This window comes from Microbacterium sp. 22296 (assembly GCF_052045385.1).
GTDB lineage: Bacteria > Actinomycetota > Actinomycetes > Actinomycetales > Microbacteriaceae > Microbacterium.
The window spans coordinates 1-52,592 of the sequence record NZ_JBQEOS010000014.1 but is presented as its reverse complement, the minus strand read 5'-3'; the positions used below and the strand labels follow the sequence as shown (position 1 = coordinate 52,592).

Below are 52,592 nucleotides of genomic sequence, written 5' to 3'. Positions count from 1 at the left end.
ATCCGCGGGGTGAAACAACGTGTCGAGGCGTTTCTGCCCGCGGATCGCGTTTCTCGGCACGCCCACCCCGCCTCGCCGCCACCTCGCCCACGCGGCCTCGCCGCCGCCGGCACGCCCACGCCGCCACGCCGCCGCCACGCCGCCGCCGCGCCGCCGCCGCGCCGCCGCCGTCACGCCCACGCTGCCACGCCGCCGCCGCGCCGCCGCCGCCGCGCCCGCGCCGCGCCCGCGCCGCCGCCGCCGCCGCGCCGCGCTGTGGCATCCGCACCGCCGTCGCCGCAGCCGCGAGAAACGGCATCCGCGGGGTGAAACAACGTGTCGAGGCGTTTCTGCCCGCGGATCGCGTTTCTCGGCACGCCCACCCCGCCTCGCCGCCGCCGCCACGCCGACGCAGCCTCGCCGCCGCCACGCCCACCCAGCCTCGCCGCCACCTCGCCCACGCGGCCTCCCCACCACCACCGCGCTCCGACGCCCCCGCCCGCGCGCCCCTCAGTCCAGCAGATGCCGCAGATACCGCCCCGGCGCCTCCAGGAACCCGCGCTGCAGCCGCACCACCTCGAGGTCTTCCCACGCGCTCTCGCGGATGCCCCACTCGCCGAGCTCGAGGATCGTCGCCCCGGGGAGCGCCGCCAGCACGGGGGAGTGGGTGGCGCAGATCACCTGCGTGCCGCGCGAGCGCATGCGGTCGAGGGATGCCAACCAGCGCAGGGTCGACGAGAACGACAGCGCCGCCTCGGGCTCGTCGAGGCACGCGAGCCCCGCGACGTAGTGCGGGTGGTCGAGCGCTTCGTCGAGCAGGGCGTTGAACGACTCGCCGTGGCTCATCGGGTGCAGGCTCGGCGGGGCGTCGGGCAGATCGTCGCGCCAGGAGTAGTAGCCGTGCATCGTCTCAGCCCGCAAGAAGAAGCCGAACCGCGGGACCCGCGGACTCCGCTCGATGCGCAGCCACTCGCCGAGCGGGCTCTCGGTGCGACGCGTCTCGCCCCCGCCGTTGGTCGAGCCGCCCTCGGCGGGCAGGCCGTAGGCCTCGGCGATGCCCTCGATGAGCGTGGACTTGCCCGAGCCGTTCTCGCCGACGAGGAAGGTCACGCCCGAACCGAACTCCCAGCCGTCGGCCCGCGCGACGTCGAGGAAGTGAGCTACGGCGGGGATGTCGGCCGGCCACGCCCGCGGGTCGACGGGCGCGTCGCGGAACACCTTGACGCGCTGGATCGGCCGCGGGTCGTTCAGCCAGTCGTCGCCGCGCGACACGTCAGATCCAGCTGGGCAGCCAGTTGTGCAGCCGCCAGAACTCGTAAGAGACGGGAAGACCCGCCCACACCGGGTACCAGAACGCCGAGATGCCGACGCACACGACGAGGAACACCACCGCGATCACCTGTGCACGGGCGCGGGAGAGCCTCCAGACCCCCCGGGTCGCGTCCTGCAGGGCGAAAGCGATCGCGAGGACGAGGAAGGGCACCATCGCCACCGTGTAGAACTGGAAGATCGTGCGCTCGGGGTACAGCAGCCACGGCAGGTAGGTGCACGCGAGCCCGGTCAGCACCAGCGCGTGGCGCCAGTCCCGCACCATGACGAAGCGCACGAACAGATACACGGATGCCGCGATGCCCGCCCACCAGATCAGCGGGTTCGCGTTGCTCGAGATGGCCTCGGTGCAGCCGTTCGGCAGTGCACAGCCGTTCACGCCGAAGTCGTCCTGATGCCAGTACATCGAGGTGGGGCGGATCAGGAACGGCCACTGCCACGCGGGACTGGCGTAGCTGTGCGGGGTGACGAGTCCGACGTGGAAGCCGTACATCGACTCGTGGTACGCCCACAGGTTCTGCAGCGGCACCGGGAGGAACGACAGAAGACCCGTGCCCAACGCCTCGCTGCTGCGCATGTAGCCGCCGGTGGTGAACAGCCAGCCCGACCAGCTGGTCAGGTAGACCACGAGCGACACCGGCACGATGAGCACGAACGAGATGAGGCCCTGACGCACGGCATCCATCGGCCACTGCACGATTCCGACCCGCCGGCGGGCGATCGCGTCGGTGACGACGACGTAGATGCCGATCGCGGCGATCAGGTACAGCCCCGACCACTTCACGGCCGTGGCCGCACCGGCGGCGGCGCCGGCCGCCAGCAGCCACGGTCGGTCCCACAGCAACGGACCCCAGTTGTGGGTGGTGCCGGGGAGGTCGTCCATCGCGGCGTCGAGGCGGTCGCCGGTGCGTTTGTGATCGAGCGCGACGAACCAGAACGCCAGCACGATGAAGAACGTCAGGAACACGTCGAGCAGCGAGGTGCGGCTGAGCACGATGCTCAGGCCGTCGACCGCGATGAGACCGGATGCCACGGTGGCGAACGGGATCGAGCGGGTGAGGTTGTGCGCGAGCAGGTAGACCAGCAGTACGGTCGCCGTGCCGAAGACGACGGCCGACAGTCGCCACCCCGTCGCCGAGTCGGGTCCGAGCAGCGCCATACCGGCGCCGATGAGGATGCGGCCGAGCGGGGGGTGCACCACGTAGCTTCCGACGCCGGTGAAGATGTCGGTGTCGCCCGCGGTGAAGCTGGCGTCGGCGTTCTCGGGCCACGTCGACGGGTAGCCGAGCACCCATTGGCTCCACGAGTCCTTCACGTAGTACGTCTCGTCGAACACCAGTGCGTGCGGCGTGCCGACGTCGAACAGGCGCAGCACGGCGGCGACGATCGTGACGAGCAGCGGCGCCAGCCAGCGCCACAGTCGGAGCCCCCGAGGGTCGCCGATCAGCGCGTCGCGCCACCGATCGAGGCGCGTGCGCTCCACCTCGGGACGCAGAGAGGGGACAGCGGTGCTCACGCGCCCCAGCATAAGGTGGGGCGGTGATCATCCTCGCGGCGACGCCGATCGGCAACCTCGGTGACGCCTCGAAGCGTCTGGTCGAAGCGCTCGAGAACGCCCGCGTCGTCGCCGCCGAAGACACCCGCACCACCCAGCGCCTGCTGGCGGGGCTCGGCGTCGAGAATCGCCCGCGGTTGATCGCCCTGCACGATCACAACGAGAAGGAGCGGGCCGCCGAACTCGTCGAGCTGGCGCGTCATGACGACCTGCTCGTGCTCAGCGACGCGGGCATGCCCACCGTCAGCGATCCGGGTTTCGGCCTCGTCGCCGCGGCCGCCGCGGCGGGCGTCACCGTCACGGCCCTTCCCGGTCCCAGCGCCGTCGTCACCGCCCTCGCGGTCGCGGGCCTGCCGACCGACCGCTTCGCCTTCGAGGGCTTCCCCCGTCGCAAGCCGGGCGAGCGCCGCAGGGCCTTCGCGCAGTTGGCGTCGGAGGAACGCACCCTGGTGTTCTTCGAGTCGCCGTCGCGGTTGGCATCCACTCTCGACGACTTGGCCGACGCCTTCGGCGCCGACCGCCCCGCCGCCGTCTGCCGTGAACTGACCAAGCTCTACGAGGAGGTCAAGCGCGGCACCCTGGCCGAGCTCGCCGCGTGGGCCGCCGAGGGCGTTCGTGGTGAGATCGCGATCGTCGTGGGCGGAGCCGAGGCGCGCGAGGTGGCCTTCCCGGATGCCGTGACCCAGGTGCTCGAGCTCGTGCGCGGCGGGACGCGGCTCAAAGAGGCGGCCGCCGAGGTGGCGTCGCAGACCGGTCACTCTTCGCGTGAGCTGTACCAGGCGGGGCTCGCGGTCAAGCGCTGAGGCGCCCCCGCGTCCCGCGTCGCGGGCGGCGACCGGGCCAGCCCGTCACACGGTCGGCCGTGTCGGTGCACCCCCGTAGAATCCTCAGGTGACTTCCGGCCGATCCTTCTACATCACGACGCCGATCTACTACCCCAGCGATCTGCCCCACATCGGGCACGGGTACACGACGGTCGCCGTCGACACGCTCGCGCGCTGGCACCGCCAGGCGGGCGATGACACCTGGATGCTGACGGGCACCGACGAGCACGGTCAGAAGATGCTGCGCGCCGCGGCCGCCAACAACGTCACGCCGCAGGAATGGGTCGACAAGCTCGTCACCGAGTCGTGGTTTCCACTTCTGGAGACGCTCGACGTGGCCAACGACGACTTCATCCGCACGACGCAGCCGCGCCACGAGGAGCGCGTGCAGCAGTTCGTGCAGGCGCTCTTCGACCGTGGCTACATCTACGCGGGCGAGTACGAGGCGCTGTACTGCGTGGGCTGCGAGGAGTTCAAGCCCGAAGCCGAGATCGTCGACGGCACCGGTCCCTTCGAGGGACTCAAGGTGTGCGCGATCCACTCCAAGCCCCTCGAGCTGCTGCAGGAGAAGAACTACTTCTTCAAGCTCAGCGAGTTCCAAGACAGGCTGCTCGAGCTGTACAAGACCGAGCCCGACTTCGTGCGGCCCGAGTCGGCGCGCAACGAGGTCGTCTCATTCGTCCGCAGCGGCCTGAAAGACCTCTCGATCTCGCGCTCGGCATTCGACTGGGGCATCACGGTGCCGTGGGACTCGTCGCACGTCATCTACGTGTGGGTCGACGCGCTGCTCAACTACGCCACCGCCGTCGGCTTCGGCAACGACCCCGAGCAGTTCGCCCGTCGCTGGCCGGCGTTCCACGTGGTCGGCAAAGACATCCTGCGCTTCCACGCCGTCATCTGGCCCGCCATGCTCATGGCCGCCGGTCTCGACGTCCCCCGCGGTGTCTTCGCCCACGGGTGGCTGCTCGTCGGCGGCGAGAAGATGTCGAAGTCGAAGCTCACCGGTATCGCGCCCACCGAGATCACCGACGTCTTCGGCTCCGACGCGTACCGGTTCTACTTCCTCTCCGCGATCGCCTTCGGCCAGGACGGCTCCTTCTCGTGGGAAGACCTCTCGGCCCGCTACCAGGCCGAACTAGCCAACGGCTTCGGCAATCTGGCGTCGCGCAGCGTCGCGATGATCGAGAAGTACTTCGGTGGCACCGTTCCGGCGGCCGGTGCCTACGCCGAGGGCGACCTGGCGATCCAGAGGATCGTGGCGGATGCCGCGGCGGCCGCCGACGCCGCCGTGGAGCGCTTCCGCATCGACGAGGCCATCGCCGCGATCTGGACGATCGTCGACGCCCTCAACGGTTACATCACCGAGAACGAGCCGTGGGCCCTCGCCAAGGATGAGGCTCAGCGCGAGCGCCTGGGCACCGTGCTCTACACCGCCGCCGAGGGGCTGCGCGCCCTGGCGGTGATGCTGTCGCCCGTCATGCCGAGCTCGACCGAGAAGCTGTGGACGGCGCTGGGCGCTGCCGAAGGCCTCGGGCGCCTCGTCGACCAGCCTCTTCGCGAGGCGGGGGCGTGGGGCGCGCTGCGTGCCGGCGCGAAGGTCACCGTCCTCACCCCGCTGTTCCCGCGCGTCGAGCAGGCGTGACGCCCGTGTCCGACGCGGCGGTCGCCCCCAAGCCTGCTGCGGCCCCCGGGCCCGCAGGGGTCGGCGAGCCTGCTGCGGCCCCCGGGCCCGCAGCGGTCGCCCCCGAGCCGGCTGCGGCCCCCGGGCCTGCTGCGGCCCCTGAGCCTGTCGAAGGGTCCGCCGCCGGATCGACCCCCGTCGAGCGCCCTCGCGGCACGATCGAGGCGGGCGACCCCAGCCAGTACGTGCGCGAGCGCTCGGTCGACGGCCGCCGCGACGTGAGCTATCCGCCGGCGCCCGAGCCCCTCGGCATCCCGGTCTACGACAACCACACCCATCTCGAGATCGAAGACGGCGACACCGGCCTCTCCCTCGACGAGCAACTCGAACGGGCACTGGCCGTTGGTGTCCACGGCGTCGTGCAGGCCGGCGGCGACGTCGACTCCTCGCGGTGGTCGGCGTGGGCCGCACGCTCGCACCCGCGCGTGCTCGCCGCCGTCGCGATCCACCCCAACGAGGCTCCGGAGTACGAGCGGGCCGGTGAGCTGGATGCCGCGATCGCCGTGATCGACGAGCTCGCCGCCGAGCCGCGCGTGCGGGCGATCGGCGAGACGGGCCTCGACTTCTTCCGCACCGGGGCCGATGGCATCCCGGCGCAGCTGCGTTCTTTCGAGGCGCACATCGCGCTGGCGAAGAAGCACGGGATCGCCATGCAGATCCACGACCGTGACGCGCACGACGCCGTGCTCGAGACCCTCGAGCGCGTCGGCGCCCCCGATAAGACCGTGTTCCACTGCTTCTCGGGCGACGCCGACATGGCCCGCATCGCCGCCGACCGGGGCTATTGCCTGTCGTTCGCCGGGAACGTCACGTTCAAGAACGCGCAGAATCTGCGCGATGCCCTCGCCGTGACGCCGCTCGATCGCATCCTCGTCGAGACCGACGCGCCGTTCCTGACGCCGGCGCCGTACCGCGGCCGTCCGAACGCTCCCTACCTCATCCCGGTGACGCTGCGCTTCCTCGCCGCCGAGCTCGGCCTCGATGCCGACGAGCTCGCCGCGCAGGTCGCGGCGAACACGCTGCGCGTCTACGGCGCCTTCGACGACTGACGCGCGCACCGCGCCCGCGCTCCGGGCCCGCGAGTCGGGCTGTCGTCGGTGTTGAACGAAGTCGCTCGGGTAGCCCTCGCTCAGCCGCGCGCCTCCGAATGCGACGGAGGGCGTGCGGATCGTGGAGGTTGCACTCACCGCCACCCACGCGACCGCGCAGGCCGACGGATCCGGAGGGCACGCGCCGCGGCGCACGACCTCAGTGATCTGCGCAGCCTCATCCGCTCCGTCGCGGATGCCGCTGAGTTCGTGCGAATCGCGGAGGTGGTGCGCGGCACGTGCGGAGCAGCGATGTGCACAACCTCAGTGATCTGCGTAACCTCATCCGCTTCTTCCCGGATGCCGCTGAGTCTGTGCGAATCGCGGAGGTGATGCCCGCGGCAGACCCCCGCACACACGAGAGGCCGGCACCCTGCGGGGTGCCGGCCTCCGGCATCCGTTATGCCTTCGCTCGGGTCTTCGGCTTCTCCACGAAGAGCGTCTCGGCCTGTTCGAGCTCCATGCCCTTGGTCTCGGGGATGCGGAACGCGACGTAGAAGAACGACAACGCCGCGAAGAGCGCGTACATGCCGTACGTGAGCGGAAGCGACCAGCTCGACATCGCCGGGAACGACACCGTGATGGCGAAGTTGGCGATCCACTGCGCGCCGGCGGCGACACCGAGGGCACGACCGCGGATGCGGCTGGGGAAGATCTCGCCGAGCAGCACCCACACCAGGGGTCCCCACGAGGCGCCGAACCCGACGACGAACAGGTTCGCGGCGACGAGCGCGACCGTGCCCCACGGGGCCGGGAGCGAGACGTCCGCGCCGCTGCCCTGGGCGAAAGTGAACGCCAGGGCCATCGCGCCCAGCGACACCGTCATCAGCACCGAACCGGTCAGAAGGATCGGCTTCCGACCCACCCGGTCGACGAGGAAGATCGCCACCAGGGTGACCAGCACGTTGGTGATCGAGGTGATGACCGAGATGAGCAGCGAGTCGCTCTCCTGGAAGCCGACAGCCTTCCAGAGGGTCGTGGAGTAGTAGAAGATCACGTTGATGCCGACGAACTGCTGGAACGCCGACAGGATGATGCCGATCCAGACGATGCGCTGAAGCCCCAGCACCGGCCCACGCACCGACACGTTCGCGTTCTTGCGGTCGGTCTCGATCGCCTGCGTGAGGTCCTTCATCGTCTTCTCGAGGTCCGCCGGCGGCACGAGTCGGGCGAAGATCGAGCGGGCTTCATCGGTCCGGCCCTTGGCCAGCAGGAACCGCGGGGACTCGGGGACCGTGAACGACAGGATGCCGTAGACCGCCGCCGGGAGGACGCCGACGAGGAACATCCACCGCCACGCCTCCATCCCGAGCCACAGTTCATTGGCCGCGCCGCCCGCACTGTTGGCGAGTACCGCGTCGGAGAGCAGCGCTCCGAAGATGCCGAGCGTGATCGCGAGCTGCTGCAGGGATGCGAGCGAACCGCGGATCTGGCGGGGTGCGACCTCGGCGATGTAGGCGGGGGCGACGACCGAGGCGATGCCGATGCCGAGACCGCTCATCACGCGCCAGAGGATGAGGTCGGGGACGCTGAAGGTGAGGGCCGCGCCGATCGACGAGACGAAGAACAGCACGGCGCCCAGCAGCATGACCTTCAGCCGGCCCCACCGGTCCGACAGTGCCCCGGCGACCACGGCGCCGACGGCGCAGCCGAGGAGCGCGACGGCCACGACGAAGCCGGTGAGCACCTCGCTGAGCTGGAAGTTGCCCTCGACGGCATCCACCGCACCGTTGATGACGGAGGAGTCGAACCCGAAGAGGAATCCGCCCACGGCGGCGGCGAGGGAGAGCCCGATCGCTCGTCGCCCGTACGGGCTTCGGAGTGTGAAGGCGTTGGCGGGGATCGACTGCGTCTGACTCACCCACCCACGCTACTCCCGGCTCCCGCGCCGGAGGGGTTCTGGCGGTGCCCTGACTACAGTGGAACAATGCCCGTCTCCCTCCTCGGTGCCGCCGAGATCCGTCGGCTCGCCGCCGAACTCGACGTCACCCCCACGAAGAAGCTCGGGCAGAATTTCGTCGTCGACGCCAACACCGTGCGCAAGATCGTGCACGCGGCGCGCGTCACGGCATCAGATCGTGTCGTGGAGATCGGGCCGGGCCTGGGCTCCCTCACCCTGGCGATCCTCGAGACGGGCGCCTCGGTCGTCGCGGTCGAGATCGACCACCGTCTCGCCGAGCGCCTGCCCACGACCGCGGCGATGCACGACGTGCCGGCCGACCGTCTGACGGTGATCGACGCCGACGCGCTGCGTGTCGACGATCTGCCGGGGGAGCCGCGCGTTCTCGTGGCCAACCTCCCGTACAACGTCTCGGTGCCCGTGCTGCTGCACTTCCTCGAGACCTTCCCGTATCTCCAGCGCGGTGTCGTCATGGTGCAGGCCGAGGTGGGGGAGCGGCTCGCCGCACCGCCCGGCTCGAAGGTCTACGGCGCCCCGAGCGTCAAGGCCGCCTGGTACGGCTCGTGGGGACTGGCGGGAACGGTGTCGCGGCAGGTGTTCTGGCCCGTCCCCAATGTCGACAGCGTGCTGGTCGGCTTCGATCGGGATGCCGAGCCCCGCGGCACCGAGGAGCATCGGCGCCGCACCTTCCAGATCGTGGATGCCGCCTTCCAGCAGCGCCGCAAGATGCTGCGGCAGGCGCTCGCAGGCGTGCTGGGCGGAACGGCGGCCGAGGCCTCGGCCATGCTCGAGCGGGCGGGCGTCGACCCCACGCTGCGCGGCGAGCAGCTCACGGTCGACGACTACGCCCGCATCGCCGCCCTCTGACGCCCGCCCTCTGACGCCGTGTCCGCCACGGCGTGCGGTGCGTTTCTGTTGCAACGGCGGGCGTTCGGGCCTGCCGGAGGCGCAACGGCGGGGCGTTTGGCGACACGCAGTGCCGGGTCGAGCGGTTCGCGGCGTATCGCATGGGGCATCGACTGTTGTGCCCGAGGCCTCTCACTCGGCGCGGGAACGACGGCGGATACAGCGGCGTCAGGGCGAATTCCCGCCGTGTTCATCACGCGTTCGCGAAACATGTCTGTAACATTTCGAGGCACCGGGAGCATCACGCCGGTGACGAGGCCGCACCCGACGGCCCGAGAGGAACTCGAGATGCGCTACTCCGAATACCCCCGCGCCGAACGCGTGCTGCTGCACCTGAGCGACACCCACCTGCGAGCGGGCGGCACACCGCTGTACGACAGCGTCGATTCCGAGGCCTATCTCGCCCGCGCGGTGGCGGCCATCGACGAGTCGGGCGTTCGACCGCACGCCCTCGTGTTCACGGGCGACCTCGCCGATTTCGGCGAGTCCGACGCCTACGAGCGCGTGCGGGCGCTGGTGGAGCCGCTCGCCGAGCGTCTGGGCACGCGGGTCGTCTGGGTCATGGGCAACCACGACGACCGCACCGCGTTCCGCGCGAGCCTTCTCCCCGGCGACGACGCCGCCCCCACCGCGCCGGTCGACCGCGTCGACGAGTTCGACGGCCTCCGCATCGTGACCCTCGACACGTCCGTGCCGGGGGCGCACCACGGCGAGGTCACCGCCGAGCAGCTGACGTGGCTCGCCGACGTGCTGGCCACCCCCGCCCCTCTCGGAACGATCCTCGCGATGCACCACCCGCCCGTGCCCAGCGTCCTCGATCTGGCCGCATCGGTCGAACTGCGCGACCAGCGGAGCCTGGCCGCCGTCCTGCGCGGAAGCGACGTCCGTGCGATCCTCGCCGGTCACCTGCACTACTCGACGTTCGCCACGTTCGCCGGCATCCCCGTGTCGGTGGCATCCGCGACCTGCTACACGCAGGACCTGATGGTTCCGGTGGGGGGAACGCGCCCGCAGGACGCGGCCCAGGGCTTCAACATCGTCCACGTCTACGACGAGACCGTGGTGCACTCGGTCGTGCCGCTCGGGGCGGCCGAGGCGCTGCAGTACGTGGATGCCGTCGAGTCGCAGCGGCGCCTGCGCGAGGCGGGACTCGTCGTCCCGGCCTCGCGGGAACTCAGTGGACCGGTGTCGCCGCCGACGACGCCGCTGCCGATCCTGCGCTGACCGCCGGCTTCTCCCAGGGAGCCGCGACGGGGAAGTACCGTTCGAGACACGCCCGGAGCGCCGGAACGCGCACCTCTTCGGGGATCTCGGGCACGCTGCCGTCGTTGAGGCAGAACATGTCGGTGTCGCGACGAGTGACGAGACGCTCCATGGTCCGCAGGGAGTCGAGCTGGGTGGTCTGCACGTAACGCGTACGAGGTGCGGTCGTCACGACCGCGCGACCGGTCGCCAGCGCGTAGTAGTGGTACAGGCTGTTCGTGACCGAGATGTCGGTCGACGAACGGAAACGGCTCGCCGCCGTGCGCGCGTAGTCGTCGGCGAACTCCTGCTCGAGTTCGTAGGCGACCGAGCGACGGAGCGGGGTCGCGCAGTGTTCGAGGTCGAGCGTGATGACCCGGCCGAAGCGCTCCTTGAGCAGAGCGCGGTTCACGCGCAGACCGTTGTCGTGGCCCGACCGATCGACGTGCGAGGGTCCGCTGCCGATGCGCACGCCGCTCTCGACGAAGCGACTCACGCCGCCGCCGCTGAAGAACAGCTCCGGCGTCACAGGGCGGCCGAAGAACATGTCGTCGTTGCTGTAGAGGAAGTGCTCGGCCAGCCCCGGGATGCGATGCAGCTGGGCCTCGACGGCGTGGGAGTTGTGCGTGGGGAGCACCGACGGGTCGGCGAAGAACTCCTCGCTGCGCACGATCGTCACCTTGGGGTGATCGGCGAGCCACTCGGGCGTGGGCGAGTCGGTGGCGATGAAGATGCGGCGCACCCACGGGGCGTACATGTGCACGCTCCGCAGCGCGTAACGCAGCTCGTCGACCTGGCGGTAGCGAGCGGCATTGTCGTCGCCGTCGCCGACGACGTACCCCTTCATGCGGGCGGCGCGCTGCCGCTGGAACTCGCTCGATGACCCGTCGACCCACGAGAAGACCATGTCGACGTCGGCCGTGAACTCGTTGGGGTGCGGATCGAACATGCCCGAGATCGTCTCCCACCGGCGCCCGTAGCGCTCCACCTCGACGAGGTCGAGGTCGGCCGCGGCGAAGCGGCGACGGCTCAGGGCGCTCGGACGGGGCGCTTCGATCGTCTTCTCGCCGAAGCGCCAGAGCTCGAGGCGGGGGGCGAGCGATGCGCCGTAGCGATACGAGCCCTCGGTCGAGCTGCGCGGGCGGAACACCGCGTACGCCTGCACGGAGCCGGCGGTGGGGTGCACGCTGTGCGCGGGGACGGGGTCCTCGCCGCGGGCCTTCATGTAGACCGGGCCGAGTTCGGGGTCGCGCAGCGCCGCGATCGCGGCTTCGGCGTGGGCGGTGTCGACGACGAGCTTGGGGCGGCGGTTCGCGTCGCGGACCAGCAGCACGCGGATACCCGCGGCCTCGATCGCGGCGGCGGCGGTCAACAGGTCTTCCCGCTCGGCGATACCCGGCGTGGCGGTGTCATCGACCATGTGCAGGATGCCGTCGTGCATCCGGATGTCGGAGCGGGACAGGAGCGCGCGCCAGGGATCGGCGTCGATCGACAGGGGGACCATCGGGCGCATGCTGCCTCCTCGGGGTCGGGGACGGTATCCGGTCACCGTACGGTTCCGGGGTTTCGAAGACGTTTCGGCAGCGGCGGCGAACGTCGGGGAGCGGAGCGCTACTGTCGAAGAGTGACTCAGATCGCTCGCTCCGGACCGGACCTACCCGCACCGACTGGGGAGCGGCGGGGGGGCTCGGACCGAAGCTTCAGTCTCGCACACGCGCGAAGCTCCGGGCGAGCGGGTGCGGGAGAACGCCGATGACGACGCACGCCCCCGCATCCGTGCGCGTCCGCGCGCCCGGCAAGATCAACGTCTTCCTCGAGGTCGGCGATGTGCAGGACGACGGCTACCACGAGCTCGCGACCGCTTTTCAGGCGGTGTCCCTCTACGAGGAGATGACGGCGACGCCCGCCGACGATTTCTCCCTCGAGGTGTCCTCGCGCGGACCCGTCGACATCGACGGCGTCCCGACCGACGATCGCAATCTCGCCATCCGTGCCGCCCGGCTGCTTGCGCAGACCGCGGGAGTGGACCGCGGCGCTCACCTGTCGATCCGCAAGGCCGTGCCGGTGGCCGGCGGGATGGGCGGGGGGTCCGCGGACGCCGCCGCCGCGTTGGTCGCCTGCGACGCTCTGTGGGGGCTCGGGATGCCGATGAGCGAGCTCTCCCGCCTCGCCGCGCGCCTCGGCGCCGACGTGCCGTTCGCCTTGATGGGCGGTACGGCGGTGGGCACCGGCCGCGGCGACGAACTCAGTCCGGCCCTGGCCCGCGGGCGCTTCGACTGGGTCCTGATACCCAACGATGTCGGCATGTCGACACCGGTCGTCTACGGCGAGCTCGACGCACATCGCGAGCGTCACGCGGTCGACATCGGCCCCGCCCCGCGCGTGCCCGCCGTCGACCCCGATGTGCTGCACGCGCTCCGGCAGGGCGACGCGAAGATGCTCGCGGCGACACTGCGCAACGACCTGCAGGCCCCGGCTCTGCACCTGCGTCCGGATCTGGCGCGCGTGCTCGAACGCGGTGAGAGTTCGGGAGCCCTCGCCGGTCTCGTCTCGGGCTCGGGTCCCACCCTCGCCTTCCTCGCCGCCGACGAGGCGTCCGCGATCGACCTGCAGGTGACGCTGAGTGCCGCAGGCCTCGTCGCCTTGCACGTACACGGCCCCGTCCCGGGGGCTCGGGTGGTCTGACGTCGACGTCGGGTCGCGGTCCCTTCGACAGGCTCAGGGGCCTCGGTGAGGCGGAGCCGGCTTCGCCCGTCGACGCCACCGGGCGCAGAACGGCGCGGCACCATAACCCAGGTCGACATACAGGGCAATGTTCAGATGGTGCGATCGGTAGCTCGCTACCCTCGTCCGAGGTGGTCCGCCACCGCTGGGTGCCGTACCCGCGGGGCGCCACGAAGGGGGTATCCCATGAAGGCAGTGCTCGACGGCGTCGTGATCGCCGAAGCCGACCGCGACGACCTGGCCTCGATCGAGGGCAACTGGTACTTCCCGCCGCAGGCTGTCCGAGACGGGGCTCTGCAGCAGAGCCCCACGCCGTACACGTGCCCGTGGAAGGGTGCCGCGCAGTACTGGAACATCTCGCTCGACGGCGTCGAGCTCACCGATGGCGCATGGTCGTACCCCGATCTGCGCCCGGGCGCGGTCGAGCGGGTCGGTAAGGACTTCGCCGGCTACGTCGCCTTCGACCGCAAGGTCGTGGTCTCCGACTGAGGTCGGCCGTCCCATGATCGAGTTCTCCGCCGTCTCGAAGGTCTTCCCTGACGGCACGCGCGCCGTGGACGATTTCCACCTCGTCATCCCGTCTCGAAAGACCACGGTGTTCGTCGGGTCCTCGGGCTGCGGCAAGACCACCCTGCTCCGGATGATCAACCGCATGGTCGAGCCCTCCTCCGGCTCCATCACGATCGACGGTGACGACATCGGCGGCAAGCCCGCCGTGCAATTGCGTCGCAGCATCGGGTACGTCATGCAGAACTCCGGGCTCCTGCCGCACTTCACCGTCGCCGACAACATCGCCACCGTCCCGGTGCTGCAGGGCCAGAACCGCAAAGCCGCCCGAGCGCGTGCCCTCGAGCTGATGAAGACCGTCGGACTCGACGACGGGATGGCCGACCGCTACCCCAGCCAGCTCTCGGGTGGACAGCAGCAGCGCGTCGGCGTCGCGCGCGGGCTCGCCGCCGATCCCAACATCCTGCTGATGGACGAGCCGTTCGGCGCCGTCGACCCGATCGTCCGCGACGAGCTGCAGCAGGAGCTCATCCGCCTGCAGAGCGACATCGGGAAGACCATCGTCTTCGTCACGCACGACATCGACGAAGCCTTCCTGCTGGGCGACCAGGTCGTCATCCTCGAGAAGGGCGCCAAGATCGCCCAGGTCGGTACTCCCAGCGAGATCGTCGAGAACCCGGCATCCGATTTCGTGGCGAGCTTCATCGGCGCCGTCAAGGGCAAGCGCGCGCTCCACCTCAAGCAGACGCCGACCGGGACGGTCGTGGTGGATGCCGAGGGGCGCACGCAGGGCGCCCTGAGAGACGAGCCGCTGTCGTGACCTGGCTGTGGGGGAACTTCCCCCTGGTGCTGGATCTGACGCTCAACCACATCCGGTTGAGCATCATCCCCATCGTGCTCGGGTTCGTGATCGCCGTGCCGTTGGGGCGACTGACCCTCACGAGTCGTTTCGCCCGCGCGACCACGATCACGACGATGAGCCTGCTGTACACGATCCCGTCGTTGCCGCTGTTCGTGATCCTGCCCGCCATCATCGGCACGCGCGTCCTGAGCGACACCAACCTCATCGTCGCCCTGACGATCTACGCCGTCGCCATCATGGTGCGCGCGACCTCCGACGCCTTCTTCTCGGTCTCGGCCGACACCAAGCAGGCGGCCACGGCGATGGGCTTCTCGGCGTGGCGACGTTTCTGGCGGGTGGAGTTCCCGCTCGCGGGACCCGTGATGCTCGCCGGACTCCGCGTGGTGTCGGTGTCGACGATCGCCCTGGTCTCGGTCGGCGTGCTCATCGGCTCCGAGAATCTCGGGTATCTCTTCACCAACGGCAAGCAGCGCAACAATCTCGAAGAGGTGGCCGTGGGCATCATCGCCACGCTCCTCATCGCCCTCCTGTTCGATGTCATCCTGGTCGTCCTGGGGCGCATCCTGATGCCGTGGGTGCGTGCCGACCGTGGTGCGCGCAGACGCGCCGCCCGCGAGGTCGTCACCACCCCTCTCGCATCGCCCCGCTCCGCCACCGTCGCCGCGGGTGACGCACCGCTCCCGGGGGGCCGCGAGTGAACCTCTTCCTCGACGCGATCGCGTGGATCTTCGCGCCCCAGAACTGGCAGCCCGGGGGAGTATCGCCCCTGCCCATCCAGGACCGCCTGCTCGAGCACCTGTTGTACACGGCCCTCGCCGTAGTGATCGCGGCCCTCATCGCCCTGCCGTTGGGGTTCTACATCGGCCACACCGGCAAGGGCCGCCAGTTCGTCATCGGATTCACCGGTGCGATGCGCGCCCTGCCGACCCTCGGCGTGCTCTTCTTCCTGACCATGGTGCTCGGATCGGTCGTGACGGGGTCGTCGGGCATCTTCTGGGGCACGATCGTCGCCCTGGTCATCCTCGCGATCCCCTCGATCCTCGCGGGGGCCTACGCGGGTCTCGAATCGGTCTCGCGGCCCGTGATCGACGCCGCCCGGGCGGTCGGCATGACCGAGATGCAGATCCTGACGCGCGTGGAGATCCCCCTGGCCCTCCCGCTCATCATCGGCGGGCTCAGAGCGGGCACCCTGCAGGTGATCGCGACCGCGGTCATCGCGTCCTACGCGGGGCTCGGCGGGCTCGGTCGCATCATCAGCAGCGGAATCGGTCTCAACGACTACGACCGCATCCTGGGCGGAGCCATCCTCGTGACGGTGTTCGCCCTCGTCGTCGACGGGCTGTTCGCGCTCGTCCAACGCGTCACCAGAGTTCCGGGAACGAGCGCGGGCGACAGCCGGCGCCACGCCCGTCACCCGTCGCCCCGCCCTGCGGCGGCGGGGGGAACACCCATCCGAGAGAGGAATGTCACAGCATGAACATCTTCCGTAAAGGTCGGCTCGCCGCAGGTCTGGTGGCCGTGGGCGCGGTCGTCGCGCTCGCGGGCTGCTCGCAGGCCGACCCCACCGCGCCCGAGTCCAACGCCGGCGGCGGCGATTCCAGCCAGATCACCGTCGGATCGTTCGCGTTCCCCGAGAGCGAGATCCTCGGCGAGATCTACGCCCAGGCGCTCGAGGCCAAGGGCTTCGACGTGCAGACCAAGTTCAACATCGGCCCCCGTCAGCAGACGATCCCGGCCCTGCAGGACGGCTCGATCAACCTGATCCCCGAGTACAACGGCAACCTGCTGGCGTACTACGACACCGAGTTCACCCAGCGCACGACCGAGGACGTCGACGCGGCGCTCGCCGACGCCGTGGCCGCGGACGACCTGGTCGTGTACTCGTCGGCCGAGGCCGAGGACAAGGACGCCTACGTCGTCACCCAGGCGTACGCGGAGGCGAACGGCCTGACCTCCATCGCCGATCTGGCGAAGGTGCAGCCCTTCAGCCTCGGCGCCAACCCGCAGTTCGCGGAGCTGGGGTACGGCCTTCCCGGCCTGGCGTCGGTCTACGGCGTCAGCCAGGTCACCTTCGTGCCCTACGAGGACTTCGGTGGCCCCGACACCGTGCGTGCGCTCGTCGACAACACGGTGCAGGTGGCCGACATCTACACCACCTCGCCGGCGCTCGTGGCCGAGAACCTTCTCGTGCTCGAAGACCCCGAGAACCTGATCGCGGCCCAGAACGTGCTCCCGCTGCTCAGCGCGTCGATCGACACGCCCGAGCTGAAGGAGGCGCTCGACGCCATCTCGGCCAAGCTGACCACCGACGACCTGATCGCCCTGCGCGACCGCGTCGAGGGCAGCGAGCAGGCATCGGCGTCCACCGCCGCCGCCGACTGGCTGAAGGAGGCCGGTCTGGTCTGACCAGTCCGTTTCCTGCGCGGGGTCGTCCGGTTCATCGGGCGGCCCCGCGTCGTTCCCGCCGTACGGGTCTCGTCGCGCGCCGAGCCGCCCCGGTGTTCTCTCGCCGCGGCGCCGAGTGCACGGCATCCGTGACACCGCACCCCGTGACGAGGCGAACCCTCCGATGTGCACGGTCCCGTCTCACGGAAGAACGACGTATGCCGGGACGGGACGCGGTCGACGCCGGGCGCTATCACGCCGCGCACCGCGTAACCTGGCACGGATATGGCACATCTGCTCGGGGGCGAAGCCCTGCACCTGGAATACCCGACCAAGGTCGTCTTCGACGCCGTCTCCCTGGGAGTCGACGAGGGCGATCGGATCGGCATCGTCGGCCGCAACGGTGACGGGAAGTCGAGCCTGCTCGGCATGCTCGCCGGCATCCGCGAACCCGACGGCGGTCGCGTGACGGTGCGCGGCGGGGTGACCGTCGGGGTGCTCGACCAGCAGGACACGCTCGACGACGACGAGACGATCGGGCACGCCGTCGTCGGTGATCGCGCCGAGCACGAGTGGGCCGGCGACGCGCGCACGCGCGACGTGATCGCGGGGCTCCTGGGCGACCTGCCGTGGGATGCGCGCCTCGGCGACCTGTCCGGTGGGCAGCGCCGCCGGGTCGCGCTGGCGAAGCTGCTCTCGGGCGACTGGGACGTGCTGTTCCTCGACGAGCCCACCAACCACCTCGATGTCGAGGCGATCACCTGGCTGGCCGCGCACCTGAAGAAGAGGTGGGCACCGAGTGCCGGGGGGCTGCTCGTCGTGACCCACGACCGATGGTTCCTCGACGAGATCTGCACCGCCACCTGGGAGGTGCACGACCGGACCGTCGAACCCTTCGAAGGGGGCTACGCGGCGTACATCCTGCAGCGCGTCGAACGCGACCGTCAGGCGGCATCCATCGAACAGCGTCGGCAGGATCTCGCGCGCAAAGAATTGGCGTGGCTGCGACGGGGGGCTCCGGCCCGCACGTCGAAGCCGAAGTTCCGCATCGACGCGGCGAACGAGCTCATCGCGGACGTCCCCGAGATCCGTGACAAGGTCGCCCTGCAGTCCCTCGCCGTCGCGCGCCTGGGCAAGGACGTCGTCGACCTCCTCGATGCCGGTGTCAGCTACGGCGACCGCGAGGTGCTGAAAGGCGTCGAGTGGCGCATCGCGCCGGGCGAGCGCACCGGCATCCTGGGCGTCAACGGCGCCGGCAAGTCGACGCTGCTGAACCTGGTGACCGGCTCCCTCGAACCCACCAGCGGACGCGTGAAACGCGGCAAGACGGTCAAGGTCGCCACCCTCACCCAGCGTCTCGACGAGCTCGAGCAGCACATGGACGACCCGGTGCGCGTGGTCATCGCGGGCCTGCGCACCACGTACGCCTTCGGCGCCGGATCGAAGTCGCAGGAACTCACCCCCGGTCAGCTGCTGGAGCGTCTCGGCTTCTCGAGCGCCCAGCTCTCGACCCCCGTGAAAGACCTCTCGGGTGGCCAGAAGCGGCGCCTGCAACTCCTGCTCGTCATCCTCGACCAGCCGAACGTGCTCATCCTCGACGAACCGACCAACGACCTCGACACCGACATGCTCGCCGCGATGGAAGACCTGCTCGACTCGTGGTCGGGCACCCTCATCGTGGTCTCGCACGACCGGTACTTCCTCGAGCGCGTCACCGACCAGCAGTACGCGATCCTCGACGCCCGGCTCCGCCACCTTCCCGGGGGCGTCGACGAGTACCTGCGTTTGCGGGCGATCCAGGATGCCGAGCCCTCCCGGCCCTCGGCATCCGCGGGCGCCCCCGTGGCGCCGGGTCTGCAGGGCGCGGAGCTCCGCGCGGCGCAGAAGGAAGCCTCGGCCACCGAGCGGCGCATCGAGAAGCTCCAGCAACGGATCGACAAGGCGAAGGCCGCGCTCGCCGAGCACGATCAGGCGGACTACGTCGGTCTCGGTAAGGAGATGCAGCGGATCTCCGAGCTGGAGTCCGAGCGCGACGATCTCGAGATGCAGTGGTTCGAGCTGACCGAGACGATCGGCTGAGCACATCGGGCCGGGACGTCTGCGACGGGCGCGCAGGAGGATCGGTCAGCGGAGGATGCTCCGCGCCGCACTCGTNNTCCGCCCGCAGCCCCGGTACCGGCCTGCCCGCTCGTCGACGCCGAACGGCCCGCCCGAGAGGGCGGGCCGTCGTCACGCGGGGCGTCAGCGCACGGACACGAACACCGGGTTGGTGTACAGCCACGTGTCGAGCCACGGGTTGCCCTGGCCGGCGGCGTGCGGCTGGGGTGCGCGCGGGTCGACCTCGGCGCCGCGGGGACCCGTGCCGTTCACGCGCCCGTCGGATCCGCGCACGCGGACGTAGCCGTCGATGTCGGCGGTGCCGACCGGGATGACGATCCGGAACGGCGAGCCGCTGCGGTCGCTGACGTCGAGGAGCTCGACCACGCGCGTGGCGGGGGCGACCATCGTGTCGCGATCCCCGACCGGGCCCGTGATCTCTCCCCGGATCACGTCGAGGTGCGCGAGCCGCGGGAGGATGCCGGCGGAGTTGCGCGAGGTGGTGGGCTCGACCTCCACGACGACCTCGATCCTCGTTCCCGCGGGTACGCGCAGCGTGCCGCCGAGGGTGGCGGCGTTCGCCGTGTCGTCGGCGGCGCGGACGGTCACGGTCAGACCCGCGACGAGGTGGCCGTGGTCAACCCACATGCGCCCGGCGCGGACCGCGTCGAGCACGGCTACGTGTGTCCGATCGGTCGCCCCGACGTGCGTGCGGCTGAACTCGCCGGGCCACAGGTCGCTGCCGCCTTGCGGGGACGGCGTCGACACCGGATCGGGTCGGCGACCCGCCCGGTTGAAGTTCGCCAAGGTGGCTCCGCCGTCCCAGCCCGCTCCCGTGGGGAAGTCGCCCACGCGGGTGGTGTCGAAGTTCTTGAGGTGGAGGTCGCTGTTGGCGGTGATCCACCAGCGGCGTCCCTCGCTGAGGAGCGCATCCCACATGCCGCCCACGACGGCGGTCATCCAGTCGAAGCCGCCGTGCGCGCGATAGGCCTCCGCCGGGTATCCGGCGAAGGAGGAGGCGCTGGGGGAGTTCTCGTACTCGCCGCGCTGCGAGCCGTCGGTGGTGTTGGCGGCCAGTCCCGACGCCTGCGCGCCGGGGGACCCCTCGAAACCGACGAACACATCGGGATCGGCGTCCTGCCACGCGCGCAGCTCGCCGGGGGAGTCGATGCCGAGCCGGCTGGGGTGGTTGGCCAGCACCAGCACATCGTCGACCGCGCCCGTGCGCCGCTGCTCGCCGAGCCAGCGGATGCCGTCGACGGCGTGCTGGAGGAAGTCGGCTGCGTCGGCGGTGTCCGGTCGCGGCTTGTCCCAGGCGTTCAGCTTGCCGTCGAAGGCGAGCTCGAACGTGCGGAGCACCTGGGTGACGCGCGCGCCGGGCGCGACGAGGACCGTGCCGTGCTCGGCCGCGGGGATGTACCACTCCAGACCCTGGAAGACGAGCAGGTCCGGTCGAGCCGTGCGGGCGGCCTCGATCTCGCGCGCGGCGTTGAAGACGCCGCCCACGTTGGCGTGCCCGAAGTTGCTGTGCTCGGTGAAGGCGATGGCATCCACTCCGAAGCGCTGAGCCTGATCGAGGATCGTCGTCATCGTGTACTTCGCGTCGTGCGAGTAGACCGAGTGCACGTGGTGGTCGAAGACCAGCCAGCGCAGACTCGTCGGATCGACGGGGGTGGCGGTCACGCCTGTGGAGGTGGCGCTTGCCGTGACGGCGGTGCCGAACGAGGTGGTCGCCGAGGCGGCGGTGACGGCGGTCGCCGCGGCGGCGAGGAAGGTGCGGCGCGAGAGGCCGGAGGACGAGTGAGGTGACATCGCTGACTTTCGTGAAGAGGGTCGCCCGGAACGTAAGCGCATCGGGTGAACGAGTGATGTCGTCGGGGTGATGGTGACGTCACCATTCGTTCACGTGCGGGACGGGCGGATGGTGCACAGTCCGTCGGGTCCTCACCATCCGATCGAGAGCAGTCATGTCGTTCACGCCCGTCTCCCGCCCGTCCACCGCTGCCGCCGCCCTCGCCGCGGCCGCCCTCGCCGCCGGTCTCGTCTCGTGCGGGATCGTCTCCGCGTCCGCCGCGACCCCGCTGGTGCTGCGCGATGCGGCGGGTGCCGCGGTCTACGCGGGCAGCGCCGACGCGTACCCGTCGTTCGCCTCGGCCGACTACGCCGACGGCTGCCCCGCAGAGGCCCGTGACGGTGCACGTCTGTCGGTGACGGCTGGTACCGCGGTGGTGGTCGCCTCGGCCACCGTCCCCGTGTCGGGAACCTCGCCGGTGACCGTGCCGATGGGGGCGTCGTTCGCGTCGGTCGTCCCGGCCGGNCCGACGCGACAGTGACGCTGGAGTGCCTGAGCCTGCTCAACGGCGTGCCCGCGTCGGTGCTCCCGGTCGCGAGTCTGCCCGTGACCCTCACCGCCGACGGCTGGAGCGTCCCCGGCGCCCCGGTCGCATCGCCGTCCCCGACGGCATCGCCCACCGGAACGGCGTCGCCGTCGCCGTCGCCGTCCGCCTCGACGGCGCCCTCCGCCCCGGCCACCCCGCGTCCGTCCACGTCGGCGTCGGCGGCCGCCGCGGGAGGTACGGGCACGTCGCTCGCGGTCACCGGTGCGCAGGTGGGCGGTGCAGCTGCGCTCGCCGCCGCCGTCGCGGTGGGCGTCGGCCTCGTGCTGCGCCGCCGTCGCCGCGGCTCGACACCGCACGCCTGAGCCGGAACCGGCCCGTCATCGCACCGGGGTCGGGTCGGCGCAGGGGGGTCTCGGAAGGCCGCGGTCGACATGATCGATGGCCCGCGACCGGGAGCCGACGCGGTCGGGCTCGAGCCACCGGGCCGGCGGTCGCGGGCTCAGTGCACCGCGTACTCCAGGATGACGATGAACAGTCCGAGGCACGCGGTCGCGAAGGCGCCGAGGAGGCGCATCACCAGGTTCGCCCGGCGTCGCGCGTAGGCGAAATAGCCCAGGACACCGAGCACGATGAACGTCGCCAGGGCACAGAGATCCGAGGCGTCGTCGACCGACATGCCCGCGGCATCGGCGAAGACGAGCGCGAGCACCGACGGCACCGAGGCGTACAGCATGCCCGCGCCGTGCCGGATGCCGTCGGCCGTGGCGTGTCGGAGTCCGTGCTCCGCATGCTGGGTGAGGGTGTGCGCGAACACGTGCGCGATGAAGAACACCACGAGCGAGCTCGATGCGCTCAGCAGGACCTCGCCCACCGTCTCGGCGTGGTCGTCGGCGATCGTGACGAACGCGGCGAACACTATCAGGCCGTAGATCGCGGCGGGGGAGCGGAAGCGCACGTCGAACCAGGCGCGGACACCGTCCCACCGCGACGGTGAGCCGACCTCGGCGCTCACGCGTCGAATCCCAGGCTGAGCTTGCGCAACAGGGTCGCCAGTCGGTCGCGGTCGCCGCGCGACAGTCCCTCGAGCAGCAGGGCCTCGGCGTCGACGAGGCGGGTTATGGCGGCATCCACGCGAACGCGGCCGTCCTCGGTCATGGTCACCAGAATGCTCCGTCCGTCACCCGGGTCCGCCTCGCGCCGCACGAACCGTCGGGCGACGAGACGGTCGATGCGATTGGTCATGGTGCCGCTGGAGACGAGGGTCTGCTGCAGCAGCTGCTTGGGGCTCAGTTGGTACGGCTCACCGGCTCGCCGGAGCGCCGACAGCACGTCCCACTCCCACGACTCGAGGTCGCTGCGGCGGAACGCTTCTTTGCGGGCGATGTCGAGGTGCCGCGACAGCCGCGCGACGCGCGAGAGCACCTCGAGCGGGGAGAAATCGAGGTCGGGGCGCTGGCGGACCCACGCATCGACGATGCGGTCGACCTCGTCGCTGTCCCGGCTCACGGTCTCATTATGGCGGCCCGGTCGTCGCGACGCGGATGCGGAGGCGCGCCGTCTGGCAGACTTGACCGGTGCCCGCGGGCACGGTCCGCCGTGGTGTAACGGCAGCACGACAGCCTTTGGAGCTGTTAGGTCCAGGTTCGAATCCTGGCGGCGGAGCATGACTTCCACGACCGAGCTCGCCGTCGTCGTCCTCGCTGCGGGTCAGGGCACCCGCATGCGCTCACGTACCCCCAAGGTGCTGCATCCGGTGGGCGGGAGGCCGTTGGTCGGCCACGTGCTCGACACCGCGGCATCCCTGGACCCTGCCCGCATCGTCGTGGTCGTGCGACACGAGCGCGAGCTGGTCGCCGAGACCGTGGCCGAGCTCGCTCCCGGGGTGATCGTCGTCGATCAGGACGAGGTGCCCGGGACGGGCCGCGCGGTCGAGGCCGCACTGGGCGCACTCGAGGGCTTCGACGGCGACGTGCTCGTGCTCAGCGCCGACGTGCCGCTGCTCGAGACCGGCACGCTCACCGAACTGCTGGCGACGCACCGCACGGGCGGCACGGCCGTGACGCTGCTGAGCGCGCGGGTCGATGAGCCGTTCGGCTACGGCCGCATCCTGCGCGACGAGACCGACGGCGTCCGCCGCATCGTCGAGCAGAAGGACGCCACGGCCGACGAGGCCGCCGTCACCGAGATCAACGTCGGCGTCTACGTCTTCCGGTCCTCGCCGCTGCGCACGCAGCTCGCGCTCGTCGGCACCGACAACGCGCAGGGCGAGAAATACCTGACCGACGTGATCGGCCTGCTGCGTGACGCGCAACTCGGTGTGGCGGCATCCGTCACCTCCGACGCGTCCGCCGCACTGGGGGTCAATGACCGCGTGCAGCTCTCGGAGGCCGGTCGCACGCTCAACGCGCGTACGGTCCGCCGGTGGCAGCTCGAGGGGGTCACCGTGGTCGACCCGGCCACCACCTGGATCGACACGACGGCGACCCTCGCGCCCGACGTGACGATCCTGCCCAACACGCACGTGCGCGGGGCGACGGTCATCGCCTCGGGCGCGACGATCGGACCCGACACGAGCCTGGTCGACTGCGAGATCGGCGAGGGCGCCACCGTCACCCGCACCGACGGGACCCTCGCGGTGGTCGAGGCGGGAGCGAACGTCGGACCTTTCGCGTACCTGCGCGCCAACGCCCGCGTGGGCGTCCGGGGCAAGGTCGGCACGTTCGTCGAGGTCAAGAACTCCTCGATCGGCGAAGGCAGCAAGGTGCCCCACCTGTCGTACATCGGCGACACCGACATCGGGCGCGGCGTCAACCTGGGCGCCGGGGCCATCACCGCCAACTACGACGACATCGCCAAGCACCGCACGGTCATCGGCGACGAGGTGCACAGCGGTTCGCACAACGTCTTCGTCGCGCCGGTTACGATTGGAGACGGCGCCAAGACGGGAGCCGGCGCGGTCATCCGCAAGGACGTTCCGGCCGGTGCTCTGGCACTGAGCGTGGCACCCCAGCGCAACATCGAGGGGTGGGTCGAGAAGAACCGACCGGGCACCGCGGCAGCCGACGTGGCCGCTCGGGCTCGGGCTGAACAGGAAGCGGCCGATGGCTCGTAAGAAGAACCGTGTAGATCTCGACCGCGACAACGGCATCGCCCCCGGGCTCGTCGCCAAGACGAAGAAGCGACTCGTCGTCGCCTCGGGTCGGTCGCATCCCGAAGTGGCCGCCGAGGTCGCGCATCATCTGGGCACCGAACTCGCCCCGACCGAGCACCGCACCTTCGCCTCCGGCGAGATCTACACCCGTTTCGAGGTGTCGATCCGCGGATGCGATGTGTTCGTCATCCAGTCGTTCGGTCCGCCGGTCAACGAGTGGCTCATGGAGTTGCTCATCATGCTCGACGCGCTCAAGCGCGCCTCCGCCAAGCGCGTCACCGTCGTGGCGCCGTACTACCCGTACTCGCGTCAAGACAAGAAGGGGCGCGGCCGCGAGCCGATCAGCGCCCGCCTGGTCGCCGACCTGCTCAAGACCGCCGGCGCCGACCGCATCATGAGCGTCGACCTGCACGCGGCTCAGATCCAGGGCTTCTTCGACGGCCCCGTCGACCATCTCTTCGCCAAGCCCGTGCTGCTCGAGCACTTCGAGCAGAAGCTCACCGGCGAAGACCGCGAGACCCTGACGGTCGTCTCGCCCGACATGGGTCGCGTCCGCGTCGCCGACACCTGGTCCGACAGCTTGGGGGCGCCGCTCGCGATCATCCACAAGCGTCGCGACCCGAAGGTCGCGAACCAGGTCTCGGTGCACGAGATCGTCGGTGACGTGAAGGGGCGCACCTGCCTTCTCGTCGACGACATGATCGACACCGGCGGCACGATCCAGAAGGCCGCCCAGGCCCTCAAGGCCAGCGGCGCGCGCAAGGTCATCGTCGCCGCGACCCACGCGATCTTCAGCGACCCGGCCACCGAACGACTGCAGGATGCCGCGATCGACGAGGTCGTCGTCACCGACACCGTTCCGCTGCCCGCCGAGCGCCGCTTCGACCGACTGACGGTGCTGCCGATCGCCCCGCTGCTGGCACGCGCGATCCACGAGGTGTTCGAGGACGGCTCGGTCACGAGCATGTTCGGCGGCGACGCGTAGGCGCCCGTGCCTCCCGACGCAGCCGTCTCCCCACCGGGAGGCGGCTGCGTCCGTCTCACCCTGCGGGGTGGCTGCGCCTGTCGGGGCCACCGGTCCCTTCGACGGGCTCAGGGACCTGTGCCCGGGCGCGCGGTTCGGGGTGATCGTCAGGTGGCTGCGCCTGTCGGGGCCACCGGTACCCGTGACGGGCTCAGAACCACCCGGTCGATGCGCGCGCCCCTCGCGCTCATAGCTCGCGCAAAAGAATGAACCGGGCTGCCGCCAAGGTCGTGTCCCTACCGTGAGCACGAACGAACGAGCTCGGCACGACCGAAGGAGGACCCTCATGATCCGCACCACAGCCGTACCCCGTCCCGTCCGCATCGGCACCGCACTGCTGGGAGCCGCCGGCATCGTCACCCTGGCCGGCTGCGCCGGCGGAACGACCAGCGACGCGGCCGCCCCCGCGCCGGTCGAGACGACCGCCGCCCCCGCCGCCACCTCGGCGCCGAGCGCGAGCGCCACCACGGACACCGCGACGACGTCGGGCACGTACACCGACGGCACCTACGAGGCGACCGGACAGTACGCGACCCCCGAGAGCGTCGAGACCGTCGACGTCACCCTCACCATCGCGGGCGACACGATCACCGCGGTCGAGGTGACGGGCGACCCGCAAGCCGCGGAGTCGAAGCGCTACCAGAGCGAGTTCATCGGCGGCATCCAGGGCGAGGTCGTCGGCAAGAAGCTCGACGAGATCTCGGTCAGCAAGGTGGCGGGGTCCTCGCTCACCAGCGGCGGCTTCAACAACGCCGTGGAGACCATCAAGACCGAGGCCAAGGCCTGACGAACATGACCACTCCGACCGCGACGGGCTCGACCTGGGCCTTCGACGCGATCGGCACGTCGTGGGCGATCGACACGGCCGAGCCGCTGTCGTCGATCGCCCGCGACGAGGTCGCAGCCCTCGTCGAGCGTTTCGATCGTGAATGGTCGCGCTTCCGCGACGACTCGACGGTGTCGGCGCTCGCGCGGGGCCGCGCGGCATCCCTTCCCTCACCACGTGACACGGATGCCATGCTCTCGCTCTACGACGAGCTCGACGCCGCGACCGCGGGGGCGGTGAACCCCCTGGTCGGCGACGCGTTGGCGCGCCTGGGCTACGACGCGCGACTGACGCTCACGCCGTCGGGCGACCCGCAGCCGGCGCTGCCCTGGCGCGATGCGCTCGCGTGGGGCGACGGCCGTCTGAGCGTCTCGACCCCGACGATGATCGATGTCGGCGCGCTGGGCAAGGGACGCCTCGTCGACCTCGTGCTCGACGCGGTGCGTGCGCACGCCGACGGCGATGTCGTCGTCGACGCCTCGGGCGACCTCGCCACGCGCGGCGCTCCGGTGCGCGTCGCGCTCGAGCACCCGTACGACCCCAGCCTCGCCATCGGCGTGGTCACGGTGACCGACGGTGCGCTGTGCGCCTCGGCCATCAATCGCCGTGCGTGGGGCGACGGTCTGCATCACGTGCTCGACGCGCGCACCGGTGCGCCCGTGCGGGCGTTCGCCGCGACCTGGGCGCTGGCAGAGACGGCGATGCGGGCCGACGCCCTCGCGACGGCGCTGTTCTTCGACGGCGGCCCCGAGCTCGCGGCATCCTGGAACGCACACTGGGTCCGCATGCGCACCGACGGCCGCGTGGAGTGGTCGCCCGGATTCACTGGAGAGGTCTTCTCATGAGCGCCACGCTGACCGCGGGCTCCAACCGCCTGCTCGGCCTCACCGGCCGGGTGTCGATGTACCGCCTCGTGCTGTCCTCTCTCGGGCTGCTCGCGCTGATCGCCCTCGTGCTGTCCTTCGCCGGTCTCGTCGTTCCCGCCCCGCTCGAGCTCGTCGTCAGCGCGGTGGTCCTCGCCCTCGCGTGCGCCGCCGCCGACCTGGTCGCGCAGGCCGCGCTCCGGATGCCGCGACGGCTGGAATCCTCGCTCATCACCGCCCTGATCCTGCTGTTCGTGCTGCGTCCGTCGATCGAGCCGCTGGGGCTCGCGGGCCTTGCGCTCGCGGGGGTCGTGGCATCCGCGTCGAAGTACCTGCTGGTGTGGCGCGGGCGTCACATCTTCAACCCCGCCGCGACGGGCGCGAGCGTGCTGACCATCGTGAGCATCTGGGCACCCGACCTGGGCTCGTCGGCCTGGTGGGTGGGCTCGCCGTGGCTCGCCGCCCCCGTGCTCGTGCTCGGCGTCCTGTTGCTGCTGCGGACCGACAAGCTGCCGATCGTGGCGGTGTTCTGGGCCGTGGCGATGATCGTGGCGTTCGCACGCACGACGGTGCAGTTCCAGGCCGCGGGGTTCCCCGTCGACGTGCCCGCCGTGCTGATGCAGGTGGCGTTCTCGTCGCCCTTCCTCTTCCTCGGCGCCTTCATGCTGTCGGAGCCCCTCACCCTGCCGCCGCGCCGGACGCAGCAGTACCTCGTCGCGATCGTCGTCGGCGTCCTCGCCGGATGGCCGGTGCCCGTGGGCGACATCACGCTCGGCCAGGAGCGCGCCCTGCTGATCGGCAACCTGCTCGCGTTCCTGCTGTGCCTGCGGGCGGCCGTGCGCCTGCGGGTCGCGCGTCGGCGCGAGCTCACCCCCACCGTGCGCGAGCTGACGTTCCACGCCACCCGGCCGTTCTCGTTCCACCCGGGGCAGTACCTCGAGCTCGACGTGCCGCACCGTCGCCCCGATGCCCGCGGCACTCGCCGGGAGTTCTCGATCGCGTCGGCGCCGGAAGATCTTCCCGAGGTGCGGATCGCGTTCAAGGACGGATCCTCGTCGTCGTACAAGAAGGCCCTCGCAGCCGTCGAGTCCGGGTCGACACTCGCCGTCACCGGGGTCTGGGGCGACTTCGTGCTGCCGTCCCGCCAGACGGCGCCCGTGCTGCTGGTGGCGGCCGGAATCGGCGTCACCCCGTTCGTCTCGCAGCTGCGCCACCTCGTCGCCACCGGCCAGGACCGCGATGTCGTGCTCGTCTACGTGGTGTCGGAGGCGGCGGAGCTCGCGTTCCGCGACGACATCGCCGCCAGCGGCATCCCGGTCGTGGTGTACTCGCGCGACGAGCCGTCCGACCTGCCCGCGGGCTGGACGTGGGCGGGTCCCGATCGCGTGGATGCCGACGGGCTGCTGCGCGCCGTGCCCGACATCGCGCAGCGCGCGGCATACGTCTCCGGGCCGCCGCGACTGATCGCGGCGCTCGCCCCGGCCCTGGGGAAGGCGAAGTCGCTCACGACCGACGCGTTCGCAGGGTACTGAATGCGTCCGTAGCGCTCGGGGGAGCCGATCGGCAGAGTAGGGGGATGGACTTCTTCCCCGCTGACGCTCCCGGTGACGACGAGATCCCGTTCGAGCAGGTCGACGAGCGCACGCCGTCATTCGAGCCGCCGCGCGACGAGCTTCCCGCGCTGTTCGCCGTGTCCGAGGTCATCGGGCGGGGCGACGATGTCGTCATCGCCCTGACCGGCGTGCGGGTCTACTCGGACGGCGTGGAGCTGCTGGTCGATCGGCATCTGCGGCGGGGCGGCCGCGACCCCCGGGAGTGGCAATTGGCGCAGATGGACTTCTCCGGTCACTGGGGCCCGGCGATGAACGGCAGTGACCGGCTGAGGTGGGGGCTCGTCCTCGGCGACGGGGAACGCCTGTTCACCGATGGGCGCTTCGGCATCCCCGGCGCGGAGACGCCCGAGGGGCACACCGTGCGCGTGACGGGCGGCGGCGGGTCCGGAGGTGCCGAGAGCTCCACGATGCACGACGGCCTGTGGCTCTGGCCCCTGCCGCCCGAGGGTCCCCTCGAGCTCGTCCTGCAGTGGCCCGCCTTCGGCATCGGTGAGTCACGGGTCATCGTCGACGGCGGGCAGCTTCGGGCATTGGCCGCGTCGGTGAAGCCGCTCTGGGGCTGAACTCCTCAGCCGTGGAGCCGGTCAGGCTCCGCGCAGCCCCCGGAGCGGCTGCAGCTCCCAGGTATTGCCGTCCGGGTCGCTGAACGACGCGTAGGCGACCCCGCCCAGGTCGCGGATCGCTCCGACGTGGACCCCGCGCGCCGGGAGGCCTCGGAGACCGAAAGGGGAATGCATTCGACCTGCATGTCCATGCGGGGCGTCGTCCGTGCCGAGATGCGTTCGTCAGGACGTGAGAGAGATCCAGAGCTGCCACGCCGCATAACCGTTCATGACGACCCCGATGACCGCAAAGACCGCACCCGCGACTCCGACCCGGAACGGGCCCTGAAGGTGCGCTGCGCGTTCGGCGGAACCCGTCGTGATCGGCTGCTTCATCGCCCTCACGGTGGCGTGGTACACGGGAATGCGATACCTCATCAGCAACAGTCCGCCGACGAGAACCGCCATCCCCAGAATCAGGGTGGGCAGAGTGGGTGCGGGTGCCTTCTGCGCAGAAGTCGACCGCACCGCCGCGCCCGACCCCGCCGATTCTCCCCGTGCGTCACCGGGGGCGGGTGACGTGGTGGCGACGACGGGGGTGGGGGATGCGGTGGGGAGAGCGGGGGTGGGAGATGCGGGAGGGATTTCCGTGCGTTGCTCCGACGGCTCGACCCCCTGGGGTGCGGGGGCGGAGTCACGGGGCACCTGGCCGTCCGTCCCGCGAGAGGTCGTCGTCGCGTCTCCCGAGCGGAAGTATTCGACGACGGTGCCGCTGGGCCGGGTCGAATCGAAGGTCGCGGTGCCCGGGGGCGCCGGGGGAGCGACGGTCGGCACCTCGGTCGGCACCGGCTCCGTCGGAGCGGGGTCGAAGGTCCCCTCCGGTACCGACGGTTCGATGGAAGGCTCCGGACCCGCGGGCAATGCCGGCTGGTCGATGACCTCGGCGGTCGGGTCCGGTGAAGAAATCACCTCGGCGTGCGCCGGAACTCCGATCGAGATGACCACCGCAATCATTGCGACCGCGATAGCCCCGCAATCGCGTGCACGAATCAGCACACAAACCTCCGAATGCTCCCCCTCGACTCCCTCGAGAAAGGCCTGGATTCCCAGGTGGTGCCCAGCCTATCCAAAGGGGCATTTCCTTTGAGTAATCGAGCGCGGTAGCAATGCGCCGCACATTCCGTCCGTTTGCGGCGAGGAAGCCTCGCCTCAGGCCGGGTCGGCGGGCCTGGCAGGGAGGCGTACCTCGAAAGTCGTGTCCCCGGGGGTGCTTCGCACGGCGATCGTGCCGCGGTGGGCCTCGACGATGGCGCGGGCGATCGACAGACCCAGGCCCGTGCCGCCGGTCTTGCGATCGCGCGAGCGGTCCGCGCGCGCGAACCGTTCGAAGAGCTGCGAGGCGACCGAGGGGTCGATGCCGGGACCGTCGTCGTGCACGCGCAGGACCGCTTCGTCACCCTCGTGCGCGACGGAGACGGCGATCTCACTGCCCGCGGGGGTGTGGGTCCGGGCGTTGGCGAGAAGGTTGGCGACGACCTGGTGCAGGCGCGAGGCGTCTCCGGCGAGTTCGACGGGCCGGTCGGGCACGTCGATCGTCCAGGCGTGGTCGGGTCCGGCGGGGCGGGCGTCGCCCACGGCCTCCACCGCAAGGCGCGTCAGGTCGACCGAGCCGTACACCAGTTCCTGACCCTCGTCGAGGCGGGCCAGCAAAAGGAGGTCTTCGACCAGCGTGGTCATGCGAACCGACTGCGCCAGGATGCGCTCGAGCGACTGCTCCGTCGTCTCGACGGCGAGCGCGACGCGCTGACGGCTCTCGTCGTCCTGCGCCTGCCGCATGGCGCGCAACGACAGTTCACTGAACCCGCGAATGGATGCCAGGGGCGTGCGCAGTTCGTGACTGGCATCGGCCACGAACCGACGCATCAGCTCCTCGTTGCGCTGTCGCGCGGAGAGCGAGGCGTCGACGCGGTCGAGGAGCGTGTTGAGCGCGGTGCCCACTTGCCCGATCTCGGTGTGCGCGTCGACCTGGTCGGCGGGCACACGCTCGGTGATCGACACGTCGCCCTCCTCCATTCGCAGCGAGGCCACTCGGGTGGCCGTCTCGGCGACGGCGCGCAGCGGGCGGAGACCGAGGCGGATGACGATGGCGATGATGACGGCGAGCAGCAGGAGACCGCCGGCGGTGACGAGAGCGACGGTGGTGAGGATCGCACCGATCGTGCCGGTGACGCTCGACAGGGGGAGGCCGACGAGGAACGCTCCGCCTCCGGGTGCGGCATAGGTCCTCACGGTGTACTCGCCGAGGTTCGGCAGGTTCACCGTCTGCGCGGTGATCTCCGTCGACTGCAGCGTCTCGACGATCTGGCCGAGGTCGTCGTCCGTCAAGGCACGCGGACCATCGTCGTCCACGACGGCGCCCGTGTACCCGGAGCGTGAATTCAACACCAGCAGGGTGCCCCCGGGAAAGCGGGTGGAATCCAGCACGCTCTCGGCCGTCGATGAGAACGCGGCCCGGGACTGGATCGACGAGGCGGCCTCGTCCACCTGCGCACCCAGGTTGACGTACAGGACGCCGCTGAGGATGGCACTGGTGGAGATGCCGATCATCACGAGGATGAACGCGACCATCCCGATCACCGCGGTCATCAGGCGGGCCTGCAGCGTCCACGGGTGCCGGAGACGGGTCACGACGCTCTCGCGCACCGCCGGATCCGGGAGCGGGGGAGCGGGGCGGGGTGGGAGGGTCACTGAGGGGCTTTGATCATGTAGCCGACGCCGCGCACGGTGTGGATGAGCGGCTCGTGTCCCGCGTCGATCTTCTTCCGCAGGTACGAGATGTACAGCTCGACGACGCTGGAGCGACCGCCGAAGTCGTAGTTCCACACGCGGTCGAGGATCTGCGCCTTCGACACCACGCGGCGCTGGTTGCGCATGAGGAAGCGCAGGAGCTCGAACTCGGTGGCCGTCAACTCGATCTCCTTGCCCCCGCGCACGACCTCGTGGCTGTCCTCGTTGAGCGACAGGTCGCCCACGCGCAGGATCGGCTCGGAGTCACGGGTGAGCGCCGTCCCCGCGCGACGCATCAAGCCGCGCAGCCGTGCGACGACCTCTTCGAGGCTGAAGGGCTTGGTGACGTAGTCGTCGCCGCCGGCGGTGAGACCCGCGACACGATCAGCCACGGCATCCTTCGCCGTGAGGAAGAGCACGGGCACGTCGTTGCCCGAGTGACGCAGACGCTGCAGCACGGCCATGCCGTCGAGGTCGGGCATCATGATGTCGAGCACCATGGCATCCGGTTCGAAGTCACGAGCCGACTGCAGGGCGTCGAAGCCGGACCCCGCGGTCTTGACCTCCCAGCCCTCCATGCGCAGCGCCATCGACAGCAGGTCGGTGAGCATCTGCTCGTCGTCGACGACGAGCACGCGCAGCGCGCTCCCGTCGGGGCGGGTGAAGGCGGGGGCGGCGGCGGTCGCGGTCATGCACTCATTGTGGAGGGCGATCTATGACCTTTCTATGGCGCAGGCTATGGGCTTCCTGTGAGCGCTCGAGCCATCGGCGGGACGTCGTCGCCACGCCGACACCGAGCGCTGCGCCGAGCGTGTTGGCGACGAGGTCGCGGACGTCGGCGACACGGCCGGGGAGCATGAACAGCTGCCACGTCTCGATCCCGGCGCTCAGAACGAGCCCGCCGAGGATGCCGTGCCACCAGCGACCGCGCCACGCGATCACGAGGAGCCCGAGCGGTAAGAACATCGCGACATTGGCGGCGAACTCCACCCCGCTGTAGGTGACCCATCCCAGTCCGGGGATCGCCTGCAGCTCCCGGACCAGGCGTCGGATGCCGCTCTCGACCTGCGGGTCGAGGATCGTCGGGCGCAGCGTCATCCACCACACGCCCGCCGCGTACAACGCCGAAGCGGCGACGAGCAGTGCCCGTCGCCGCTTCGTGACCAGCCGGGTCAGTGGGTGTCCTCGGCCTCGATCTCGGTGCGGTCACCCGACCAGAGGGTGTGGAACGTGCCCTCCTTGTCGATGCGACGGTAGGTGTGCGCTCCGAAGAAGTCGCGCTGCCCCTGGATGAGGGCGGCGGGCAGACGCTCGGCGCGCAGACCGTCGTAATAGGCCAGCGACGAGCTGAACGCGGGGGCGGGGATGCCGGCGGCGGCGGCGAGGGCGACGATGTCGCGCCACGAGTCCTGCGCCCGGCCGAGGGCCTCGACGAAGTACGGGGCGGTGAGCAGCACGGGCAGCTCGGGCTCGGCGTCGTAGGCCTCGGCGATGCGGTTGAGGAACTGCGCGCGGATGATGCACCCGCCGCGGAAGATCTTCGACACCGCCCCCAGGTCGATCTGCCAGTCGTACTGCGCAGCTCCCGCGCGGATCTCGTCGAAGCCCTGGCTGTAGGCGACGATCTTCGAGGCGTACAGCGCCAGGCGCACCCGCTCGATGAACGCGTCGGCATCCTCGCCCGACAGCACCTCGGTGCCGGAGGGTCCGGGGAGCTCGCGAGAGACCTCGCGCTGCTCGGGGTGGCTCGACAGCGACCGGGCGAACGTGGCCTCGGCGATGCCCGAGACGGGGACGCCCAGGTCGAGGGCCGTCTGCACGGTCCAGGCGCCGGTGCCCTTGGCGCCGGCCTGGTCGAGGATGACGTCGACGAGCGGCTTGCCCGTCTCGGCGTCGGTCTGGCGGAGCACCTCGGCGGTGATCTCGATGAGGTAGGACTCCAGCTCTCCGCGGTTCCACTCGGCGAACACGTCGGCGATCTCGGCGGGCGTCTTACCGGTGGCACGGCGGATGAGGTCGTACGCCTCGGCGATCAGCTGCATGTCGGCGTACTCGATGCCGTTGTGCACCATCTTCACGAAGTGTCCGGCGCCGTCATGGCCCACGTGCGTCACACACGGCTCGCCCTCGGCGACCGCGGCGATCGACTTCAGGATCGGGCCGAGCGTGGCCCAAGCCTCGTCGGAGCCGCCGGGCATGATCGAGGGGCCGAGGAGCGCGCCCTCTTCGCCGCCCGAGACGCCCATGCCGACGAAGTTGATGCCCGTGTCGCGCACGGCCTTCTCGCGGCGGATGGTGTCGGTGAACAGGGCGTTGCCGCCGTCGACGATGATGTCGCCGGGCTCGAACACCTTCACCAGCTCGTCGATGACGAAGTCGGTGGGCCGGCCGGCCTTGACCATGATGATGGCGGTGCGCGGCTTCGACAGAGACGCGGCGAAGTCCTCGTACGAGAAGGAGGCGACGAAGTTCGCCTCGGGGTGGGCCTCGAGCACGTGCTCGGTCTTGTCCTGGCTGCGGTTGAACACCGCGACGGTGTTGCCCTCGCGGCTGGCGAGGTTGCGCGCGAGGTTCGAGCCCATCACGGCCAGGCCCACGACGCCGATGTTCGCGCGCCCGTCGCCCGAGCCCTCGGGGCGGGAGTCGGCCTCGGCGGTGGGGCGGTCCACCTCTTCGATGCCGGGCGCACCCTCGTGCACCTGTGCGGCCCGGTGAGGGGCCTGATCCTGATCGGTCGAGGGTCCGGTCGGGGAGGGGGTCGACGTCATTCGTTGCTCCGTAAATCGGCTGCGAGAAGGGGTATCGGGCGCACGTGGGGTTGCCGATGCCACTTTATCGGCTCGGATCCCCCGTGTTTCAGGCGGGGGAGAGGCGCAGACGGTCGACGACCTCCTGCACCTGCTCCTGCGGGGTGAGGTCGAGGTCGACGCGGATCGCCCGCTCATCGGCATCCGGCATCTCGAGGGTCTCGAACTGCGAGGTCAGCAGCGACGGGGGCATGTAGTGCCCCTGGCGGCGCAGCAGGCGTTCCAGAACGAGCTTCGGGTCGCCCATGAGCAGGACGAAGGTCACGTCGTCGCGCCGCAGCACGTCGCGGTAGGTGCGTTTCAGAGCGGAGCAGGTGACGATGCCGGGGCGACCGGCGGCGATCTGCCCGTCGATCCACGCGGAAACGCGGTCGAGCCAGGGCCAGCGGTCGTCGTCGTTCAACGCGTGGCCGGATGCCATCTTCGCGACGTTCTCGGCGGGGTGCAGGTCGTCGCCCTCCTGGAAGTCCCACCCGAGACGACCGGCGAGCATGCCGGCGACGGTGGACTTGCCGGTGCCGGCGGGGCCCATGAACACGAGGACGGGGACGGTCATTGCTTCTCTCTTCGTCGGGGGAAGGGGGCGGTCGGAAAGGGTCAGATGGAGCGGCGGACTTCGGTGAGCACGGCGGCGACGTAGAGCCGCGTGTGCTCCTCGGCGGCGTCGGCGTCGGCCCGGCTGATCGCGACGGCGGTGGCGACGTGGTTGTCGAGCGCGTCGGGGTTCGGGATGCCGGGGGTCAGTCCGTGCATCGCGCGTCCCTCGATCGCGGCGGCGATGGGGGCGCGCGCCGCGGCGAGCATGAGGTTGCCGCTGGAGACGAGGATCAGGTCGTGGAAGGCGATGTCGGCCGCGAGGTACTCGGGCGAGTTGCCGAGGCCCGCGGCACCGAGGCGTTCGAGCTCCTCGGCCAGGCGGAGGATCTCCCCGCGCTGCAGGTCGGTCGCCCGACGGGCGCTCAGTCGTGCGGCGACGGGTTCGATCGCGGCGCGGAGCTCCGTGGTGTTCGCGATGAGCTGGTCGCGGCGCTTGCCGGCGAGTTGCCAGCCGATCAGCGCGGTGTCCAGGGCGCTCCAGTCGGCGGCCGGGCGGACGGTGATGCCGACGCGCCGGCGCTGCTGGAGCATGCCCATCGCTTCCAGCACGCGTACCGCCTCGCGGACGACCGTGCGCGAGACGCCGTACTCGGCTTCGAGGGTGGCGAGGGTCAGGACGTGGCCCGCGGGGAGCTCGCCGTCGACGATGCGCATGCCGAGGGCGTCCAGCAGTGATCCGTGCGACGCTCGCGCCATGACCCCTCCTTAGGTCGTTAGGTACGACCTTATCTTGTCAAAGATACGATCTTTGTGTGAAGATTCCTTCACTCACCCGTGGGCGCGGGTCGACACACAGCTTGCCCGATGCCGCGCCACCCTGAATCAACGGAGATCTCTTGGACGACTGGACCCAAACACTCGGCACGGCGCCCCTGCTCGCCATCGCCGCGGGAGCGATCGCGCTCATCCTCGTGCTCATCATCTGGTTGAAGGTGCACGCGTTCCTCGCGCTCATCATCGTGTCGCTCGTGACGGCGTTCGTCGCCGGCATCCCGGTGTCGGCCATCGTGACCACCTTGACCGGAGGGTTCGGAGGAACCCTCGGCACGGTCGCCCTCCTGGTCGCGCTCGGCGCGATGCTCGGAAGACTGATCGAGCACTCCGGCGGCGCGCAGTCGCTCGCCGAGACCTTCGTGCGCATCTTCGGCGAGAAGCGGGCCCCCTTCGCTCTCGGCATCGTGTCGCTCATCCTCGGCTTCCCGATGTTCTTCGACGCCGGTCTCGTCATGATGCTCCCGATCATCTTCGCCATCGCGCGCCGCGTCTCGGGCAACAACGTGCTCCTGTTCGGTCTGCCGGCCGCCGCCGCCTTCTCGGTGATGCACGTGTTCCTGCCGCCGCACCCGGGCCCGGTCACCGCGAGCGGCCTCTACGGCGCCAACCTCGGTCTCGTCCTCATCGTGGGTCTCATCATCGCCTTCCCGATCTGGTACCTCTCGGGCTACCTGTGGGGCAAGTTCATCGCGCGTCGCATCGTGCTGCCGGTCCCGGCCCTGTTCGGCGACGTCGACGCCGACCAGCCGGCCAACCCGCCCAAGCCGCTCACGGTCATCGCCGTCCTGCTGCTGCCGATGCTGCTCATCTTCCTCAACACGGGTCTGACGACCCTCGGCGCCGCCGGCGTCGTTCCGACGGACAACACGTTCGTCCAGGTGCTCATCCTGCTCGGCAACTCGCCCGTCGCCCTGCTCATCACCGTGCTCGTCGCGACCGTCGTCTTCGGCTTCCGCCGCGGCGAGAACGGCACCGCGCTCGAGAAGGTCGTCGACTCGGCCCTGGGCCCCGTCTGCTCGGTGATCCTCATCACCGGCGCCGGCGGCATGTTCGGTGCGGTCCTGCGCGCCTCGGGCATCGGCGACGCGCTGGCCGACAGCCTCGGCGACCTGGGTCTGCCCGTCATCGTCGCGGCGTACATCATCGCCGTGATCCTGCGCCTCGCGCAGGGTTCGGCCACGGTCGCCCTCGTCACCGCCGCGGGCCTGGCCGCTCCGGCCGTCATGGCGGGCGACTTCTCCCCGCTGCAGGTCGTCGCCATCACGCTCGCCACCGCCGCGGGATCGGTCTTCGCCGGCCATGTGAACGATTCCGGCTTCTGGCTGGTCGGTCGACTCATGGGGATGGACGTCAAGACGACGCTGAAGACCTGGACCGTCCAGCAGGCCATCGAGTCCGTGCTGGGCTTCCTCGCCGCGCTCGCCGTCTTCGGCATCGGGGCGATCCTGTGACCGGCTCGAACGCCGACCTGTTCGACGTCTCCGACCGCCTCGCCCTCGTCACGGGGTCGTCGCGGGGCCTGGGCCGCGCGCTGGCGTCGACGCTGGCACGGGGCGGGGCGCGGGTCATCGTGCACGGCCGTGATGCGGACGCCGTCGAGCAGACCCGCGCCGAGGCCGAGGAGCTGTCCGGACGCCCCGCGCACGCAGTGGTGTTCGACGTCACCGACGCCGCCGCGGTGGAGAGCGCCGTGGGCGACCTGCTCGAGAACGTCGGCGTGCCCGACATCCTCGTCAACAACGCCGGGGTGCAGCGACGGGCGCCGATCCACGAGTTCGCCGTCTCCGACTGGGACGACATCGTCGCGGCGAACCTCTCGGGCGTCTTCTACGTCTCGCGTTTCGTGACGCCCGCGATGGTCGCGCGCGGATCGGGCAAGGTCGTCAACGTCGCCTCGGTGCAGTCGCGCCTGGCGCGGCAGACGATCGCGCCCTACTCGGCCACGAAGGGCGGCGTCGCCCAGCTCACCGCCGGCATGGCCGCCGACCTCGCCCGGTTCGGCATCCAGGTGAACGCCCTCAGCCCGGGGTACTTCGCGACCGAGATGAACCGTGCCCTGGTCGACGATCCGGAGTTCACGCGCTGGCTGGCCCAGCGCACGCCCGCCGCGCGATGGGGCGACTTCGACGAACTGCGTGGAGCCCTTCTGTTCCTCGCGTCCGACGCGTCGAGTTTCGTCTCGGGGCAGAACATCTTCGTCGACGGCGGGATGACGGCGGTCGTCTGACCGCGAGAGGGATGACCATGAAATCTCTGTTGATCGAAAAGGCGAACACCGCGGTCGTGCACGAGGTCGACCTCCCGGAGCCGGGCGAGGGGCAGGTGCGCCTGCGCGTGGAGTACGTCGGCATCTGCGGATCCGACCTGCACTATTTCTTCGAGGGTGCCAACGGTGCCTTCGTTGTGCGCGAACCGCTCGTTCCGGGACACGAGCTGTCGGGGCGGATCGACCTCGATCCCTCCGGCGCGCTCGCTCCGGGCACCGCTGTCACGGTGCATCCCGCGCGGTTCGGGACTCCGCGCGAGGGCATCGAGAACGCGCCGCACCTCTGGCCGGGCGGCTCGTATCTCGGCAGTGCGTCGACCTGGCCGCACACGCAGGGGGCGGCGTCGGAATACCTGGTCGTCGACGCCGATATGGTGCGACCGCTGCCCGACGGACTGCCCGTGCGCCGAGCGGTCCTCGCCGAACCCCTCGCCGTGGCGCTGCACGCGCTCGGCAAGGCGGGTGCGGTCGACGGGCTCGACGTGCTCGTCACCGGCTCCGGGCCGATCGGTCTCATGGCCGTCGCGGCGTCCGTGGCCGCGGGCGCTCGCGTGACCGCGACCGACGTGCTCCCGGGGCCGCTCGAACGGGCCGCAGCACTCGGCGCACACGCCACGATCGACGTATCGCAGAAGGACGTGGACGCGGGTGCCTACGCCGTCGTGCTCGAATGTTCGGGCGTGCCCGTGTCGATCTCCACGGCTCTCCGGGCGGTCCGCTCCGGTGGCACCGTCGTGCAGGTCGGCATGCTTCCCGACGACCCGCGTTCGGTGAACCTGGCCCCCTTCATCTCGAAGGAGGTGCGCTACTTCGGCGCTTTCCGCTTCCGCGACGAGATCGATCAGGCTGTCGCCCTCCTCGCTGCGAACCCCGGGATCGAGAGCGCCCTCACGCACGAGTTCGCGCTGACGGATGCCGACGAGGCTTTTGCCACCGCGCGTGACTCCCAGCGTTCCGGCAAGGTCGTCTTCGCGCTGTGATCCGGCCGTGGTCCGGTGATCCTCGCTCGACGTCGGTCACCGGGCCACGAGTTCGCTCGACGCCGGGTCGCCGGTCCGTGAGTTCGCCCGACGCCGGGTGAACGGCCCGGACAGGGCGCCGCGCGCCGACGCCGCGCCGCCTCGAGAGCCGCGCGGCGGGTGGGCCGCCGTCAGTTCGCTTCGTCCGTGTCGCTGCGCTCGACCGTGAAGCGGCGCGTGACGGCGATGTCGCGCTCGCCGAGGCCGCGTTCTACGATCTCGTCGAACGCGTCGCGCAGGGCCGGGAGGAGAGCCGGGCGGGTGCCGGTGGCGGCGGCGACGTCGGCGGCGAAGCGAAGGTCTTTCACCATGTAGCCGGCGACCCCGCTGGGGGAGTCGTCCCCGGCGACGAGCTTCTCGCGGCGGCTCTCAAGCAGGTTCGACCCGGCGTACCCGCCCCCGAGAAGCGCCCAGAGCGCCGCGGGGTCGACGTCGGAACGGGCGGCGAGCTCGGTCGCCTCCCCGAGCGCGAGGATGGTGGCGGCCACGACCATCTGATTGCACGCCTTCGCGACCTCCCCGGCTCCGAGCGGGCCGAGGCGCACCGGCGTCCCGCACGGGGCGAGCAGGGCCGCGGCCAGATCGGTGTCGGCGGGAGAGCCGCCGAGCATGATCGACAACCGCCCGGCCTTCGCACCGTCTTCGCCGCCGGAGACGGGGCAGTCCACCACGCGGATGCGGGCGGGCAGGCGATCCGCGAGCTCTCGCACGCCGACCGGTGACGACGTCGAACCGATCAGCAGCAGGAAGTCGCGATCGCCGACACCGGCGAGCAGGCCGTCGGGACCCTCGAGATGCTGTTCGAGCTGAGGAAGATCGGGCAGCATGACCAGCACCGCGTCGGTCGCGGCCCCGAGCTCGCGGGCGGTCGGGGCCCAGTGCGCGCCGGCGTCGGTCAGGGCGGGACGTTCACGGCGGGCGTGCACGGCGAGTGCCCCGCGTGCGGTCAGGAGGTGTTGCGCCATCGGCTCGCCCATCGCCCCGAGTCCCCACACGCCCAGGCGGACGTCGGTGGCTGCGGGGGTGGCCGTCTCTTCGTCGAGCTGCGTCATGGCGGCATCCTACCGGCTGGACAATAGGTTGAACAGAGTTCAGTATGGTGAACGAGAGTGCACGCGAGCCGCGGCGGTCGTCGATCGACGCGGTGGAGGGAGAGACGACGATGTCGACCAACGAGAGACTACGCGCCGTGGTGGCAGTGCCCCTCAAAGAGGAGCACTGCCGTCTCATCGAGCGGCTGGAGCCGCGGCTGGACCTCGTGCGTGACGCGCGGCTGACCCACCCGATGCGCGGCCCCGCCGACTGGTCGGGCGACCCCGCCCACGAACGCTCGGCGAAGGAGCAGGACGAGTTCGACACCCTGGTCGACTCGGCCGACGTGCTCTTCGGCATCCCCGACGTCGATCCTGCAGCCCTCGCCCGCACCGTCGCCGCGAATCCGCGCCTGCGCTGGGTGATGACCACGGCCGCGGGCGGCGGCGGCCAGGTCAGGGCCGCGGGGCTCGACCGGGCGGCACTCGACCGCGTCGTCTTCACCACCAGTGCGGGCGTCCACGGCGGACCGCTGGCGGAGTTCGCCGTCTTCGGCGTGATGGCGGGTGCGAAAGACCTGCCCCGCCTCGCGCGCCAGCAGGGCGAGCGCGCCTGGACCGACCGCTGGGAGATGCGCCAGGTCGATGAGATGACCGTGCTCGTCGTGGGTCTCGGCGGCATCGGTGCGGAGTGCGCTCGACGTTTCCATGCCCTGGGTGCGCAGGTGTGGGGGACCACCCGCTCGGGCTCGCCCGTCGACGGGGTCGACCGCCTGGTCCCGCTCGACGAGCTGGTCGGTGCCGTCGGAGAGGTGGATGCCATCGTGGTCACCCTCCCCGGCACCGACCAGACCCACCACCTCATCGACGAGCGCGTTCTCGCTGCGGTGACGCCGGGCGTCATCCTCGCCAGCGTCGGGCGCGGCACCGTGATCGACGAGACGGCGCTGCTCTCCGCCCTCGACGACGGGCGCGTCTCGTTCGCAGCCCTCGACGTCTTCGAGGTGGAGCCGCTGCCCGCGGAATCCCCGCTCTGGAGCCATCCGCGCGTGCTCGTGAGCCCGCACACCGCGGCGTTGAGCAGCAAGGAGGAGGAGCGCATCGCCCGTCGATTCGCCGAGAACGCCACGCGCCTGCTCGACGGTCACCCGATGCGCGCCGTTGTCGATACGGTCGAGTTCTACTGACGCGCCGCGGCGGCGACGTCCGCACGACGGGGAGGTCGCGGTGAGCGATGACGAAGAGAGCGGTGCCGTCCGGGATCCGGCTCCGGCGGTGGGGCGCAGCATCCGACTCCTCGGTCTGCTCGCCGAGGCGGGCCGCGCGCTGACGCTCACGGAGCTCGCCGCGGGACTGGGGCTGGCGAAGTCCTCGACGGCCAACCTCTGCCTGTCGCTGGAGGCGGGGCGCATGATCGACCGCGTCCCGCTGGGGTACCGGCTCGGCATCCGCACGGCGGAGCTCGGCGGCGCCTTCGCCGCGCAGTTCAATCAGGTGCGGGAGTTCTACGCCGTGTGCGAGACCTCGCCGGTACTCGCCCGCGAGCTGGTGCAGGTGGCCGTGCTCGACGACACCGACGCCCTCTACCTCGCCCGCTACGAGGGGTCGCGGTCGATCCGCATGGGCACGCCCCTCGGCTCGCGCCTTCCTGCGGCGCTGTCGGCCACCGGCCGGGCGCTGCTGATGACCCGCACCGACGACGACGTGCGGGCTCTCCTCATGCGCGGCCGACCGCTGCCGAAACTCACCGACCACAGCACCCTCGACGTCGATGCGGTGATCGCCAAGATCGCCGCCTCGCGCGCGCGCGGCTGGTCGGTCGACGAGGAGGAGTCTTTCCGCGGCATCGTGGGCGTCGCCGTCCCCCTCGAGGGGTGGGCGCCCGGCGACCCGCAGCTGGCACTGGGTGTCGGTCTTCCTGCGGCGGATGCCACGGCCGAGCGCATCGCGCGCATCGGCGCCGCGCTGCGCGAGGCCGCCGCAGCACTGACCAACCCGTTCAGCGCGTCCCGCGGTCGCTGACCCGCCGCGGTGCGGGCCCGTTCGGCGCGTTCCGCGGTCCCTGACCCGCTGCAGCGGCGATCCGCTCAGGGCGTCTCGACCCCGCTGCACGCGCGGACCGGGCTCGTCGCTGCCCCTCCTGGTTCGGGGCGGGTCCCGTCATTCGGGGCGCGAAGACCCCGCCCCGGACGACGAAGCGCGCCCCACGTCGCCGTCACCCGCATGTCGCCACTCGAAGTGTGTTCAACATATTGAACTGTGTCCACTCCGTTGGTACAGTCGGCTCGTCGCAAGACCCCAGCCGATCGAAGGAGATGGCCGTGAACACCGCATCCACACCGACGCCGCAGCCGACGGATGATCCCGAATACGCCGCGAATCTGCGCCGCGCCACGCTCGCCTCGAGCATCGGCAGCGCGCTGGAGTACTTCGACTTCGCGCTCTACGGCCTCTCGACGGCGCTGATCTTCAACGTCCTGTTCTTCTCGCAGGACGACCCCGCCCTCGCCACGGTCGCCGCCTTCGCGACCTACGGCGTCGGCTTCCTCGCCCGGCCTTTCGGCGGGCTCTTCTTCGGCGTCCTCGGCGACAAGCTCGGTCGCAAATGGGTGCTCGTCATCACGATCCTGCTGATGGGCGGGGCGTCGACGGCCATCGGACTGCTGCCCACCTACGAGGCCGTCGGCATCCTGGCGCCCATCCTGCTGGTTCTCATGCGTCTGCTGCAGGGCTTCGGTGCGGGCGCGGAGCAGGCCGGGGCCACCGTGCTCATGGCCGAGTATGCCCCCGTGAAACGCCGCGGCTTCTTCTCGGCGCTGCCCTTCATCGGCATCCAGGCGGGCACGCTGCTCGCCGCGGTCGTCTTCAGCCTGATCTCGTTGCTGCCCGAAGAGCAATTGCTCAGCTGGGGATGGCGCGTGCCGTTCCTCGCGTCGTTCGCACTCATCCTGCTTGCGTTGTTCATCCGCATGCGCCTGCGCGAGACGCCGACCTTCATCGAACTCGAGAAGAGCGAGCAGATCGCCGAGCGTCCCATCCGCGACATCTTCACCCGGGGTCTGCCGGGTGTCATCGTCGGCATCGGTCTGCGCATGGCGGAGAACGGCGGCTCCTACATGTTCAACACCCTCGCGCTCACGTTCTTCGTCGCGACCGTCGGTGGTCAGGCCGACCGCAGCCTGCTGACGTGGGGTGTCACGCTCGGCTCGCTCATCGGGATCTTCTCCGTGCCGCTGACGGGGGCGCTGTCCGATCGCATGGGCCGCCGCACGGTCTATCGTGCGGGTGCGCTGTTCATGCTGGTGTTCACCTTCCCGGCCTGGTGGCTCATGTCGCTCGGCAGCTACCCCATCACCATCACCGTCATCGCGATCGGCATCGGCGTCGCGGTGAACTCGATGCTCGGCCCCCAGTGCGCCATGCTCCCCGAGCTGTTCGGCAACCGCCACCGCTACCTCGGCGTCGCGATGGCGCGCGAGCTCTCGGCCGTGCTTGCCGGCGGGCTCGCGGGCGTCCTCGGCGCGTACATCATCGCCGTGAGCGACGCGAACTGGTTGCTGCTGGCGATCTACATGGCGACCCTGGCTCTCATCACGACCGCCTCGACCTTCCTCGTGCCCGAGACCCTGCGTCGCGACCTCACGCGCACCGACGACGCCATCAAGGTGTCGCGCGAAGAGGCCGGCGAGGGCGTGGATGCCACGACCGTCACCGTCCGGACCATCCGGTGAGCGGGGTGCTCGCCTTCACCGGCTGCATCCGCGTCATCGAGGTGGGCTGATGCGCATCGCCCGGGTGTCCGGACCGCGGGGTGTGACGACCGTGCGGGTCGACGATGACGGCCGATTCATCCCCATCTCCGATCCGTACGCCGCCTTCGCGGCGGGTGAGGAGCCTCAGGATGCCGCGGAGCCCGTCGACGGTGAATTGCTCGCGCCGTGCACGCCGACGGTGGTCGTCGGGATCGCGCAGAACGGGCCGGGACACGCGTCTCCGGTGCAGGCGTGGCTGAAGAGTCCTCGCACCGTCACGGGTTCCGGTGTCCGCGTGCGACTGCGCCGCGATGCCGGCCAGACGGTGGCCGAGGCCGAGGTGGCCGTCGTGATCGGGCGCGGAACTGCCGGGTTGACGGCGGAGAACGCCCACGAGTACGTCCTCGGGATCACCGCGGTGAACGATCTGTCCAGCCCTGACCGGGCGCAGGTCGATCCGCGAAATTTCGAGTCCAAGTCGGGGGAGGGCTACACCCCGCTCGGGCCGTGGATCGACACCGCCCTGTCGATGGATGCCGACCTGCCGATGGCGCTGCTCGCCGACGGCGTCGCGCGTGCCGAGACCTCGGCCGGCCGACTGCCCATGACGCCGCGCGAATGCCTCGCCTACGTCGCGGGGTGGACCGCCCTCGGCCCCGGTGACGTCGTCATGATGGGCGCTCCCCACTCCCAGGCACCGATCGGCGCCGGCGAGACGGTGGAGGTCGTCATCGGCGGTCTGCGTCTGACGACACCGACGTCCTGACGAGCGTCAGGGGTCCGAAGACGCCGAGGGTCCTGATCGGGCGGCGCCGACGCGGCGCGAGCGGTGCGCTCTCGCCGAGACGCTGGATGCCACTGCGGCACCCGCCGCGATCACCGGTGGCGCGGCCCCGCACTCGCAGCGTGGCCGCGCAGAGGGTCGGGTCAGTGCTTCTTGTAGCCCGCGTTGCGCCCCATCGAGAAGAGGGCGCCGACCGAGCCGACGAAGCCGATGGCGGCGATGCCGCCGATGACCCAGAGCACGACGTGAGAGAAGAAGCCGCTGTCCATGATGATCCTCCGGGTCGGTGTGGCCGTTCGATCCTACCGTCGCTTACGCGGAGCCGGTTCCGCCCGCCTCACCCGCACGACGAGGTGCCGGGGCAGCACGATCCGATGCGGGTCGTGTCGGCGTCGGGGCACTGGTAGACTTCCGGGGAACTTCGGCGAGGGATTGCCGCGCACCGCCCGGTGCCCGTGGCATCCGTGATCGACGCAGTGATGCAGGCTCCCCGGCTTTCCTCACGCGCTCGCGTTCGAGTCGAATCCAGACCACACAGGTGCGGGCCCCGTCCGCGCACAAGCTGCGGGCCGCGTGCCCGCGAGGAGAACATCATGTCGGAAGACAACAAGGTCGTCGCGGAGCTCCGCGAGAACTTCGGCAAGGGCTTCGCCCGTCGCCTCCGTGCCGCGGGCAAGATCCCGGCCGTCATCTACGGCCACGGCACCGAGCCCCAGCACGTCGCGCTGCCCGGCCACCAGGTCGCGCTGCTCATCCGTCGCGCCAACGCGCTGCTGAACCTCGACATCGCGGGCAAGGGTCAGCTGGTCCTCGTGAAGGACGTGCAGAAGGACCCCGTTCGTCAGATCATCGAGCACATCGACCTCATCGTCGTGCGCAAGGGCGAGAAGGTCCAGGTCGACGTGCCCGTCACCGTCATCGGCGAGCCCTTCCCCGGCACCATCGCCAACCTCGAGAACACGACCGTGTCGCTCGAGGTCGAGGCCACCCACATCCCGCAGAACGTCGAGGTCTCGGTCGAGGGCGCCGAGGACGGCACCCAGATCACCGCCGCCGACCTGACGCTGCCCGCCGGTGCCACGCTCGTGACCGACCCCGAGACCCTCATCGTGGGCGTCTCGATCCCCCTCGACACGCTGGCCGCCGACGAGGAGATCGCCGAGGCCGACGCGGAGATCGCCGAGGAGCAGTCCGAAGAGGCCGAGGCCGCCGAGGGCGACGACAAGTAATCCCCGGCGGGCTTCGGCTCGTCGACCACGAGGGGGCGCGTTTTCGCGCCCCCTCGTTCTCTTCGTGCGGGTCTCGTCGCCCGGTTGACCCGCGCGGACCCGGTTCGCGCCTGCGGAAGGATGGATGCCATGGCAGACACCTGGCTCATCGTCGGTCTCGGTAACCCCGGCCCACGCTACGAGGCGACCCGGCACAACATCGGGCAGATGGTCATGGACGAACTCGCCGGCCGCCGACGCGAGGCGTTCCGCGCGCACAAGGCCCAGGCGCGCGTCGTCGAGACCTGGCTCCGTCCCGGGGCGTCGAAACTCGTGCTGGCCAAGCTGAACTGTTTCATGAACGTCTCGGGCGGTCCGGTGGCAGGGCTCGCCCGCTTCTACGGTGTCGAGGCGGATCACGTGATCGTCGTGCATGACGAGCTCGACATCCCCTACGACACGATCAAGCTGAAGACCGGCGGCGGCCACGGCGGCCACAACGGCGTGCGCGACATCGCCAAGGCGCTCGGCACGGCCGATTTTCCGCGCGTGCGGGTGGGTATCGGTCGCCCCGTGGGGCGTCAGGATCCCGCCGACTGGGTGCTCGATCCGTTCAGCGCCACCGAGCGCCAGACATTGCCGATCCTCGTGTCAGATGCCGCGGATGCCGTGGAGGTGCTCGTCGACGAGGGCTTGGTCTCGGCTCAGCAGCGTTTCCACGCCCCCCGCGTCTGAGGCTCCACCCGCGGCGATCCCCGAGCCGGTCGAGCGTGACAGCTTCGGCCCGCTCGTGACGGCGAAGGTGCCTGTGCCTGTCGAAGACCGGTCCCGGCGGGGTGGAGCTCCCATCCGGCCGTGTGCGTCGGCGTCGACCGACCACGCCCGTCCGCGATCTGTGTAGCGAGACAACGAGAAACCCCGGCCTCGAAAGGCCGGGGTTTCCTGGTGGACCGGTGTCACATCATGGAGCCGACGCCCACCGCCGCACCCACTCCGAGGGCGGTGACGACGACGATGCCGCCGAGCACGGCGATGACGATCGCGGCGATTCCCCACCCGCGGCCGCGGTTCTTCACGGCGGCGATGATGCCCTGGATGAAGCCCCAGAGCGCCAGGATGCCGTACACGACGAAAGCCGCGACCGACAGCGCCGCGACCGCGATCGCCGACTGCTCGGCCCCGGGGGGCAGGGACTCCGCGTCGACCTGACCGGTCGACGGGTCGACGTACTGTCCGAGGCCGCCGGTCTGCACTCCCGCCACATAGGCGAGGATCGCCCCCACGACGACGGCGAGGACAGAGGCGATGAAGGCGATGATGCCGAGCTTCTTCGACACCGGCGCGCGATGCCCGGGGGCCGGGGCCGATGCGGCGTAGCCATTCGGGGCGGCGTAGCCACCCGGCGCGGCGTGGGCCTCGCTGCGCGTGGGGGGCGGGTTGTACGGCTCCGGCGGCGGCGGTGTGGTGCTCACGAGTTGCTCCCTTGGTCGTCGGCCGGCAGGGTTCTCCCGCTCGGCAGGTCGGGCACGACGCCCGTTGCCGTGAGTGTAGGCGGGCGCTCGGAGGGGGCCGGAAGGGGTGGACGTGCCCCTTCCCGGCGCGGTATCGCGCTGACGTCGCCGGTCAGACCGGGGTGAGTCCGCTCGGTATCGTCGTGAATCCCGCGACGAGGCCGACCGCGACGAGACCGCCGAAGACCAGAGGCCCCAGCACCGAGAGGACGATGGCCGTGATGCCGGCCCCGCGACCGGATCCGATCGCCGTGGCGACGATTCCGAGTACGAGGGCGGTGACCCCTGCGACCGTCCCGGCCCAGAAGGAGATCTCCCCGACGAGGACGATGTCGCGCACGGGCGACAGCACACGCCAATCGAGGGTCGACGGGCTGAGTGTCTCCAGCCCCGGCCGCGCCCCCCGGGCGGTGCGGAACGCGGCGAAGCCCCCGACGGCGGAGGCCAGGACGGTGGCGGCGATCGACGACAGCAGCGCCCAGATACCCAGGGTCCGAGTGCGCCGTCGAGGCGGCGGGGGAGCGAGGAGGGTCCCGACCGGCGGTGCGACGTGCGGCGCGGCGAAGACCGGGCCGTTCGGGACGCCGGGGCTGCTCATGCCGTCACTCTACGAGACGTCGTCGGTCAAGGGTGTGGGCACACCCGACCCGATGTCCGGCCCCCCGCGTAGACTCATCAGAGTGACAGTTCCCGGGATCGTTCGCGCCCTCGAGCAGGCTGAGTCGTACCGAGAGGCCGCTTCCGCGGCATCCGCCGACCTGTCTCTCTCCCTCGTCGATGGCCTCGACGCACCCGTGATCGCGGGGCTGATCGAGCGTCGCCGCGCGGCGGGCGGGCCCGGCGCGGTGCTGGTGATCGCCCCGACCGGACGCCGCGCCGAGTCGTTGGGTCCGGCCCTGGATGCCGTCCTCCCGGGCGCCCGTGTCCTCCACTTCCCCGCGTGGGAGACTTTGCCGCACGAGCGCCTCAGCCCGAGCCCCGAGACGGTCGGTCGTCGTCTCGACGTGCTCCGTCGGATCGCGGCGTGGGACGGCGAGGTGCCGTTGGTGGTCACCGCATCCGTCCGCAGCGCCCTGCAGCCCCTCGCCCCCGGTCTCGGCGACGTCGAGCCGGTGCAGCTCGTCGTCGGTGGTCGCGGGCACGAGCTCGAGGCAGTGACCACGCGGCTGGTCGAGCTGGCGTACCACCGCGTCGACATGGTGTCGCGCCGCGGCGAGTTCGCCGTGCGCGGCGGCATCCTCGATGTCTTTCCGCCCGTCGCCGACCATCCGTACCGCGTCGAGTTCTTCGGTGACGAGGTCGACCAGATCCGTGCGTTCTCCGTCGCCGATCAGCGGTCGCTTCCGGGCGAGGTCACCGATGTCACTCTCGTGCCCAGCCGGGAACTGCTGCTCAGCACCGCGGTACGCGCCCGTGCAGCCGAGCTGCGCGACGCCTACCCCGGGCTTCGGCAACTGCTCGAGAAGATGGCCGAGGGCATCCCCGCGGAGGGCATGGAGTCGCTCATCCCCGTGCTCGTCGACGACCTCGTCACTCTCGTCGACTACCTGCCCGGGGGCAGTGCCGTCGCGCTCGTCGACCCCGAGCGCTCTCTGGCGCGGGCGACGACGCTCGGCGACACGAACCGCGAGTTCCTCGAAGCCGCGTGGTCGGCGGCGACCGCGGGGGCAGACACCCCCGTCGACCTCGACTCCGGTGATTTCGTGACGCTCGACGACCTGCATGAGAAGGCCGCGGGTCGCGGCGGCGTCTGGTGGCAGCTCAGCGCCTTCGACTCGGGCGCCGCAGACGCCGAAGACGAGGGTCTCGTCGTCGGCGACGATTCGGCGCACCGCGTCAAGGCCGACGCCGTGCCGTCGTTCCAGGGCAACGTCGAGGGAGCCACCGCGCACGTCGGTCAGCTTCTCGCCGACGGCTGGTCGGTGGTGGTCACGGCGTCCGGACCGGGACTTGTCGACCGCGCCCGCGACGTGCTCGCCGAGCGCGGCATCGCGGCGCGCCGCGTCGACGACGTGCGCACGACACCCGAGCCCGGTGTCGCGCACGTGGTGTGTGCGCCGCTGGAGCGCGGGTTCCAGCTCACCGAGGCGAAGTTCGCCGTCATCACCGAGACCGAGTTCTACGGACGATCGGTCAGCGGTGACAACCGCGGGGTCAACAAGCTCGCGTCGCGCCGGCGCAACGTCGTCGACCCGATGCAGCTCAAGTCCGGTGACGTCGTCGTTCACGCCACTCATGGCATCGGCAGATTCCTCGAGCTCACCCAGCGTGAGGTCTCCAGCGGCGGACGCAATGCGGTCAAGACCACCAAGGAGTACCTGGTCCTCGAGTACGCCCCTGCGAAACGTGGGTACCCGGGCGACAAGCTCTACGTGCCCACCGACCAGCTCGACCTGCTCTCGAAGTACGTCGGCGGAGAAGCGCCCACCCTGTCGAAGATGGGCGGAAGCGACTGGGCGGCGGCCAAGGGCCGCGCGCGCAAGGCCGTTCGCGACATCGCTGTGGAGCTGGTGAAGCTGTACTCGGCGCGCATGGCGTCGAAGGGGTACGCCTTCGGGCCCGACACACCCTGGCAGCGGGAACTCGAAGAGGCTTTCCCGTTCGCCGAGACCCTCGATCAACTGCAGACGATCGACGAGATCAAGGCCGATATGGAGAAGCCGATCCCCATGGATCGACTCCTTTCGGGAGACGTCGGATTCGGCAAGACCGAGGTCGCCGTGCGCGCGGCGTTCAAGGCCATCCAAGAGGGCAAGCAGGTCGCCATGCTGGTACCGACGACGCTCTTGGTCAAGCAGCACCTCGAGACGTTCGCCGAACGGTACGCCGGCTTCCCCGTCACGGTGCGTCCGCTCTCGCGCTTCCAGTCGGACAAGGAGGCGAAGGCGACCCTGGCCGGACTCACCGACGGCACGGTCGACATGGTCATCGGCACCCACCGCATCCTCACCGAGAAGGTGATCTTCAAAGACCTCGGGCTGATGATCATCGACGAGGAGCAACGTTTCGGCGTCGAGCACAAAGATGCCCTGAAGAAGCTCAAGACGAATGTCGACATCCTCGCGATGAGCGCCACTCCCATCCCGCGCACGCTCGAGATGGCGGTCACCGGCATTCGCGAGATGTCGACCCTGGCGACGCCGCCCGAGGACCGTCATCCGATCCTCTCCTACGTCGGACCTCGCAACGACAAGCAGATCGCCGCGGCTATCCGACGGGAGCTGCTGCGCGAGGGGCAGGTGTTCTACGTGCACAACCGCGTCTCGTCGATTCAGCGCGTCGCCGCGCACCTCGCCGAGCTGGTCCCCGAGGCACGCATCGCCGTCGCGCACGGCCAGATGGGCGAACACGCTCTCGAGCAGGTCGTCGACGATTTCTGGGAGCGCCGGGCCGACGTGCTCGTGTCGACGACCATCATCGAGACGGGCCTCGACATCTCGAACTCGAACACGATCATCATCGACCGCGCGGACAAGTACGGGCTGTCGCAGCTGCACCAGTTGCGCGGTCGCGTGGGCCGTGGGCGCGACCGCGCGTACGCGTACTTCCTGTACGACGAGATGAAGCCCCTTTCCGAAACGGCGGCCGACCGCCTCGAGACGATCGCCGTCAACAACGACCTCGGCAGCGGCATGCAAGTGGCGTTGAAAGACCTCGAGCTGCGCGGCGCCGGCAACCTCCTCGGCGCCGAGCAGGCCGGGCACATCGCCGGTGTCGGCTTCGACCTGTATCTGCGCATGATCGGCGAGGCCGTGTCGACGTTCCGCGGCGACGACGTCGAAGGCCCCAGCGAGCTGCGGTTGGAGTTGCCGGTCGACGCCCGCTTGCCCGAGTTCTACATCGACAGCGAGCGACTGCGTCTCGAGGCCTATCAGAAGCTGTCGGCCGCGGCCTCCGCGGTGGCGAACGACGATGCCATCGATCTCGTGATCGAGGAACTTCGAGACCGATACGGAGAACCCCCCGCAGAGGTCGAGGGCCTCATCGCGGTGGCACGCCTCCGTCGCCGTGCCGCTCAGGCGGGACTCGCCGACGTCGTGGCGATGGGATCGAACCTCCGCATCGCCCCCGCTCATCTCGCCGAGTCCATGCGCGTACGCCTGCAGCGTCTGTACCCGAAGGCGAAGCTCGTGGCGGGCGGGGATGCCATGGTGGTGCCCCTGCCGCAGGACGCCGACGACGCGAATCTGATCGCGTGGGTGCGTCAGCTCCTGGATGCCTTGTGGCCGTTGCCTGTGGAGAAGTCCGCGGAAGCGGCGAACGCCTGACGGAGTGTCCTTTGGGAGGTCAGTCGTCACACGGGCTCGCTCGACTCCTGCGTCGGTCGGGCCCGTTCGCGTTCCGGCGTCCGCACGGGTCCGACGACCGCGACACGCCCGGGGAGGGCGTGGATTCGACGGACTGGCGGTTCCGGCGTAACTTATTCCTTGTTCGCCCCACAGGGGAGAGCGGAGCGGCCTGAAAGGGCCCCGCGTCCTCTCAAGTGGTGAGCATCTCCGAAGCCGCACCGGATGGTGTAAGGTTTTGGTTCTGGCCATCGAGCTGGTTCCCGAGGTTGATCTCTTCGTGAGGTCCCACTGTGGTTCTGGGTGCGAGGGTCGGTGAAGGTAGTGAACTGC

48 protein-coding genes and 1 tRNA gene are annotated in these 52,592 nt (G+C 70.4%); 30 read left to right on the top strand and 19 right to left on the bottom strand.

Annotated features, from left to right (window positions below; all coding sequences use genetic code 11):
* Nucleotides 1-489: 489 nt before the first annotated feature.
* Together ACTJJP_RS17005 and ACTJJP_RS17000 are read right to left on the bottom strand one after the other, a co-directional pair.
* Nucleotides 490-1,251 (bottom strand): AAA family ATPase, encoded by a 762-nt coding sequence (locus ACTJJP_RS17005; RefSeq protein ID WP_440776167.1) that lies wholly within the window; start codon nt 1,249-1,251, stop codon nt 490-492.
* A gap of 1 nt (nt 1,252) precedes the next feature.
* Complete coding sequence (locus ACTJJP_RS17000) at nt 1,253-2,824, bottom strand: dolichyl-phosphate-mannose--protein mannosyltransferase (RefSeq protein WP_440776166.1); 1,572 nt, start codon at nt 2,822-2,824, stop codon at nt 1,253-1,255.
* A 23-nt stretch (nt 2,825-2,847) separates the two neighbouring features.
* On the opposite strand from ACTJJP_RS17000, the gene rsmI reads away from it, so the two are divergent.
* From rsmI to ACTJJP_RS16985, 3 genes are all read left to right on the top strand, one after another.
* A complete protein-coding gene (rsmI, locus tag ACTJJP_RS16995; RefSeq protein WP_440776165.1) occupies nt 2,848-3,666 on the top strand; it encodes a 16S rRNA (cytidine(1402)-2'-O)-methyltransferase in 819 nt (272 codons plus the stop codon).
* An 88-nt stretch (nt 3,667-3,754) separates the two neighbouring features.
* Nucleotides 3,755-5,329 carry a methionine--tRNA ligase gene (gene metG / locus ACTJJP_RS16990; RefSeq protein ID WP_440776164.1) on the top strand — a complete coding sequence of 525 codons (1,575 nt, stop codon included), beginning with the start codon at nt 3,755-3,757 and terminating at the stop codon, nt 5,327-5,329.
* A gap of 197 nt (nt 5,330-5,526) precedes the next feature.
* Nucleotides 5,527-6,417, top strand: a complete 891-nt coding sequence (locus ACTJJP_RS16985; RefSeq protein WP_440776169.1) for a TatD family hydrolase — start codon at nt 5,527-5,529, stop codon at nt 6,415-6,417.
* A gap of 439 nt (nt 6,418-6,856) precedes the next feature.
* Here the strand turns inward: ACTJJP_RS16985 and ACTJJP_RS16980 are convergent, their stop codons facing one another.
* A complete protein-coding gene (locus ACTJJP_RS16980) occupies nt 6,857-8,317 on the bottom strand; it encodes a sugar porter family MFS transporter (protein WP_440776163.1) in 1,461 nt (486 codons plus the stop codon).
* Nucleotides 8,318-8,383: 66 nt separating this feature from the next.
* On the opposite strand from ACTJJP_RS16980, the gene rsmA reads away from it, so the two are divergent.
* Nucleotides 8,384-9,223, top strand: a complete 840-nt coding sequence (rsmA, locus tag ACTJJP_RS16975) for a 16S rRNA (adenine(1518)-N(6)/adenine(1519)-N(6))-dimethyltransferase RsmA (RefSeq protein ID WP_440776162.1) — start codon at nt 8,384-8,386, stop codon at nt 9,221-9,223.
* A 327-nt stretch (nt 9,224-9,550) separates the two neighbouring features.
* Nucleotides 9,551-10,486, top strand: coding sequence for a phosphodiesterase (locus ACTJJP_RS16970; protein WP_440776161.1), 936 nt, complete (start codon nt 9,551-9,553; stop codon nt 10,484-10,486).
* Here ACTJJP_RS16970 and ACTJJP_RS16965 read toward each other — a convergent pair.
* On the bottom strand, nt 10,437-12,017 hold the full coding sequence (locus ACTJJP_RS16965; protein WP_440776160.1) for a stealth family protein: 1,581 nt from the start codon (nt 12,015-12,017) through the stop codon (nt 10,437-10,439). The genes ACTJJP_RS16970 and ACTJJP_RS16965 overlap by 50 nt on opposite strands.
* Before the next feature lie 239 nt (nt 12,018-12,256).
* Between ACTJJP_RS16965 and ACTJJP_RS16960 the strand changes: the two genes are divergently transcribed.
* From ACTJJP_RS16960 to ACTJJP_RS16930, 7 genes are all read left to right on the top strand, one after another.
* Entirely contained in the window at nt 12,257-13,189 is a 933-nt protein-coding gene (locus ACTJJP_RS16960; RefSeq protein ID WP_440776159.1) for a 4-(cytidine 5'-diphospho)-2-C-methyl-D-erythritol kinase, read from the top strand.
* 225 nt (nt 13,190-13,414) lie between these two features.
* On the top strand, nt 13,415-13,717 hold the full coding sequence (locus tag ACTJJP_RS16955) for a DUF427 domain-containing protein (protein WP_440776158.1): 303 nt from the start codon (nt 13,415-13,417) through the stop codon (nt 13,715-13,717).
* 13 nt (nt 13,718-13,730) lie between these two features.
* Nucleotides 13,731-14,555, top strand: coding sequence for an ABC transporter ATP-binding protein (locus ACTJJP_RS16950; RefSeq protein ID WP_440776157.1), 825 nt, complete (start codon nt 13,731-13,733; stop codon nt 14,553-14,555).
* Nucleotides 14,552-15,295: an ABC transporter permease gene (locus tag ACTJJP_RS16945; protein WP_440776156.1), complete on the top strand. Its 744-nt coding sequence runs from the start codon at nt 14,552-14,554 to the stop codon at nt 15,293-15,295. The genes ACTJJP_RS16950 and ACTJJP_RS16945 overlap by 4 nt, the downstream gene beginning before the upstream one ends.
* Nucleotides 15,292-16,074, top strand: coding sequence for an ABC transporter permease (locus ACTJJP_RS16940; protein ID WP_440776155.1), 783 nt, complete (start codon nt 15,292-15,294; stop codon nt 16,072-16,074). Before ACTJJP_RS16945 ends, ACTJJP_RS16940 begins: the two co-directional genes overlap by 4 nt.
* A complete protein-coding gene (locus ACTJJP_RS16935; RefSeq protein ID WP_440776154.1) occupies nt 16,071-17,003 on the top strand; it encodes an ABC transporter substrate-binding protein in 933 nt (310 codons plus the stop codon). The genes ACTJJP_RS16940 and ACTJJP_RS16935 overlap by 4 nt, the downstream gene beginning before the upstream one ends.
* Before the next feature lie 264 nt (nt 17,004-17,267).
* On the top strand, nt 17,268-19,061 hold the full coding sequence (locus ACTJJP_RS16930; protein ID WP_440776153.1) for an ABC-F family ATP-binding cassette domain-containing protein: 1,794 nt from the start codon (nt 17,268-17,270) through the stop codon (nt 19,059-19,061).
* A 162-nt stretch (nt 19,062-19,223) separates the two neighbouring features.
* Here the strand turns inward: ACTJJP_RS16930 and ACTJJP_RS16925 are convergent, their stop codons facing one another.
* The gene (locus ACTJJP_RS16925) at nt 19,224-20,891 is read right to left on the bottom strand and encodes a PHP domain-containing protein (RefSeq protein ID WP_440776152.1); all 1,668 of its coding nucleotides are present in this window, start codon (nt 20,889-20,891) and stop codon (nt 19,224-19,226) included.
* A gap of 517 nt (nt 20,892-21,408) precedes the next feature.
* Between ACTJJP_RS16925 and ACTJJP_RS16920 the strand changes: the two genes are divergently transcribed.
* Nucleotides 21,409-21,780 (top strand): hypothetical protein, encoded by a 372-nt coding sequence (locus ACTJJP_RS16920; protein WP_440776151.1) that lies wholly within the window; start codon nt 21,409-21,411, stop codon nt 21,778-21,780.
* A 137-nt stretch (nt 21,781-21,917) separates the two neighbouring features.
* Here the strand turns inward: ACTJJP_RS16920 and ACTJJP_RS16915 are convergent, their stop codons facing one another.
* Together ACTJJP_RS16915 and ACTJJP_RS16910 are read right to left on the bottom strand one after the other, a co-directional pair.
* Entirely contained in the window at nt 21,918-22,430 is a 513-nt protein-coding gene (locus tag ACTJJP_RS16915) for a hypothetical protein (protein WP_440776150.1), read from the bottom strand.
* The gene (locus ACTJJP_RS16910; protein ID WP_440776149.1) at nt 22,427-22,924 is read right to left on the bottom strand and encodes a MarR family winged helix-turn-helix transcriptional regulator; all 498 of its coding nucleotides are present in this window, start codon (nt 22,922-22,924) and stop codon (nt 22,427-22,429) included. The genes ACTJJP_RS16915 and ACTJJP_RS16910 overlap by 4 nt, the downstream gene beginning before the upstream one ends.
* Before the next feature lie 84 nt (nt 22,925-23,008).
* Between ACTJJP_RS16910 and ACTJJP_RS16905 the strand changes: the two genes are divergently transcribed.
* From ACTJJP_RS16905 to ACTJJP_RS16875, 7 genes are all read left to right on the top strand, one after another.
* Nucleotides 23,009-23,080, top strand: a tRNA-Gln gene (locus tag ACTJJP_RS16905).
* 1 nt (nt 23,081) lies between these two features.
* Nucleotides 23,082-24,530, top strand: a complete 1,449-nt coding sequence (gene glmU, locus ACTJJP_RS16900) for a bifunctional UDP-N-acetylglucosamine diphosphorylase/glucosamine-1-phosphate N-acetyltransferase GlmU (protein WP_440776148.1) — start codon at nt 23,082-23,084, stop codon at nt 24,528-24,530.
* Entirely contained in the window at nt 24,520-25,554 is a 1,035-nt protein-coding gene (locus ACTJJP_RS16895; protein ID WP_440776147.1) for a ribose-phosphate diphosphokinase, read from the top strand. The genes glmU and ACTJJP_RS16895 overlap by 11 nt, the downstream gene beginning before the upstream one ends.
* 325 nt (nt 25,555-25,879) lie before the next feature.
* Nucleotides 25,880-26,380, top strand: coding sequence for an FMN-binding protein (locus tag ACTJJP_RS16890; RefSeq protein ID WP_440776146.1), 501 nt, complete (start codon nt 25,880-25,882; stop codon nt 26,378-26,380).
* A 5-nt stretch (nt 26,381-26,385) separates the two neighbouring features.
* Entirely contained in the window at nt 26,386-27,264 is an 879-nt protein-coding gene (locus tag ACTJJP_RS16885; RefSeq protein ID WP_440776145.1) for an FAD:protein FMN transferase, read from the top strand.
* A complete protein-coding gene (locus ACTJJP_RS16880; protein WP_440776144.1) occupies nt 27,261-28,814 on the top strand; it encodes an FAD-dependent oxidoreductase in 1,554 nt (517 codons plus the stop codon). Before ACTJJP_RS16885 ends, ACTJJP_RS16880 begins: the two co-directional genes overlap by 4 nt.
* A gap of 44 nt (nt 28,815-28,858) precedes the next feature.
* Nucleotides 28,859-29,458, top strand: a complete 600-nt coding sequence (locus tag ACTJJP_RS16875; protein ID WP_440776143.1) for a hypothetical protein — start codon at nt 28,859-28,861, stop codon at nt 29,456-29,458.
* A gap of 21 nt (nt 29,459-29,479) precedes the next feature.
* Here ACTJJP_RS16875 and ACTJJP_RS16870 read toward each other — a convergent pair whose 3' ends face one another.
* From ACTJJP_RS16870 to ACTJJP_RS16835, 8 genes are all read right to left on the bottom strand, one after another.
* On the bottom strand, nt 29,480-29,632 hold the full coding sequence (locus ACTJJP_RS16870; protein ID WP_440776142.1) for a hypothetical protein: 153 nt from the start codon (nt 29,630-29,632) through the stop codon (nt 29,480-29,482).
* 48 nt (nt 29,633-29,680) lie between these two features.
* The gene (locus tag ACTJJP_RS16865) at nt 29,681-30,406 is read right to left on the bottom strand and encodes a hypothetical protein (RefSeq protein ID WP_440776141.1); all 726 of its coding nucleotides are present in this window, start codon (nt 30,404-30,406) and stop codon (nt 29,681-29,683) included.
* Nucleotides 30,407-30,646: 240 nt separating this feature from the next.
* Nucleotides 30,647-32,140 carry a sensor histidine kinase gene (locus ACTJJP_RS16860; RefSeq protein ID WP_440776140.1) on the bottom strand — a complete coding sequence of 498 codons (1,494 nt, stop codon included), beginning with the start codon at nt 32,138-32,140 and terminating at the stop codon, nt 30,647-30,649.
* A gap of 41 nt (nt 32,141-32,181) precedes the next feature.
* Complete coding sequence (locus ACTJJP_RS16855) at nt 32,182-32,916, bottom strand: response regulator transcription factor (RefSeq protein ID WP_183420194.1); 735 nt, start codon at nt 32,914-32,916, stop codon at nt 32,182-32,184.
* Nucleotides 32,917-32,920: 4 nt separating this feature from the next.
* Complete coding sequence (locus ACTJJP_RS16850; protein ID WP_440776139.1) at nt 32,921-33,346, bottom strand: VanZ family protein; 426 nt, start codon at nt 33,344-33,346, stop codon at nt 32,921-32,923.
* Nucleotides 33,347-33,396: 50 nt separating this feature from the next.
* A complete protein-coding gene (gene gndA, locus ACTJJP_RS16845; protein ID WP_440776138.1) occupies nt 33,397-34,992 on the bottom strand; it encodes an NADP-dependent phosphogluconate dehydrogenase in 1,596 nt (531 codons plus the stop codon).
* An 88-nt stretch (nt 34,993-35,080) separates the two neighbouring features.
* Nucleotides 35,081-35,587 (bottom strand): gluconokinase, encoded by a 507-nt coding sequence (locus tag ACTJJP_RS16840; protein WP_440776137.1) that lies wholly within the window; start codon nt 35,585-35,587, stop codon nt 35,081-35,083.
* Nucleotides 35,588-35,628: 41 nt separating this feature from the next.
* On the bottom strand, nt 35,629-36,324 hold the full coding sequence (locus ACTJJP_RS16835) for a FadR/GntR family transcriptional regulator (RefSeq protein ID WP_298877229.1): 696 nt from the start codon (nt 36,322-36,324) through the stop codon (nt 35,629-35,631).
* A gap of 140 nt (nt 36,325-36,464) precedes the next feature.
* Here ACTJJP_RS16835 and ACTJJP_RS16830 point away from each other — a divergent pair, with 140 nt between their 5' ends.
* From ACTJJP_RS16830 to ACTJJP_RS16820, 3 genes are read left to right on the top strand one after another with little or no spacing between them, the layout of a single operon-like run.
* A complete protein-coding gene (locus ACTJJP_RS16830; RefSeq protein ID WP_440776136.1) occupies nt 36,465-37,853 on the top strand; it encodes a GntP family permease in 1,389 nt (462 codons plus the stop codon).
* On the top strand, nt 37,850-38,629 hold the full coding sequence (locus tag ACTJJP_RS16825; protein WP_440776135.1) for an SDR family oxidoreductase: 780 nt from the start codon (nt 37,850-37,852) through the stop codon (nt 38,627-38,629). Before ACTJJP_RS16830 ends, ACTJJP_RS16825 begins: the two co-directional genes overlap by 4 nt.
* A gap of 17 nt (nt 38,630-38,646) precedes the next feature.
* Entirely contained in the window at nt 38,647-39,648 is a 1,002-nt protein-coding gene (locus tag ACTJJP_RS16820; RefSeq protein ID WP_440776134.1) for a zinc-binding dehydrogenase, read from the top strand.
* A 170-nt stretch (nt 39,649-39,818) separates the two neighbouring features.
* Here ACTJJP_RS16820 and ACTJJP_RS16815 read toward each other — a convergent pair whose 3' ends face one another.
* Nucleotides 39,819-40,739 (bottom strand): NAD(P)-dependent oxidoreductase, encoded by a 921-nt coding sequence (locus tag ACTJJP_RS16815; RefSeq protein ID WP_440776133.1) that lies wholly within the window; start codon nt 40,737-40,739, stop codon nt 39,819-39,821.
* Between the two features lie 110 nt (nt 40,740-40,849).
* Between ACTJJP_RS16815 and ACTJJP_RS16810 the strand changes: the two genes are divergently transcribed.
* From ACTJJP_RS16810 to ACTJJP_RS16795, 4 genes are all read left to right on the top strand, one after another.
* A complete protein-coding gene (locus tag ACTJJP_RS16810) occupies nt 40,850-41,905 on the top strand; it encodes a D-2-hydroxyacid dehydrogenase (RefSeq protein ID WP_440776168.1) in 1,056 nt (351 codons plus the stop codon).
* Between the two features lie 40 nt (nt 41,906-41,945).
* The gene (locus tag ACTJJP_RS16805; protein WP_440776132.1) at nt 41,946-42,740 is read left to right on the top strand and encodes an IclR family transcriptional regulator; all 795 of its coding nucleotides are present in this window, start codon (nt 41,946-41,948) and stop codon (nt 42,738-42,740) included.
* A gap of 293 nt (nt 42,741-43,033) precedes the next feature.
* Entirely contained in the window at nt 43,034-44,449 is a 1,416-nt protein-coding gene (locus ACTJJP_RS16800; RefSeq protein ID WP_440776131.1) for an MFS transporter, read from the top strand.
* A gap of 49 nt (nt 44,450-44,498) precedes the next feature.
* Nucleotides 44,499-45,236 carry a fumarylacetoacetate hydrolase family protein gene (locus ACTJJP_RS16795; protein WP_440776130.1) on the top strand — a complete coding sequence of 246 codons (738 nt, stop codon included), beginning with the start codon at nt 44,499-44,501 and terminating at the stop codon, nt 45,234-45,236.
* A 161-nt stretch (nt 45,237-45,397) separates the two neighbouring features.
* Here the strand turns inward: ACTJJP_RS16795 and ACTJJP_RS16790 are convergent, their stop codons facing one another.
* Entirely contained in the window at nt 45,398-45,523 is a 126-nt protein-coding gene (locus ACTJJP_RS16790) for a hypothetical protein (RefSeq protein WP_440776129.1), read from the bottom strand.
* A 324-nt stretch (nt 45,524-45,847) separates the two neighbouring features.
* Here ACTJJP_RS16790 and ACTJJP_RS16785 point away from each other — a divergent pair, with 324 nt between their 5' ends.
* Both ACTJJP_RS16785 and pth read left to right on the top strand, forming a co-directional pair.
* The gene (locus tag ACTJJP_RS16785) at nt 45,848-46,483 is read left to right on the top strand and encodes a 50S ribosomal protein L25/general stress protein Ctc (protein ID WP_440776128.1); all 636 of its coding nucleotides are present in this window, start codon (nt 45,848-45,850) and stop codon (nt 46,481-46,483) included.
* Between the two features lie 129 nt (nt 46,484-46,612).
* Nucleotides 46,613-47,197: an aminoacyl-tRNA hydrolase gene (pth, locus tag ACTJJP_RS16780; protein ID WP_440776127.1), complete on the top strand. Its 585-nt coding sequence runs from the start codon at nt 46,613-46,615 to the stop codon at nt 47,195-47,197.
* A gap of 221 nt (nt 47,198-47,418) precedes the next feature.
* Here pth and ACTJJP_RS16775 read toward each other — a convergent pair whose 3' ends face one another.
* A complete protein-coding gene (locus ACTJJP_RS16775; RefSeq protein ID WP_440776126.1) occupies nt 47,419-47,934 on the bottom strand; it encodes a hypothetical protein in 516 nt (171 codons plus the stop codon).
* Nucleotides 47,935-48,085: 151 nt separating this feature from the next.
* The gene (locus tag ACTJJP_RS16770; RefSeq protein ID WP_440776125.1) at nt 48,086-48,571 is read right to left on the bottom strand and encodes a hypothetical protein; all 486 of its coding nucleotides are present in this window, start codon (nt 48,569-48,571) and stop codon (nt 48,086-48,088) included.
* An 82-nt stretch (nt 48,572-48,653) separates the two neighbouring features.
* Between ACTJJP_RS16770 and mfd the strand changes: the two genes are divergently transcribed.
* Nucleotides 48,654-52,241, top strand: coding sequence for a transcription-repair coupling factor (gene mfd / locus ACTJJP_RS16765; RefSeq protein ID WP_440776124.1), 3,588 nt, complete (start codon nt 48,654-48,656; stop codon nt 52,239-52,241).
* The last annotated feature ends 351 nt before the right edge of the window (nt 52,242-52,592 follow it).

Bases quoted from the DNA above. Each gene is read 5' to 3' on its own strand.
- ACTJJP_RS16815 (WP_440776133.1), bottom strand. From the start codon at position 40,739: ATGACGCAGCTCGACGAAGAGACGGCCACCCCCGCAGCCACCGACGTC.
- ACTJJP_RS16855 (WP_183420194.1), bottom strand. From the start codon at position 32,916: ATGACCGCGACCGCCGCCGCCCCCGCCTTCACCCGCCCCGACGGGAGC.
- ACTJJP_RS16835 (WP_298877229.1), bottom strand. From the start codon at position 36,324: ATGGCGCGAGCGTCGCACGGATCACTGCTGGACGCCCTCGGCATGCGC.
- ACTJJP_RS16960 (WP_440776159.1), top strand. From the start codon at position 12,257: ATGACGACGCACGCCCCCGCATCCGTGCGCGTCCGCGCGCCCGGCAAG.
- ACTJJP_RS16895 (WP_440776147.1), top strand. From the start codon at position 24,520: ATGGCTCGTAAGAAGAACCGTGTAGATCTCGACCGCGACAACGGCATC.
- ACTJJP_RS16785 (WP_440776128.1), top strand. From the start codon at position 45,848: ATGTCGGAAGACAACAAGGTCGTCGCGGAGCTCCGCGAGAACTTCGGC.
- ACTJJP_RS16965 (WP_440776160.1), bottom strand. From the start codon at position 12,017: ATGCGCCCGATGGTCCCCCTGTCGATCGACGCCGATCCCTGGCGCGCG.
- ACTJJP_RS16820 (WP_440776134.1), top strand. From the start codon at position 38,647: ATGAAATCTCTGTTGATCGAAAAGGCGAACACCGCGGTCGTGCACGAG.
- ACTJJP_RS16870 (WP_440776142.1), bottom strand. From the start codon at position 29,632: ATGCATTCCCCTTTCGGTCTCCGAGGCCTCCCGGCGCGCGGGGTCCAC.
- ACTJJP_RS16800 (WP_440776131.1), top strand. From the start codon at position 43,034: ATGGCCGTGAACACCGCATCCACACCGACGCCGCAGCCGACGGATGAT.
- ACTJJP_RS16875 (WP_440776143.1), top strand. From the start codon at position 28,859: ATGGACTTCTTCCCCGCTGACGCTCCCGGTGACGACGAGATCCCGTTC.
- ACTJJP_RS16810 (WP_440776168.1), top strand. From the start codon at position 40,850: ATGTCGACCAACGAGAGACTACGCGCCGTGGTGGCAGTGCCCCTCAAA.
- ACTJJP_RS16930 (WP_440776153.1), top strand. From the start codon at position 17,268: ATGGCACATCTGCTCGGGGGCGAAGCCCTGCACCTGGAATACCCGACC.
- ACTJJP_RS16880 (WP_440776144.1), top strand. From the start codon at position 27,261: ATGAGCGCCACGCTGACCGCGGGCTCCAACCGCCTGCTCGGCCTCACC.
- ACTJJP_RS16795 (WP_440776130.1), top strand. From the start codon at position 44,499: ATGCGCATCGCCCGGGTGTCCGGACCGCGGGGTGTGACGACCGTGCGG.
- ACTJJP_RS16885 (WP_440776145.1), top strand. From the start codon at position 26,386: ATGACCACTCCGACCGCGACGGGCTCGACCTGGGCCTTCGACGCGATC.
- ACTJJP_RS16925 (WP_440776152.1), bottom strand. From the start codon at position 20,891: ATGTCACCTCACTCGTCCTCCGGCCTCTCGCGCCGCACCTTCCTCGCC.
- ACTJJP_RS16770 (WP_440776125.1), bottom strand. From the start codon at position 48,571: ATGAGCAGCCCCGGCGTCCCGAACGGCCCGGTCTTCGCCGCGCCGCAC.
- pth (WP_440776127.1), top strand. From the start codon at position 46,613: ATGGCAGACACCTGGCTCATCGTCGGTCTCGGTAACCCCGGCCCACGC.
- glmU (WP_440776148.1), top strand. From the start codon at position 23,082: ATGACTTCCACGACCGAGCTCGCCGTCGTCGTCCTCGCTGCGGGTCAG.
- rsmA (WP_440776162.1), top strand. From the start codon at position 8,384: ATGCCCGTCTCCCTCCTCGGTGCCGCCGAGATCCGTCGGCTCGCCGCC.
- ACTJJP_RS16955 (WP_440776158.1), top strand. From the start codon at position 13,415: ATGAAGGCAGTGCTCGACGGCGTCGTGATCGCCGAAGCCGACCGCGAC.
- ACTJJP_RS16950 (WP_440776157.1), top strand. From the start codon at position 13,731: ATGATCGAGTTCTCCGCCGTCTCGAAGGTCTTCCCTGACGGCACGCGC.
- ACTJJP_RS16970 (WP_440776161.1), top strand. From the start codon at position 9,551: ATGCGCTACTCCGAATACCCCCGCGCCGAACGCGTGCTGCTGCACCTG.
- ACTJJP_RS16840 (WP_440776137.1), bottom strand. From the start codon at position 35,587: ATGACCGTCCCCGTCCTCGTGTTCATGGGCCCCGCCGGCACCGGCAAG.
- ACTJJP_RS16790 (WP_440776129.1), bottom strand. From the start codon at position 45,523: ATGGACAGCGGCTTCTTCTCTCACGTCGTGCTCTGGGTCATCGGCGGC.
- gndA (WP_440776138.1), bottom strand. From the start codon at position 34,992: ATGACGTCGACCCCCTCCCCGACCGGACCCTCGACCGATCAGGATCAG.
- ACTJJP_RS16890 (WP_440776146.1), top strand. From the start codon at position 25,880: ATGATCCGCACCACAGCCGTACCCCGTCCCGTCCGCATCGGCACCGCA.
- ACTJJP_RS16935 (WP_440776154.1), top strand. From the start codon at position 16,071: ATGAACATCTTCCGTAAAGGTCGGCTCGCCGCAGGTCTGGTGGCCGTG.